Source organism: Hyphomicrobium sp. 2TAF46 (assembly GCF_052114865.1).
In the GTDB taxonomy this organism is placed as follows: Bacteria; Pseudomonadota; Alphaproteobacteria; order Rhizobiales; family Hyphomicrobiaceae; genus Hyphomicrobium_B.
In genome coordinates this window covers 227133-284803 of sequence record NZ_JBFRFO010000008.1, presented here as the reverse complement: position 1 = coordinate 284803, position 57671 = coordinate 227133, and the positions used below count along the sequence as shown (strand labels likewise).

General features: G+C 58.7%; 46 protein-coding genes and 2 tRNA genes (2 of these 48 cut by a window edge). 11 read left to right on the top strand and 37 right to left on the bottom strand.

Annotated features, from left to right (window positions below):
• From AB4Z24_RS17970 to AB4Z24_RS17935, 8 genes are all read right to left on the bottom strand, one after another.
• Nucleotides 1-291, bottom strand: partial view of a glutamine synthetase family protein gene (locus tag AB4Z24_RS17970; RefSeq protein WP_441710418.1) — the 5' end (the start) only. 1083 nt of this gene lie to the left of the window's left edge; 291 of the gene's 1374 nt are visible here — the first part of the coding sequence; it begins with the start codon at nucleotides 289-291; its stop codon lies off the left edge, out of view.
• Between the two features lie 5 nt (nucleotides 292-296).
• A complete protein-coding gene (locus tag AB4Z24_RS17965) occupies nucleotides 297-1565 on the bottom strand; it encodes an SfnB family sulfur acquisition oxidoreductase (protein WP_441710417.1) in 1269 nt (422 codons plus the stop codon).
• Between the two features lie 95 nt (nucleotides 1566-1660).
• Nucleotides 1661-2905 carry an SfnB family sulfur acquisition oxidoreductase gene (locus AB4Z24_RS17960; protein WP_441710416.1) on the bottom strand — a complete coding sequence of 415 codons (1245 nt, stop codon included), beginning with the start codon at nucleotides 2903-2905 and terminating at the stop codon, nucleotides 1661-1663.
• A 381-nt stretch (nucleotides 2906-3286) separates the two neighbouring features.
• Nucleotides 3287-3946: a methionine ABC transporter permease gene (locus AB4Z24_RS17955; RefSeq protein WP_441710415.1), complete on the bottom strand. Its 660-nt coding sequence runs from the start codon at nucleotides 3944-3946 to the stop codon at nucleotides 3287-3289.
• A gap of 9 nt (nucleotides 3947-3955) precedes the next feature.
• Nucleotides 3956-5023, bottom strand: coding sequence for a methionine ABC transporter ATP-binding protein (locus AB4Z24_RS17950; protein ID WP_441710414.1), 1068 nt, complete (start codon nucleotides 5021-5023; stop codon nucleotides 3956-3958).
• A gap of 90 nt (nucleotides 5024-5113) precedes the next feature.
• The gene (locus AB4Z24_RS17945; RefSeq protein WP_441710413.1) at nucleotides 5114-5923 is read right to left on the bottom strand and encodes a MetQ/NlpA family ABC transporter substrate-binding protein; all 810 of its coding nucleotides are present in this window, start codon (nucleotides 5921-5923) and stop codon (nucleotides 5114-5116) included.
• Nucleotides 5924-6357: 434 nt separating this feature from the next.
• The gene (locus AB4Z24_RS17940) at nucleotides 6358-6864 is read right to left on the bottom strand and encodes a GNAT family N-acetyltransferase (RefSeq protein ID WP_441710412.1); all 507 of its coding nucleotides are present in this window, start codon (nucleotides 6862-6864) and stop codon (nucleotides 6358-6360) included.
• A 515-nt stretch (nucleotides 6865-7379) separates the two neighbouring features.
• Nucleotides 7380-7697: a hypothetical protein gene (locus tag AB4Z24_RS17935; RefSeq protein ID WP_441710411.1), complete on the bottom strand. Its 318-nt coding sequence runs from the start codon at nucleotides 7695-7697 to the stop codon at nucleotides 7380-7382.
• Between the two features lie 42 nt (nucleotides 7698-7739).
• On the opposite strand from AB4Z24_RS17935, the gene AB4Z24_RS17930 reads away from it, so the two are divergent.
• A complete protein-coding gene (locus tag AB4Z24_RS17930) occupies nucleotides 7740-9011 on the top strand; it encodes a DUF47 domain-containing protein (RefSeq protein ID WP_441710410.1) in 1272 nt (423 codons plus the stop codon).
• Nucleotides 9008-10618: a PEP/pyruvate-binding domain-containing protein gene (locus AB4Z24_RS17925; RefSeq protein ID WP_441710409.1), complete on the top strand. Its 1611-nt coding sequence runs from the start codon at nucleotides 9008-9010 to the stop codon at nucleotides 10616-10618. The genes AB4Z24_RS17930 and AB4Z24_RS17925 overlap by 4 nt, the downstream gene beginning before the upstream one ends.
• A gap of 21 nt (nucleotides 10619-10639) precedes the next feature.
• Here the strand turns inward: AB4Z24_RS17925 and fabI are convergent, their stop codons facing one another.
• From fabI to AB4Z24_RS17895, 6 genes are all read right to left on the bottom strand, one after another.
• Complete coding sequence (gene fabI / locus AB4Z24_RS17920; RefSeq protein ID WP_441710408.1) at nucleotides 10640-11413, bottom strand: enoyl-ACP reductase FabI; 774 nt, start codon at nucleotides 11411-11413, stop codon at nucleotides 10640-10642.
• Nucleotides 11413-12600, bottom strand: coding sequence for an acetate/propionate family kinase (locus AB4Z24_RS17915; RefSeq protein WP_441710407.1), 1188 nt, complete (start codon nucleotides 12598-12600; stop codon nucleotides 11413-11415). Before AB4Z24_RS17915 ends, fabI begins: the two co-directional genes overlap by 1 nt.
• Complete coding sequence (locus tag AB4Z24_RS17910) at nucleotides 12597-14006, bottom strand: bifunctional enoyl-CoA hydratase/phosphate acetyltransferase (RefSeq protein WP_441710406.1); 1410 nt, start codon at nucleotides 14004-14006, stop codon at nucleotides 12597-12599. The genes AB4Z24_RS17915 and AB4Z24_RS17910 overlap by 4 nt, the downstream gene beginning before the upstream one ends.
• Nucleotides 14003-15763: a PHA/PHB synthase family protein gene (locus AB4Z24_RS17905; protein WP_441710405.1), complete on the bottom strand. Its 1761-nt coding sequence runs from the start codon at nucleotides 15761-15763 to the stop codon at nucleotides 14003-14005. Before AB4Z24_RS17905 ends, AB4Z24_RS17910 begins: the two co-directional genes overlap by 4 nt.
• A 346-nt stretch (nucleotides 15764-16109) precedes the next feature.
• Nucleotides 16110-16433, bottom strand: a complete 324-nt coding sequence (locus tag AB4Z24_RS17900) for a hypothetical protein (RefSeq protein WP_441710404.1) — start codon at nucleotides 16431-16433, stop codon at nucleotides 16110-16112.
• Between the two features lie 34 nt (nucleotides 16434-16467).
• Nucleotides 16468-16782 carry a hypothetical protein gene (locus tag AB4Z24_RS17895; protein WP_441710403.1) on the bottom strand — a complete coding sequence of 105 codons (315 nt, stop codon included), beginning with the start codon at nucleotides 16780-16782 and terminating at the stop codon, nucleotides 16468-16470.
• Nucleotides 16783-17419: 637 nt separating this feature from the next.
• Here AB4Z24_RS17895 and AB4Z24_RS17890 point away from each other — a divergent pair.
• Nucleotides 17420-18754 (top strand): LLM class flavin-dependent oxidoreductase, encoded by a 1335-nt coding sequence (locus tag AB4Z24_RS17890; protein WP_441710402.1) that lies wholly within the window; start codon nucleotides 17420-17422, stop codon nucleotides 18752-18754.
• On the opposite strand, the gene AB4Z24_RS17885 is transcribed toward AB4Z24_RS17890, so the two are convergent.
• The 11 genes from AB4Z24_RS17885 to AB4Z24_RS17835 form a co-directional block, all read right to left on the bottom strand.
• The gene (locus tag AB4Z24_RS17885; RefSeq protein ID WP_441710401.1) at nucleotides 18751-19596 is read right to left on the bottom strand and encodes an ABC transporter permease; all 846 of its coding nucleotides are present in this window, start codon (nucleotides 19594-19596) and stop codon (nucleotides 18751-18753) included. The two genes, AB4Z24_RS17890 and AB4Z24_RS17885, sit on opposite strands and share 4 nt — an antisense overlap.
• Complete coding sequence (locus AB4Z24_RS17880) at nucleotides 19593-20777, bottom strand: ABC transporter substrate-binding protein (protein ID WP_441710400.1); 1185 nt, start codon at nucleotides 20775-20777, stop codon at nucleotides 19593-19595. Before AB4Z24_RS17880 ends, AB4Z24_RS17885 begins: the two co-directional genes overlap by 4 nt.
• 20 nt (nucleotides 20778-20797) lie before the next feature.
• Nucleotides 20798-21577 (bottom strand): ABC transporter ATP-binding protein, encoded by a 780-nt coding sequence (locus tag AB4Z24_RS17875; RefSeq protein ID WP_441710399.1) that lies wholly within the window; start codon nucleotides 21575-21577, stop codon nucleotides 20798-20800.
• Entirely contained in the window at nucleotides 21574-22671 is a 1098-nt protein-coding gene (locus tag AB4Z24_RS17870; protein WP_441710398.1) for an acyl-CoA dehydrogenase, read from the bottom strand. The genes AB4Z24_RS17875 and AB4Z24_RS17870 overlap by 4 nt, the downstream gene beginning before the upstream one ends.
• On the bottom strand, nucleotides 22668-23168 hold the full coding sequence (locus AB4Z24_RS17865; RefSeq protein WP_441710397.1) for a carboxymuconolactone decarboxylase family protein: 501 nt from the start codon (nucleotides 23166-23168) through the stop codon (nucleotides 22668-22670). The genes AB4Z24_RS17870 and AB4Z24_RS17865 overlap by 4 nt, the downstream gene beginning before the upstream one ends.
• Nucleotides 23169-23513: 345 nt before the next feature.
• Nucleotides 23514-24731 (bottom strand): YeeE/YedE family protein, encoded by a 1218-nt coding sequence (locus AB4Z24_RS17860; protein WP_441710396.1) that lies wholly within the window; start codon nucleotides 24729-24731, stop codon nucleotides 23514-23516.
• Between the two features lie 75 nt (nucleotides 24732-24806).
• A complete protein-coding gene (locus AB4Z24_RS17855) occupies nucleotides 24807-25742 on the bottom strand; it encodes a sulfurtransferase (protein ID WP_441710395.1) in 936 nt (311 codons plus the stop codon).
• Nucleotides 25743-26097: 355 nt separating this feature from the next.
• Complete coding sequence (locus tag AB4Z24_RS17850; protein ID WP_441710394.1) at nucleotides 26098-26769, bottom strand: hypothetical protein; 672 nt, start codon at nucleotides 26767-26769, stop codon at nucleotides 26098-26100.
• Entirely contained in the window at nucleotides 26766-28166 is a 1401-nt protein-coding gene (locus AB4Z24_RS17845; RefSeq protein WP_441710393.1) for a selenium-binding protein SBP56-related protein, read from the bottom strand. Before AB4Z24_RS17845 ends, AB4Z24_RS17850 begins: the two co-directional genes overlap by 4 nt.
• A gap of 320 nt (nucleotides 28167-28486) precedes the next feature.
• On the bottom strand, nucleotides 28487-31609 hold the full coding sequence (locus AB4Z24_RS17840) for an efflux RND transporter permease subunit (RefSeq protein WP_441710392.1): 3123 nt from the start codon (nucleotides 31607-31609) through the stop codon (nucleotides 28487-28489).
• A 6-nt stretch (nucleotides 31610-31615) separates the two neighbouring features.
• On the bottom strand, nucleotides 31616-32740 hold the full coding sequence (locus AB4Z24_RS17835; protein ID WP_441710391.1) for an efflux RND transporter periplasmic adaptor subunit: 1125 nt from the start codon (nucleotides 32738-32740) through the stop codon (nucleotides 31616-31618).
• Nucleotides 32741-32900: 160 nt separating this feature from the next.
• Between AB4Z24_RS17835 and map the strand changes: the two genes are divergently transcribed.
• A complete protein-coding gene (gene map / locus AB4Z24_RS17830; RefSeq protein ID WP_441710390.1) occupies nucleotides 32901-33659 on the top strand; it encodes a type I methionyl aminopeptidase in 759 nt (252 codons plus the stop codon).
• 53 nt (nucleotides 33660-33712) lie between these two features.
• Here map and AB4Z24_RS17825 read toward each other — a convergent pair whose 3' ends face one another.
• The 4 genes from AB4Z24_RS17825 to AB4Z24_RS17810 form a co-directional block, all read right to left on the bottom strand.
• The gene (locus AB4Z24_RS17825; RefSeq protein WP_441710389.1) at nucleotides 33713-35320 is read right to left on the bottom strand and encodes a phosphate ABC transporter substrate-binding/OmpA family protein; all 1608 of its coding nucleotides are present in this window, start codon (nucleotides 35318-35320) and stop codon (nucleotides 33713-33715) included.
• Between the two features lie 43 nt (nucleotides 35321-35363).
• Nucleotides 35364-36695: a hypothetical protein gene (locus AB4Z24_RS17820; RefSeq protein ID WP_441710388.1), complete on the bottom strand. Its 1332-nt coding sequence runs from the start codon at nucleotides 36693-36695 to the stop codon at nucleotides 35364-35366.
• A gap of 1107 nt (nucleotides 36696-37802) precedes the next feature.
• The gene (locus AB4Z24_RS17815) at nucleotides 37803-39113 is read right to left on the bottom strand and encodes an ABC transporter ATP-binding protein (RefSeq protein ID WP_441710387.1); all 1311 of its coding nucleotides are present in this window, start codon (nucleotides 39111-39113) and stop codon (nucleotides 37803-37805) included.
• Nucleotides 39114-39122: 9 nt separating this feature from the next.
• On the bottom strand, nucleotides 39123-40859 hold the full coding sequence (locus tag AB4Z24_RS17810) for an ABC transporter permease (protein ID WP_441710386.1): 1737 nt from the start codon (nucleotides 40857-40859) through the stop codon (nucleotides 39123-39125).
• 327 nt (nucleotides 40860-41186) lie between these two features.
• Between AB4Z24_RS17810 and AB4Z24_RS17805 the strand changes: the two genes are divergently transcribed.
• Nucleotides 41187-41432 (top strand): hypothetical protein, encoded by a 246-nt coding sequence (locus tag AB4Z24_RS17805; protein ID WP_441710385.1) that lies wholly within the window; start codon nucleotides 41187-41189, stop codon nucleotides 41430-41432.
• Between the two features lie 210 nt (nucleotides 41433-41642).
• Here the strand turns inward: AB4Z24_RS17805 and AB4Z24_RS17800 are convergent, their stop codons facing one another.
• From AB4Z24_RS17800 to AB4Z24_RS17785, 4 genes are all read right to left on the bottom strand, one after another.
• Entirely contained in the window at nucleotides 41643-42800 is a 1158-nt protein-coding gene (locus tag AB4Z24_RS17800) for a slipin family protein (protein WP_441710384.1), read from the bottom strand.
• A 124-nt stretch (nucleotides 42801-42924) separates the two neighbouring features.
• On the bottom strand, nucleotides 42925-43053 hold the full coding sequence (locus tag AB4Z24_RS17795; RefSeq protein ID WP_441710383.1) for a hypothetical protein: 129 nt from the start codon (nucleotides 43051-43053) through the stop codon (nucleotides 42925-42927).
• A gap of 88 nt (nucleotides 43054-43141) precedes the next feature.
• Nucleotides 43142-43210: transfer RNA gene (locus tag AB4Z24_RS17790), tRNA-Asn, on the bottom strand.
• A gap of 3 nt (nucleotides 43211-43213) precedes the next feature.
• Nucleotides 43214-43282: transfer RNA gene (locus tag AB4Z24_RS17785), tRNA-OTHER, on the bottom strand.
• A gap of 299 nt (nucleotides 43283-43581) precedes the next feature.
• Here AB4Z24_RS17785 and AB4Z24_RS17780 point away from each other — a divergent pair.
• From AB4Z24_RS17780 to AB4Z24_RS17760, 5 genes are all read left to right on the top strand, one after another.
• Complete coding sequence (locus AB4Z24_RS17780) at nucleotides 43582-44838, top strand: patatin-like phospholipase family protein (protein WP_441710382.1); 1257 nt, start codon at nucleotides 43582-43584, stop codon at nucleotides 44836-44838.
• Nucleotides 44839-45005: 167 nt separating this feature from the next.
• Nucleotides 45006-45887, top strand: coding sequence for an MgtC/SapB family protein (locus AB4Z24_RS17775; protein WP_441710381.1), 882 nt, complete (start codon nucleotides 45006-45008; stop codon nucleotides 45885-45887).
• A gap of 110 nt (nucleotides 45888-45997) precedes the next feature.
• Nucleotides 45998-47902, top strand: coding sequence for a potassium transporter Kup (locus tag AB4Z24_RS17770; protein WP_441710380.1), 1905 nt, complete (start codon nucleotides 45998-46000; stop codon nucleotides 47900-47902).
• A gap of 1089 nt (nucleotides 47903-48991) precedes the next feature.
• Nucleotides 48992-50335: an NADP-specific glutamate dehydrogenase gene (gene gdhA / locus AB4Z24_RS17765; RefSeq protein WP_441710379.1), complete on the top strand. Its 1344-nt coding sequence runs from the start codon at nucleotides 48992-48994 to the stop codon at nucleotides 50333-50335.
• 266 nt (nucleotides 50336-50601) lie between these two features.
• Nucleotides 50602-52230 carry a hypothetical protein gene (locus AB4Z24_RS17760; RefSeq protein ID WP_441710378.1) on the top strand — a complete coding sequence of 543 codons (1629 nt, stop codon included), beginning with the start codon at nucleotides 50602-50604 and terminating at the stop codon, nucleotides 52228-52230.
• Between the two features lie 160 nt (nucleotides 52231-52390).
• Here AB4Z24_RS17760 and AB4Z24_RS17755 read toward each other — a convergent pair whose 3' ends face one another.
• The 3 genes from AB4Z24_RS17755 to AB4Z24_RS17745 all read right to left on the bottom strand — a co-directional run bounded on the left by AB4Z24_RS17755 (nucleotide 52391) and on the right by AB4Z24_RS17745 (nucleotide 54432).
• On the bottom strand, nucleotides 52391-53098 hold the full coding sequence (locus AB4Z24_RS17755) for a type 1 glutamine amidotransferase domain-containing protein (RefSeq protein WP_441710377.1): 708 nt from the start codon (nucleotides 53096-53098) through the stop codon (nucleotides 52391-52393).
• Nucleotides 53099-53319: 221 nt separating this feature from the next.
• Nucleotides 53320-53982, bottom strand: coding sequence for a uracil-DNA glycosylase family protein (locus AB4Z24_RS17750; protein WP_441710376.1), 663 nt, complete (start codon nucleotides 53980-53982; stop codon nucleotides 53320-53322).
• Between the two features lie 72 nt (nucleotides 53983-54054).
• A complete protein-coding gene (locus AB4Z24_RS17745; protein WP_441710375.1) occupies nucleotides 54055-54432 on the bottom strand; it encodes a DUF488 domain-containing protein in 378 nt (125 codons plus the stop codon).
• A gap of 672 nt (nucleotides 54433-55104) precedes the next feature.
• Between AB4Z24_RS17745 and AB4Z24_RS17740 the strand changes: the two genes are divergently transcribed.
• Complete coding sequence (locus AB4Z24_RS17740; protein WP_441710374.1) at nucleotides 55105-55842, top strand: GntR family transcriptional regulator; 738 nt, start codon at nucleotides 55105-55107, stop codon at nucleotides 55840-55842.
• Between the two features lie 33 nt (nucleotides 55843-55875).
• Here the strand turns inward: AB4Z24_RS17740 and AB4Z24_RS17735 are convergent, their stop codons facing one another.
• A protein-coding gene (locus AB4Z24_RS17735) for a Tex family protein (RefSeq protein WP_441710373.1) crosses the window boundary here: on the bottom strand, nucleotides 55876-57671 show its 3' portion. It continues 505 nt past the right edge of the window; 1796 of the gene's 2301 nt are visible here — the last part of the coding sequence; the start codon falls outside the window, past its right edge — the gene reads right to left on this strand; the stop codon is at nucleotides 55876-55878.

Here is a 57671-nt window from a genome sequence, read left to right as displayed (position 1 = left end):
AAGGACGGCAAAGGTCTGAAGGTCCGGCACGAGGGTGATATCGGGATACCCCCGCTCCTCAAGATAGCCGGTGCCTTCAACCGCCTCGCATTGAACATCGAGTGCGAGCGGGGGCAGAGGAAAGTTAAGTCCGCGTTCGATCAGACTCCTGAGCCGCTTTGCTGGAACGACTTTCGAGCGTGCGATGCCGTGAAGATCGGGAACTTCGACACGCAAAAACCTGACGTCCCGCGCCCCGATGTCTTTTTCTATCTCATCAAAGGCCGATTTCGTTGCGACCTGGATATTCATGGGGGTCAGATCCAGGAGTGCAAAGGCGGATTGACGCCATTGAGGTAATATTGGCCCACAGCGAACGCCTTCCAGCGCACGGGATCGTGCACGGTGTGGGTCCGAGCGTCGCGCCAGTAACGGTCAAAGCCGTTCGCTTCAAGGGTTGCGCGCGAGCCTCCGAGCTCGATGAGTTTGTTGGCGGCGAGGATGGCGATGTCTGTGGTCAGAACTTTTGCTTCGGCGACGGCAACCTTCGCAAGCGCAATCGTATCTTCGTTCGTGTTTCTAAGCGTAGCGTCGAGCTGATGCGCGGCGCGCTCCAGCAACGCGTCTGCCGCATCGAAGCGAATCTCAAGATCGCCGATATCGCGTAGGGTGAACGGGTCTTGTGTCGCGGATTCCTGGCCGCTGTCGATCCACGGCCTCGCGCGCCTTCTAACGAAGTCGAGCGTCGCTTCGATCGCACCTTTCGCAATGCCGAGGTCGATGGCGGCGTGGATAAGCTGGCTTTGAGGCCCCGCGGCGCTCGGTTGCTCATAAACGATGTGTGCCGGGAGCACGCGGGCAGCCGGAATCGCGACGTTATCGAGCGTCACCGTTCCGCTAGCGGTCGTGCGTTGTCCAATGCCCGACCAATCATCGACGACGGTGAGCCCCTGACTATCGCGGTCGGCAACGGCGACGACGACATGCCCTTCTTCATTTAGCGCAACGATCGGGACGAGATGCGCGAAGAGAGCGCCGGTCGAATAGAATTTCTTGCCATTGATGCGATAATTGGCGCCGTCTCGCGTGAGCCGGGTCGAAAAATCTTCGACGTTCTTGCCGCTCGATTCGGAAAAGGCGTTGCCGAGCCTATAGCCGGAGAGGATGGCGCCAAAAAGCTCGTTTTTCTGCTCAGGGCTTGCGGTCGAGCGTATCACGTCGACAATCTCAAAGTGATTTTGGGCAAGTTGAGAGAGAGATGGATCGGCAGCTGCGAGGGTTGCAAACACCTTGGCAACCGTCGCTTGAGAAACCCCTGCCCCGCCATTTTCCTTAGGGATTGTTATGCCCCAGAGGCCGCTTTGCGAAAAGATATCGATCTCGGCAAGGGGATAGTGTCGGGATCGGTCGCGCGCGATCGCGCCTTCCGCAAAGACCGGCGCGAGGCGGTGAGCGGTCTCGATGGCGTGCGCATCGTCCTTGATCACGGTGGCGCTTTGTGCCGGTCGCAACGGCGCCCAGCCGGGAGGAAGTGAGCGCGCGGACACACGGTCTTTCTCTGCGGCAAGTGGCTTATGTTCGGACATTTGTCGTTTCTTTCGTTTCGCAATTCTCTTTGCCAAAAGCGAACGGGTTGTCGCGGTTCGCACTGTACGGCCCGCCTCGTGCGCTGAGGCTGCCGCTAAATCCAGGAATGACGGGGAGGGAGGACGTGATTGAGGTAGTAATTCCCAATGATCGGATGTTTCCAGCGCACCGGATCGTGGACGGTGTGAACGCGCGCGTTGCGCCAATGGCGGTCGAAATTATTCTTCAACAGCGTGGAGCGAGCGCCGCCGTGCTCGAACAGCTTGTTCGTTGCGAGAAGCGCGAGGTCGGTCGACAATACCTTGGCTTTGGCCACCGCGATCGATGCCGCGGCGACGGTCTCAACCGTTGGATTGGCAACGGCCGCATCGAGAACACGCCCTGCCCGTGCAAGCAACGCCTCGGTCGCGTGGAGCTTGATCTTAAGATCGCCTATATCAGAGATCGTGTAGGGATCCTCGACTGCCTTTGCCTTGCCGCTGTCGATCCATGGCCGAGCCGAGTTGCGCACAAACGCGATCGTGTCCTCGATGGCCCTCCGCGCGATGCCTGTGTCCACCGCGGCGTGGACGATCTGGCAAACTGCGCCGTTGGCGCTTGGACTATCTTGCGATGTGTAAGTCGGTATGACCCGCGACGCCGGCAACACGAGATCTTCGATGATTACAGTGCCGCTCGCGGTCGTTCTCTGACCAAAACTCGACCAGTCGTCGATGATGGTGAGACCCCGAGCATTGCGATCGGCGACAGCGATATAGAGACGGCCTTCGGGGTCGACAGTCGTGATGGGAACAATGTGGGCGAGAAGCGCGCCGCTCGAATAGAACTTGCGGCCATTGACGACGTAGTCATCGCCCCGTCTTGTGATCTTCGTCTCAAAATCGGCGGCGGTACGGCTGCCAAGTTCGGAAAAAGCGTTGCCGCTTCGGGTGCCAGCAAGTATGGCGCGGAAGAATTCGGCCCGTTGTTCGGGCGTCGCCGTCGTGCGTAGCGTATCGATGAAATCGATATGGTTTTGCGGCAATTGCCCGATCGAGGGGTCGGCTGCGGCAACGATGCTAATAACTTCCGCGATGGTGGAATAAGAGAGATCCGGACCTCCATACTCCTTCGGAACGTTTAGCGACCAAAGGCCGCTTTGCGTAAACTCCGCTATCTCGGCGACCGGCAAGTGCCGCTGCCGATCTCTCTCGCTTGCCCCTTCGGCAATTTTTGCAGCAAAGCGTTTTGCAATTTCAATGGCCTCGTCTGCACTGCTCACAACGTGAGCGCCTTTGGGCTCCTCGAGGATTGGGAGCGACGTCTTGGTAAGACTTGCAGCAGATTGATGCTCGGTCATTTCTCTTGCTCTTGTTTTAATTGAAGTATCGGTCCGCGATGTGCTTGCCCATCAACAACCGACGCCGATTGGTCCGTTCTCCGTCGCACGCACCACCCGAGGAGATCGCTCTCCATGGCGGCGATCACTCGTTCGGCAGCGATGCACGAGGAGGCAGTCGGGAGTGCAGCGACTGAGTGAGAGACGACACGTCCACCCATGACGCGGCGGTTGACCTCAGCTTCATTGATCAGCGCGATAATCCTTTCATTGCGCTGAGGCATGAACCAAGAAAATCATGGAAGAATATGCGCTGGATTGATATCTGCTCGCCGACGAACACTAGCGGCCGTTCATTGCTCATTGCGTGTGACCGGCCCGACAATGATGGCGGAAATTCCTCTATTTTCGCGTGAAGTGGATTACGAGGCGATTGCCGAAAGCCTGCAGTATTTGAACCAGCAGAATAAGCAGGACCACAGTCACAAACATCACGTCGGTCTTGAAGCGCTGGTAGCCATAACGAATCGCGAGGTCCCCGAGTCCACCGCCCCCGATCGCTCCCGACATCGCGGTGTAATCGACGAGGACAACTGCCGTCACGGTCACACTGGCGATCAACCCCGGCAATGCTTCGGGCAGAAGGGCGCGAAAAACAATTTGGGAGACGGATCCGCCTAAAGCCTGTGTCGCTTCAACAACGCCGCGGTCAACCTCGCGCAGTGCCGTCTCGACAAGACGGGCAAAAAAAGGCGCTGTACCGATGACGAGCGGAGGGATCACCCCGCGGACGCCGAGTGACGTGCCAGTGAGGAGCACGGTAACCGGCATCAGCAGAATGAGAAGAATGATGAAGGGGATTGATCGTATGGTGTTCAGCACAACGGACAACAGGCCGTAAGCGAATGTTTGATCCAGTAGCTGAGTGCGCCCGGTCAGGAAGAGCAGAATGCCGAGGGGCAACCCGAGAAGAACCGTGAAAAACAGCGAGCCTCCGAGCATGGCGAGCGTCGCCAACGTTGCCTGCAAGATATCGTCCCAGCCGATCGAGTGCAGAATCACGGATAGACCTCAGGTTGCCGTTGCTCTCAACGGTGCTCCGGAAGCGCCGCCATTTAAATGTTCCGCCGACACGCCGCTCGTGATGAGACGCGCGATTGCGCCGCGCACGTTGCCGTCCGTGAAGGATATCGTGAGCTGCGCATACGGCACATCGCGGATCGTGCCGACGCGGCCGCCGGTTATGACATAGTCGATGCCGAACTCGCGCGCGACGCTGCCTAGAATGGGAGTGTGGGCCCTCTTCCCAACGAACGTGAGACGATAAATCTGTCCACGCAGTATGCCACCCCTGGGCAATTCATCGTTCTCAGGCTCCGCTTCGTGCACGAGTTCGCGAGTCTTCGCGTGACCGGGGTGGAGGAATACGTCCTCGACACGCCCGTGTTCGACGATCTGACCATGATCGAGCACGGCCACGCGATGTGAGATCTGACGCACCACGTCCATCTCGTGCGTGATCAGAACGATGGTGATGCCGAGATCCCGGTTGATCTCAGCCAGAAGCTTCAAGACTGACCGCGTCGTCTGCGGGTCAAGTGCGCTGGTCGCCTCGTCGCACAAGAGGACGTCGGGCTGCAGAGCCAAGGCGCGCGCGATCCCGACCCGCTGCTTCTGCCCGCCAGATAGTTGTTTCGGGTATTTCGCCGCGTGTTCTTGGAGACCGACACGCGAGAGGAGTTTGCTTACGCGCTCGGCAATCGCGCTGCGGTCCCGCGCGCCCGAAAGCTTAAGTGGAAAAGCTACGTTCTCGGCGACGGTCTTCGCCGAGAGAAGATTGAAGTGCTGAAAGACCATACCGATGCTGCGGCGGATTGTTCGAAGTTCCGCCCCTTTGACAAGCGTTATGGGCTTGCCGTTGAAGACAATTTCGCCCGCGGTCGGCCGCTCCAATAGATTAATGAGCCGCACGAGCGTCGATTTTCCGGCGCCGGACGAGCCGATGATGCTGAAGATTTCGCCGCGTTGAATATCGAGGTTGATACCGCGAAGCGCAGTCGCCGTCTGTCCTCCGACAAGAAAGTCCTTGGAGACTCCTCTGAGGCTGACGATCGGCTGAGATGGCTGGCTGTTGATCACTCCGGCCCCTATTGATGGACGTCGCGCAGCTAGAATCGCACAAAGAGCAGGCCGGGGATGCCCGTCCTGCTCTTGCTGTGTCGCTTGCGATTAGAATGCCGGATAGATCTGACCCTGATAGTGAGTTTTGATAAACTCGCGGGTAGCATCGCTATTTAGGACTTTGGCGATGATCTTCACGTCGGCGCGGTCCTTCTCCTCCGGACGCACGACGAGATATTCCCCCCAGATGTTTCGGCCGTCCTGGCCGCGGTCGATGTAGAGTGATTTTTCCAGCGGGAGCTTCGACTCGAAAACGTAGTTGCCGTTGAGTGCGGCGAGATCGACTTGCTCCAGGGCCCGAGGCAACAACGCTGATTCAAGTTCAGTGATCTTGAGGTGCTTCGGATTGTCCAAGATGTCCTTGAGTGTCGGCAGCGGATCCTCGGGGCTTTCGAGTTCCGGCTTGCCTTTAAGTTTGATCACACCGATCTTTTGCAACAGTAGAAGACCGCGGCCTCCATTCACTGGATCGTTGGGAATGGCAACGGTCGCGCCATCCTTGAGTTGGTCAACGGAAGTAATCTTCGTTGAGTAGGCAACAAACGGCTCGATATGCACGGGAACGATCGGCACAAGGTTGGTGCCTCGCTCACGATTATAATCGTTGAGGAACGGACGGTACTGATAATAATTTCCGTCGAGCTCTTTCGAGACGAGCTGCGCGTTAGGCTGAATGTAATCCGAGAAAACACGGATATCTAGATCCACGCCTTCCTTGGCTACGATCGGCTTGATGAACTCGAGGATCTCAGCGTGCGGCACGGCTGTCGCGCCGATGACGAATTTTGTTCCAGCATGCGCCGTCGTTACCGCAGCGACAGTTGAAAGCGCCGCCGTCAGAAGCGTCCAAATTTTCATTGGTCCCCACCTGTTATGACAAATGCACGTTGTGCTGATTGCTCTCATTCATTTCTAAAGATGAATGGCGATCACCTGATAATGATCGAGCAAGTCAAGCCGCTATGGTCGGCGTTATGGTTCAGCCGTTAGGGGGCAGCAACAAACTAAAAAATCTAACCAAATTAGTCTGCGTGATAATCGAAACGATGAAATGCTATCACTTCATTCGATGGCCTAGCGCTCGCGACGTTGCTGTCACCAACCGTGTCGATGAGATCGCAGGCCCACCGGATTGGGAAGGATACGTGCAGATAGCGGCCATCCGGCCCTCGCGAGACACCCTCGAAATCAATCGAGGCGACCGGCTCGCTTATTAGCCTAAGCCCTACTTCGGTAAGATCGAAACCTGAAGCGCCTATTGGACCGGCGCAGGCGTACTATTCTGATCTAGATCAGGACAGTTGCTTGGAAACAAGTACAAGCGTGATATCGCCGGGAAAGGGCGCGACGGAAAAGCCCATGTTTCGCTCAAGTTCGATCGCGTCGTAATTCTCTCTGCTTTCGATCGACTCGATCGACTTCAATCCCCGAGCAGCGGCCTGATCGGCGACCAAGGCCAACATCTCCCATCCGATCCCTTGATTGCGATGATCAGCGTGGACCGAAATCGCGACTTCGCCCTTTTCTTGCGCTGCGTCGCTGGCGAGAGCCGCCACGGCAACAACCCCGCCATCTTCTTCGTTGAACGCAACATAAGTCTCGTTGGCTTTATGATCGATATGCGTCATGCGCCGGATTTGTTCCGCTCCCACCTCCTTGGCACTTGAGAGGAAACGGAAACGCAAATCTTCGGCGCGGATATGATGAAAGAAATCCGACAAAACAGCATCATCGTCCTGCGTTGCCGCGCGGACGTTCAATTTTAGACCTGACCGCGTGGCAATGTGCCAATCATTCATACGACATCCCCATGCCGAATAGACTGCCTCTCCCGATACGGTAAAACCGCAATACTACAGAAATCTGACATAGCCGGCGGGCACGGTTCCGCGTGCCCCGGCGCATCATCATCCTAAAGTCATCCAAACCCTGTAGCTTTTTTCGACGTGCTAGCTGCACTCACGCGGCAATGAATCTAAGAGCCAAGGGATAGACGTGCATGGAGAAGACCGAGGTCGTCGCTTCGCTTGGGCAATCGCTGCTTCTTCGACCCGCCTATCTCAAATCCGCGCTTGCCGCCAACGATCGCCTCAAGTTCTATCTGACGGTCCTCCAAACAGCATACAGCCATGCCGCACAGCCTGACGTCGCGTCGCTTGACTTGCATCGCGAATATGCGGTGGCGAAGGTTGATGCGCCCTGGCTTCTGACGCTGCCTGCGTCCAGCCACATTAAGTCGTCCCTGCTGCACGCAGACGACCTGCCCGAGCTATTCGAGAAACTTGCAACCGACCTACGGCTTATGGGTCGTCCGCTAGAGGGCGATGATAACGGCGCCCATCATGAGTTTCTCGGTAGAATCGACCGGTGGTGCGATTGGCTCGGTCAACTTGCCTCTGGCACCCTCAATGCCGATCAGTTGAAGCAATTGACCAGCGGCAAGCGTGGCGAGGGCGACAGCTTTCATATCCTGGTTATGGATCTGCATAAGGCCATCAATCGTCTGGCGGCAGACCTCTCGGACGAAACGATCGATGGCGCCCATATCTGGCAATTGCCGGCAGAGGACCGGCCTCGCATTGCCGCGTTCATGCGGGGCCTCAACCGCACCCGGCCGCTCAAGCTCAGCCATCCCGGGCTCGATACTGCAGCGACGCGCGACGGCGCGAGACTCTTGATCCAGAACGACATCGGAACCAACGATGCACATGTGCTGGTCATCCAGGTCGAGGGATTGCGGTTGTCCTTAACGTATTCGGACCTGCATCGGCAGCGCTTCTCCTTCTTCCAGAATCTCCTTGGCGAGATCGGCGCACAATGGTCCGCGGTGGTCTCGCGCACGACGGAGGGCCTGAATGCAGGCGAAAGCTACTTCGTGGGTACTGCTACCTTCGACAGTGCGAACGAGACCGCGCTAACCGCGACGCTTGAAGCACTCGGATCGCGTATTGTCTTTCTGATCGACTGGAACCGGGCGCGCAAACGTTTGCGGCTTGTCGTGGGCAAATCCAACGCAATTTTGGTCCTGAACGAAAGCGCGCGCCGGGACATCGGACACATGGGCTGGCTGGAAGCCGGTGCGGAGCGGCTGTTGTTCGACGCGATGGAGGCGGTCGGCGGTGAGTTCTTTCGCATCGGTGACCGTCTCGACACGGTGCTCGGCGATGAGCCGGCACGCGCATTCATGCTCGAAGCCATGGCGGCAGCGTCGCAAGCCATGCAGGAGCACCAGCCGATTCCGCGGATCGCCGACTCCATCCGTCTGCTGCTTCTTCGTCATCTCGGACATCAGCGCGACGTGTTCGAGCTTCTCAACGAACACGCGGCCTTCTGCCATGAGCTGGCAGAAGGTCTTCAGGATGCGCTGACACACGGTCTTGAACACGACAGCAAGGCTGTGGCGAAACTGGCCACGCGGGCAAAGGGCTGGGAGCACGAGGCCGATCTTCTTGTAATGCGTTCGCGTAAGCGTGCGGAGCGCAATGCGCGTTGGCTGCCTTTCACGCGGCTCATCGAAAAGGCCGACAATATCGCCGACGCGCTTGAGGAAGCGACGTTCCTGCTGTCGCTGATCGCCGAGGGACATCACAAGGGTTGGCATGGCAAAGTGCGCGAGACGCTTTCGCGGCTGGCGGGGCGCACGCATGAGGCGGTGCGCGATCACGTCAAGGCGTTGACCATAGCTGGTGTCCTGCGCGAGGGCGGGACTGCGGAGGATCACGAGGCGTTTTTGGCCGTTACATGGCGCGCGGTAGACGCGGAACGTCAGTGCGATGAGCTGTTGCGTGATGTCCGGCGTGCGCTGGTACGCCATGTGGACGATCCCGTCACGCTGACGCTGGCGACTGACTTTGCAGAATCCATCGAGCTGGCGACCGATGCCTTAATGGTGGCGAGCTTTGGCATCCGGGAGCTGGTGCTCGATCGCATCGGAGCAGATCGATGAGCACGTTGACCGCGATACGGCGGGAATCGGCGGATACGAAAATCGTCCATTCGATCGGCGGGGCCGTACCGCTCGACGACACAATCACATCCGCCATTCTCGGATTTAAAGCCTACAACCTCGCGCGAATGGCTGCGTTAGGTCTCAACGTCCCGCCCGCCTTCGTTCTGGGCACCGGTTTTTGCGCTCATCCCGAAGATGTGATGCCATCGTGCTGGCGCGACGCACTGATCAAGCTGGAAGAAGCCGCGACCCTGAAGCTCGGCGAATCGAGACGTCCGCTCCTGCTGTCCGTCCGCTCCGGCGCGCCCGTATCGATGCCCGGAATGATGGAAACCCTGCTCAATATCGGTCTGACCGCAGCCACATTGCCCGGCTTCGTTCGCCAGACCGGAAGCCCCAGACTGGCCTGGGATGCTTACAGGCGTCTCATAGCCGGTTTCGGTGAGGTTGTGGCGGGAGTCGATGCACGGCATTTCGAAGCCGATCTCGATTCCGTGCGAGCCGGCGAAGACGAGCGCAGCCTGGATTTTGTCGCCCTGCGCGAGGTGGCGAGGCGCCATCTGCAAACCTTCGAGCGGGAGGCCAAGCGGTCGTTTCCGCAGGATGCTGAACAGCAATTGGTCGAGGCGATCGGCGCGGTCTTTCGGTCGTGGTCCAGCGACAAGGCCGTCACGTATCGCAACCTTCACGGCCTGAGCCACGACATGGGCACCGCCGTCACCGTGCAACGCATGGTGTTCGGCAATGCTGGCGGCCTATCCGGCGCCGGCGTCGGCTTCACGCGCAATCCCAGCACGGGTGTGCGGAGCCCGTGGGTCGATTTTCTGTTCAACGCGCAAGGTGAAGATGTCGTGAGCGGCCGGCGCAGCGCACAAGGGCATGACGAACTCGCCGCCGTTGCACCGGCGCTATGGGCCGAGCTGGTCGAGGCGACGCAAACTCTCGAGAAGCATTTTGGCGATATGCAGGACTTCGAATTCACGATTGAGGACGGCGTCTTGTTCCTGCTTCAAACCCGCAACGGCAAACGCACGCCGCGCGCCGCGGCGCAGATCGCGTTGGACATGCTCGACGAAGGTCTGATCGACATTGAGACGGCCCGCGAGCGCACGCGCGCACTCGGCGCGGAGCAGCTTTCGCTCGACACGATCTCTGCAGAAAATGGAGCCGCGCTGTCGCCGATCGCCACCGCCGCTTCGGCCGCCACCGGCGTTGTGAGCGGAGAAGTCGTTTTCGACGAAGCATCCGCGCGTCAGCGCAAACAGAACGGCGCTCAGGTCCTTCTCGTGCGGCGCGATGCCGAAACCCGCGATATTGCAGCGCTCGATCTCGCCGACGGGCTCCTGACGCAGCACGGGGCAAGGACCTCGCACGCCGCCGTCGTCGCGCGCCAGCTCGGCAAAGTATGTCTCGTCGGTTGCGAGGCCATGGCGGTCGATGAGGTCGCGAGATGCCTGGTGGTGGGCGGCGCAAGCTATCCCGAAGGTTCAATGCTCACGCTCGACGGCAACAACGGCAACATTTATTCCGGCGCGGCCATTGTTACCAAAGACGTTCCAACGGACCTACTGGCAAGGCTCGAACGGCTTCGCAGGCCCGCCTGAAAGCGAGGTGCAGGCCGCGCCTCACGCGACGATGTGAAAGCCGTGATCGGCGTAGGACGTTGAACCCGTCATGGCGCTTCCCGCATCGCTTGCCAGGAAGGCCGAGATGCGCCCAATCTGTTCGATCGTAACAAGCTGATGGTCGGGCGTGCGTTCGCGCGTCTTTTCAAGGAGGTCATCGAAACGGTCGATGCCCGAGGCCGCGCGGGTCGCCACCGGACCTGATGACAGCGCGTGAACATGGATGCGGCGTGGCGCGAGATCGGCGGCCAACGTCCGCACCGTCGCTTCCAGCGCCGCCTTGACCGGACCCATGAGATTGTAGTGCTCGACCACCCGGTTGGCGCCAAAGAAACTAACCGTTTGCAGGCTGCCGCCATCGGTCATCAGCGGAAGCGCCAATTTCGCCATTCGGATGAAGGAGTGGCATGAGACATCCATGGCCATGGCGAAGCCTTCCGCCGAGCAGTGGACGAGGCTGTTGTGCAGATCCTCGCGCGGCGCGAAAGCGATCGAATGCACGATCGCGTCGAGACGCCCCCAGGTGGCGTTAATGTGCTCGAAAACCGCCTCGAGCTCGCCAGGAATGCGCACATCGCACGGCACGATGATCGACGCATCGAGTCCCTCAGCCAAGGGCCGCACATACGGTTCGGCTTTGGCGTTGAGGTAGGTTACAGCCAGCTCGGCTCCCGCGGAACGTAATGCCTCGGCGCAGCCATATGCAATGCTGTTCTTATTGGCGATGCCGACGATAAGCGCGCGCCTTCCGGTAAGATCGATGATCGGACTCATCAGGCCCCCCTGTTGATTCTCAAAAGCGCGCAAGCTTCGGTGGCGATCACCTGCTCTTCATTGGTCGGAACGACGAACACGCCGATCTTGCTGTCTTGCGCATCGATGCGTGTCGCGTTACGGGAATTAGCATCTTCATTCAGCGACACGCCAAGCCAGGAGAGCCGCTCGCATACGGCGGTGCGGATCGTCGGCTGGTGCTCGCCGATTCCGGCAGTGAAAATCACGGCATCGAGACCACCAAGCGTCGTTGCGAGCGCCGCGATCTCACGCGCGATCCGATGAGTGAACAGATCGATTGCTTCGCGCGCAGCCGGCAGATTGCTCGCGATGAGATCGCGGCTGTCCGCACTGATGCCGGAGACACCGAGAAGGCCAGACCGATGATAGAGGATATCCTCGACGCTCTCCAACGAAAGACCCTGCTGCTTCAGGAGGTGAAGGACCACGCCGGGATCGAGAGCGCCGCAGCGCGTCGCCATCGGAATCCCGTCGAGCGTCGAAAAGCCCATACTGGTGTCGCGGCTTTGCCCGTTTTCCAACGCGCAGAGACTTGCCCCGCTGCCGAGGTGAGCGGCGACGACGCGCCCCGCCGCCAGATCCGGCGCGAGTTCAAGCAGTCTTGCGGCGACGAATTTATAGGACAGGCCGTGAAAGCCGTAACGCTTGATGCCAACGTCGAACATCGCCCGCGGTAGCGCGAACCGGCGCACGATATCGGCTTGCGAACGATGGAACGCCGTGTCGAACGAAGCCGTCTGCGGCAAATTTGGGCGCAAATGACGGATCGCCCGGATCAGCCGCAAGCTCTGGGGCTGATGCAGCGGCGCGAGATCGACGAACCGGTCGATTGTCGCGAGCGTCGCATCCGAAATCAGAACCGCGCTGGAGAAAGCGTCGCCGCCATGCACCACGCGATGACCGACCGCAGCGATCCCTTCCAACGCAAAATGATCCGTCAGCCAACCGAGCGTTTCATCGATGAGCTCGTGCAGATCGTCGGTCACCTCGGCCCGCAAAGGGATATCCGCAACGCTCGGCCCTTCGACGACATGCAATCGCAACGGCATGTGCCTGAGATCGACTACGCCCATGCCGAGCCGCACGGGGCTGGCCGCGCCCATCCGGTAAAGGCCCAGCTTGATGGTCGAGGAGCCGGGATTGAAGGTAATCAGAATTTCGCTCATGCCAACGCGCCGGTCCGGCGTTCTGCGACGAGCTTAGCCAACGCGGCGGAAACCAGCCGCACGCGCAGCGTATCGGCCCGGCTGGTCAGGATGATCGGTACGCGCGCGCCAAGCACCAGGCCAGCAGCGTCGGCACCGGCGAGATAGATGAGCTGCTTGGCGAGCATGTTGCCGGCTTCCAGGTTAGGAACAACGAGGATGTCGGCCCTGCCCGCAACGGGCGACACGATTTCCTTGATACGCGCGGAGTCGAGGTTGACGGCATTGTCGAAGGCAAGCGGTCCGTCGAGTTTTGCGCCGGTGATCTGACCACGCGCCGCCATCACTGTCAGGGCGGCTGCTTCGAGTGTCGCGGGCATCGCCGGATTGACCGTTTCGACCGCGGCGAGAATCGCGACCAGCGGCACGGGGATCCCAAGCACATGCATGAGATCGATGGCGTTCTGACAGATATCCCGTTTCTGCTCGAGCGTCGGCATAATGTTGATCGCCGCGTCCGTCACGATCAGGGGCTTGGGATATGCAGGCACATCGAGCACGTAGACATGACTGATGCGCCGATCCGTCCGTAGACCTGATTGCGCGCCGATGACTGCGCCAAGCAATTCGTCGGTATGCAGGCTGCCCTTCATCAAGGCATGAACGGTCCCTGCTGCGGCAAGCTCAACGGCTCTCGCTGCTGCGGCGTGGCTATGTTCAGTCGCCTCGACGCGCAGGCCGTTGATCGAAACGCCAGCCTTCTCGGCCGCGGCCGCAATTTTGCGAGGCGGCCCTACGAGAACGGGCTCGATCAAACCTTCGGCCCTGGCCTCAATCGCTGCAGCGATGGCCTCCGGGCTGCACGGATGGACAACCGCTGTCGGCAATGCCGGAAGCGCTTTCGCCTGTTCAAGGAGCTGATCGAAACGACTGTTCCGGCGCAGCGCAACTTCGGGCACGGGGATACGCGGCAAGCTCAGCTTTTCAGCTGGCGCGATGACGGTTGCCTGGCCCGACAATACCTCCTTGCCGTCCTGGTTGACGCACAGCGTATCGAGAACAACAATCCGTTTTTCCGGCTTCTTCTCGCGTACCGTGACGGTTGCTGTGACGGTATCGCCCGGAGCGACCGGGCGGCGAAAGCGCAAGTCCTGGCCGAGGTAGATCGTCCCCGGCCCCGGCAATTGTGTGCCGAGAAGCGTGGACAACAGAGCCGCAGTCCACATGCCATGGATGACGACGTGGCCGAAAATATCGGTCGCTGCATACGCGGGATCGAGATGCGCGGGATTGACGTCTCCGGACGTGGCCGCGAACAGCTTGATATCGTCCTCGCTGACCAGACGGACGAGCGATGCGCTCTCGCCAACTTCGAGCTCTTCGAAAGTCCGATTGGTCAGACGGATCTGTGGGATTACAGCGGTCATCGTTGCAGCACATAGGTTCCGGGCGCCGCACCCAATGGCGCAAAGCCATTGACCTCGGACCCCATACTCGGCGGCGGAATTCTCTCGGACGACGAATGGGCAGCGAGCCAAGCCGTCCAAACTGGCCACCACGAGCCATCTTGGACGGGAGCTGCGGAAAACCACTCATCGGCGCTTAAGCAAATATCATTCGCTGCTTTGGTCAGCAGACGGAAATGACGATTTGAATGCCCCGGCTCATTGACGATCCCCGCGTTGTGGCCGCCATTCGTCAGTACGAATGTCACGTCGGTATCGGCCAGATAGTGGATCTTGTAGACCGAATGCCAGGGCGCGATATGATCGCGTTCGGTTCCGACTGAAAAAATCGGAGCACGGATATTCTGGATCGCGATGGGATTGCCGTCGACAACGTAGCGGCCGCTGGCAAGATCATTGCGCAAGAAGAGTTTACGCAGATAGTCCGAGTGCATCTGGAAGGGCATACGCGTGGCATCCGCGTTCCAGGCCATCAAATCAATCATCGGCGTGCGCTGACCCATGAGGTAATCATGGATCATGTGCGACCAGATCAGGTCATTGGATTTTAGAAGTTGGAAGGCACCGGCCATTTGCGAAGAATCGAGCGTACCGCTCTGCCACATCAGTGCTTCCAGCAGTGCCACCTGGCTATCGTCAATGAACAACTGAAGTTCGCCGGGCTCCGTAAAATCGGTCTGGGCGGCAAAGAGCGTCATGCTTTTAATTCGATGATCACCCGTTTCGGCCATCGCCGCCGCTGCAATGGAAAGAAGCGTCCCACCGAGGCAATACCCGGCCGCATGCACCTGCCGGTTCGGCACAATGGCTGAAATCGTGTCGAGCGCCGCCATAACGCCAAGCCGGCGGTAGTCCTCCAGCGATAGATTTCGGTCCTCTTCCGTGACGTTGCGCCAGGAAATGCAGAAGACGGTAAAGCCCTGATCGACCAGATATTTGATCAGCGAATTGCGGGGCGAGAGATCAAGAATATAATACTTCATGATCCATGCCGGAACGATCAGCACCGGCTCTGCATGCACGGTCTCTCCCGCAGGGGAGTACTGGATCAGCTCGATCAGATGATTGCGAAAGACGACTTGGCCTGGCGTTGCAGCGACAGTCTCGCCAACCTTGAACGCCTCGACGCCTGCCGGCGGCCTCCGAGCCGCAAGACGCTCGGCGTCTTCAAGCCAGATCTGTGCACCCCTGATGAGGTTCAGACCGCCTTCTCGCATCGTCTGCTGCGCAACGGCCGGGTTTGCCAACGGCGAATTGGATGGCGACCATATGTCGAGCCATTGGCGCACGGCGAAGGAGACAACGGCTTCATGGTGAGGAGACACCCCCGGCACACCGCGCGTCGCACTGGTCCACCAATCCTCGACGGCGCAGAAGGTGTTCGCCCAGAACTGAAACGGAAACTGATTCCAGGCCTCGCCCGAAAAGCGAGGATCGCCTCGCGGCGAATCTTTCGTCTCGGATGACGGCTCCTGCGGGCCGCCCGCAACGCGCTGCATTGCGTCCGCCACAAGCCGACCGTACTCTTCGGCAAGCGCGAGACGTTTTCCTGGAGCGGCCGCAAGATGCAGCCCCCAATCCAGTACCGCTAAGGTGAGGCCGATCGGCGAAAGCCCAGACGTAAGATGCCCAAGGCCAGCGAGCGCGGTCTGATCAATAAGGCGCTCAGAGGACAGCCGATCTTTGTTGTCCGTCGGTAGAATAGAGCCATCTCGCAAGAGCGTCTCTCCACGCGCATCAATATTGATTGGTCACGCCCGGGTTCGTTTGGCGCTCCCTGCACCATATTGTTTTTTCACGAAGTTATAGGCTGCAGTATATGAGACAAATTTGACAGTTATCCGCGGCGGCATTTGCCCACGCGTTATGCAGCCAACGAGCGACGCCGCCGATCAGCACTGCCGCCGGCGCGTCAACAGAGCAACGAGTTGCTGATACGCTTTGTGAGGCAGCAAGTGAGTGCGCGCGATGCGCCAGCCCGATGTCGGTCTATGAGGTCCCGGCGCACTCGCCCCGCTTCTGCACCTACGACCTCCACATGTGTTGGAGGTGGTTCCCATTCCATCAGGGCCAGCTCAGAGTGGCGCTCTCCGCAATCGCCGTGCGGAGGTATTCCATTTGCTTGGCATAGACCGCCTGGAGCTTACGGATATTGGGAATTCCCTTGTGGTCGAAGGCATCGTCAGAGACCAGAAGCGCGGCCACCTCAAGATCAAGACGCTCGACGATTTTGTCGTGCCAGAAGAAGGAATCTTCCAGGCTGATCGCGTCGAAGATCCTATCGTTGAGTTCGACGAGGTCGCACTCAAGCTCGGGACGCACCATGAGCGGCTTATCCCATGGCCAGCCGACACTCATTTGCGCCAAGAGTCTTCTTTCACCTGACATAACTTGCTCCGCGTACACGAAATTTGATGAGGGCTTAAGGAGCCTGCTTGGGCATCATCTGCTCGACGAGAGACCGCCACCACGGCGTCTTCTGTTTCATGACCAAGCGATAAACCAAGCCTGGCGGAAGGATGAATTCTCCAGTGCCCAGGCATTCGACGTTGAATTTTCCGGACCACGTGCGTGGTGCGATGCCGGAGAAGATGTAGCGCCGACCGAAGGCATCGACGATCGCTTCAGAAATGGGAGTTCCGGAAAAGACGCCGATGGCACGGCCGTGGCGCGTCACATCTCTCAGAATAAAATACTCAACGGTCTGCGTTTGCCTTGCTGCAATAAACCCCGGCATTGCATCACCCTACTGGCTGTGCGGCAGAGTCAAATTCGCCGATAGGCTACGTCGGGTTCCGTCTCTGTCGATATGAGACGGCGGCGTTGCGAACTTCTTCCCGATCGAGGGCTGAACTGGCGCCGCGAAGCGGGTGGCATGCGCCACCTCAAGAGGCGCTGCGCTTTCGTCCCGATAGCCACGGCAAGCAACTCGCCATACATCGACCAACGACACGTCAGAGAAGAACGACATCAGTGCAGCTGATCTCAAGGACGACATTGGTGCTTCCTTCCGGATATCGGGGTCGCGATTGGCGCGTGACTAGAATCAAGGCATTAAGCCACAGATCCTGCATAATAAAACGCCACTTTGTTGCATTGCAGCAATGCTTACGTTGCAGCGCGAAGCTGTCGCATGGGGAGGGTCATATGGATTTCACGTCAGCGTCTAAGCCGCACGCTTCCCAAGATGCGCCAAGGCGTTGAGGGTGACGTCTGGACCAAATTTGGCCCGATGCCGTAGACCAGTCCGCGTTTTGCTGAAAATTTGAAAACAGGCTTGGTGCGATGTGCCCTTGCGGTGAGATCGTCAGGATTGGCGTCCTCACGCAACCTGTTTTCTTCTGCTCACGCGGGCGGTCTAGAAAGTATGCCTCATGAGCCAATCACGCCAACTGCATCTCGGCGCCTTCATGCGGCCGGTCAGCATCCACACCGGCGCTTGGCGTTATCCAGGTGCTTATCCGGATGCAAACTTCAACTTCGGCCATCTAAAGGCCTTCGCGCAAAAGCTCGAAGCGGCGAAGTTTGATGCGTTTTTCATGGCCGACCATCTCGCCTTGCTGAACATGCCGATGGGTGCGCTGAAGCGCAGCCACACAGTGACCTCGTTCGAACCCTTTACTCTGCTTTCTGCGCTTGCCGTCACGACCGAGCGCATAGGGCTCATCGCAACCGCATCTACTACGTTCGACGAGCCCTATCATATCGCCCGGCGCTTCGCGTCGCTTGATCATATCAGCAACGGACGCGCCGGCTGGAATATCGTGACCACGGCCAATCCCGATGCTGCATTGAACTTTGGATATGAATCGCACCTCGATCACGACGCGCGATACGTTCGCGCACGCGAGTTCTTCGACGTCGTGACCGGCCTTTGGGACAGTTTCGCTGATGACGCCTTCGTCCGCGATGTCGAAGCCGGCATCTTTTTCGATCCTGCTCGGCTGCATGTGCTGGCGCACAAGGGCCCAGAGCTTTCGGTGCGCGGCCCACTCAACATAGCCCGGCCGGTGCAGGGTTGGCCGGTCATCGTGCAAGCTGGCGCGTCAGAGGCGGGACGCCAGCTCGCCGCCGAAACGGCAGAGGTCGTGTTCGGCGCCGAGTCGAACTTGGCAGCAGGCAAAGCATTTTATTCCGACGTAAAGGGACGAATGCAGGCGATCGGGCGAGATCCCGATTGTCTCAAGATCCTGCCTGCTGCGTTTGTCGTCGTCGGCGATACCATTGAGGAGGCACGGGCGAAGCGCGCGCACCTCGACAGCCTTGTCCACTACGACAGTGGCATCGGCTCTTTGAACAGTCTTCTCGGATATGACGTGTCGGCCTTCGATCCTGATGGACCGCTCCCAGAGATTCCCGAAACCAACGCCAGCAAAAGTGCGCGCCAGCGCCTTGTGGCTGCCGCGAAGTCGAAGAACCTGACGATCCGCCAGCTCGCTCAGAAGGCTGGAAGCTATGCAGGTCTCGCCTTTGTCGGAACGCCGACTTCCATCGCCGACGAGATGGAGGAATGGCTCAAGAGCCGAGCCTCGGACGGGTTTAACGTCCTGTTTCCTTGGCTGCCGGGCGGCCTTGACGATTTCGTCGATCGGGTCATCCCCGAGCTACAACAGCGCGGGATATTCCGCCGGGACTACGAAGGTACAACATTGAGAGAGCACCTCGGATTGCGGCGCCCCGAGAACCGCTTTTTCGTAAAGTCTATTTAGGATCGAGAGACGCGTCTGGGCCCCCCGGTCCAAGTTCGATGCAAAGCGCCGGCAACCCAGTCGAGGAGAAAGCCCAGGAAGCCGATGACGAGAACCGTAGCCGTCAGCTCGGAATAGGCGAGCCGGTCCCTGGTATCGAGAATGAAGTAGCCGAGGCCCGCAGAAACTCCGAGCATCTCGCATGGCACGAGCACGATCCAGAGGATGCCGATGGCGAGACGCGTGCCGGTCAACACATGCCCCAGAACGCCCGGAATGACGACATGAACCAGTGTCTCGAAACGCGTGGCCGCCAGGCTGCGTGACAGCTGGATCCAAGCGGGATCGAGACTGCGCACCCCAGCCGCCGTGCTCAAGAGGATTGGCCAAACCGCTGCGAACGTCAGGAGAAAGTAGATTGGATAGTCGCCGACCCCAAGCACCATGACCGCGATCGGCATCCACGAAAGCGGCGAGATCATTCGCAAGAACTGAAAAGCGACCGATGTCGTGGCATCGGCCGTCTTGCTGAGCCCGACGACGAGCCCGGCGGGGACGCCGATAACGAGAGCGAAGACAAGCCCTACCAGTATGCGTTTGAGGCTTACCAGGATGTTGATCGGAAGATCAGATGAGGTTGCAAGCGTCAGCAGAGCTGTAAAGGCCGACGAAGGCGAAAACCGCTCCGCCAGTCCGCCGGGGGCCGCGAAGACGTGTATCGACGCCCACCAAAGCGTGATGACGACCGCAAATCCCAGAATGCCGAGCAGCGGTCGCGCATTGAAGCGACCCTCCAGGCGTGCGGGTGATGCTTCGTCGCTCTTCGCTCGCGCTTGCAAACGCCTTCCGGCGATATCGCTCACGTAGCGATCACTTCCTTGCGCTCGAACTGCTCAGGCAGGCCAAAGGCTGCAAGCCCGCCATTTGCAGCAATGGCTTTCTTGACGAAGCTGTCGTTGACCAGATCCTTCGCCGCGAAGGCAGGATCGAGGGCTTCAAGAAAACCCTTGTCTCCTTCGACGAGCGTCTTCTTGAGAAGACCGACAAGCTCTTCGGTGTAGCTCGGGTAGGGATAGGGCTGAAAATCAATCCGCTGCGCGTGCCAGTCTTCATGCAAGATTGCGCCCGATGCGACGTAGCCCGCAACGTCGGTTTTCTCGGGCGAGAGAACCTTGGTCAGAACTTCCACCGCGTGCGGGGTGTATTTGTTGGCACCGTCCTTCGAGAGTAGCTTGGCGGTCTCGGCCCTATTGGCACGTGTCCAGATCTGCGCCTTGACGAGAGCATTGACGACCTTTTGAGACCAATCCGCCCGCTCGTCCAAATTTCGCTCGTGAACCAGCACGACGCAGCAAGCATGGTCCTTCCAAACGTCGCCCGTGAAGCGCAGAATTTTGCCGACGCCCAGGGCCTCGCCCGCCGCGTTGAACGGCTCGGCAACGATGTAGCCCGCGATCTGCTTCGACGCGAGTGCCGGCACCATGTCCGGGGGCGGCAGGATGACGAGATTGACCTCGTTGGCGGCAACAGCGGCTTTCTTGGTAACGGGCGTCAGCCCGTTGGCGCGCAAAAGCTCCTGCAGGACGATGTTGTGGATCGAATACCAGAACGGGATGGCGATCGTCTTGCCTCCCAAGTCCTTCACCGATGCGATGTCCTTGGAAACGGTTAGCGCCGACCCGGCTGTGTGATTCCAGGCAACGACCTTCGCCGGCACCTTGCTGCCGTATCGCGCCCAGACCGCAATCGGCGACAGAACGTGGACGACGTTGACCTGTCCAGAAACGAAAGCTTCCACGAGCTGCGACCAGCTTCTGAAGAGCACGGGCTTTTCCGCCGTTATTCCTTCCGCCTCGAACAGCCCGTTGGCGTGCGCAACGAGCAACGGCGTGGCATCCGTTATCGGAAGGTAGCCGATCTTGACCGGCTCATCGGCCGCAAAGGCGCGGGAATTGAAGGCGTCGATGAGAGGCAGGGTCCCCGCCGCCGTCAGCAGCGCCGAAAGCTTGACGATATCCCGGCGGGAAAAATACTCTTCGTTCATAGACCATCTCCAAATGCGGCTCAGTGGGGCCGAAGCGATACTTTCTGCAGAGCTTTGACGATCTCGATGCGGATCTGGCCGAGCTCGGCCAGGTGGTTCGCGCGAGGTTGGGAAATATCGATGTCCCAGTGCGCGACTGCGCACGCGGGTGAACCGCCGATGAGAATGATGCGATCCGAGACGAGAAGCGCCTCATCGATATCGTGCGTGATGAGGACGACCGCCGTTCCAAAGTCAGCGACGACCTTCAGAAGCAGTTGCTGCATATCGGCGCGCGTAACCTCGTCCAGCGCACCGAATGGCTCATCGAGAAGCAGGACGTCCGGTTGACGCGCCAAGCAGCGCGCGAGCGAAGCGCGTTGCGCCATGCCTCCGGACAACGCGAGGGGGTAAAGGCGTCGGGCATGCGTTAAGCCAACCTCCGAGATGGCGCGGTCGACGCGGGCCTTGCGTTCCGCTTTCGCCAGCAGCGGCTGGCGCTTGAAATCGAGGCCAAAGGCGACGTTGCGTTCCAGCGATAGCCACGGCAGCAATCCGGGATTCTGGAATGCGACGGCAACGCGTGGGTGGACATCGCGCAGTGGCACGCCCTTCATTCTGACTTCTCCGGCGGACGGCGCCTGAAGGCCGCCTAGAACGCGCAGCAAGCTCGACTTGCCGACGCCGCTCGGGCCAAGCAGAGTCAGAATTTCGCCTGCTGCCAGAGAGAGGTCAAAATCCGCGAGCACCGGAAGCCCAGCGGAGCCGTAGCGCAGCGCGAGATTTGTCGCTGTCAGAACCGCCTGCCGTGTATTGGTCATGCGGAAACGGCCGGATGGCGTGCCAAGGCCGTCTTCAATTGGACGATGCTGGGCGTGATGATCGGAATGAAGGCGGCCTCGCGCCATCGACGGCCGAACGAGCTGCCAGCGTTGTTGAGATAGGCTCGACCACCGGTTGCCTGCAGTTCCAGGGCGACGGCACTGGCGACGATCTCGGCAAGTGCGATCCTGATGCGGAACAACGCCGGGGCTCCGTGTTGGAAAGTATTGTGCTGCAATCCTTCAAGGAGTGCGTGCTCTTGATGATCGAGCGCGGCCGCCGCGTCGGCGATGGTTTGGCTAAGAACGTTGCTGCCGGATCCTGCGCCGACCCGCGCTTCCTGCAGGGACCGCCGCGCCAAGCCAAGGGACAGGCCGCACTGTAAACCGAGAAATGCCGGCCGGATCTGCGGGAGCCACGTCGTTGCATCGTCGTGAATGATACGGTCGTCGCCGATATCGATCCCGGAGGCCGAGATCGAAGCGGTATTGGTCGAGCGCAGGCCGAGGAGGTCGAGGTCCTCGGATCTCGAAAGCCCTGGATCATCGGATGCAAGCGAAACGATGAATGGAGGCCGATCATCCCGCGAGATTGCCACCGCGACGTGAAACTCCGGCGCTCGGAGATTTGTCACGAACGGCAGCTTGCCGGTCACCACCCACCGGCCGCCGTTCTCACGCCCGAGAAATTGCAGGTCTTCGATCCCTGCGAGGAATTTCATGGCATTGGAGAGTCCCGTGGCGCCGGCAAGCGAGCCCTCGAGCAGGCGGGGCAATAATCTGTTCCGCAGCCCTGCGTTCGGACTTTGAAGGAGGTATTCAATATATGCGCGGTGTCCCCAGAGGACGAATGCGGCGGCTAGAGACCGTTCTGCAACGTCGGCGATGGCGCGAACCGCCTCTGGGAGCGTGCCCCCATCGCCGCCGATGTCTTTCGGAACTCCGATCCGAGTTACCCGCGCGTTTGTCAGTGCGGCCAGGACCCTCGATGCCGCAAACTGCTCCCTGTCGAGCGCATCGGCGTTGCCATCCAGCCAGTCAGCCAGAGTTCCGTCGAGCGGATGGCGTTCCCGAGCAGAGTTGAGCGACGTCATTCCGCCGCCTCGTGCTTGGTCGTGTTCTGGCTATGGCCTTCCCATCGATAGGGCTCGAGTTCGGGATTTAGCGGAGGCTGACCAAGGTTATTGGCGAAGTTGCACAGCGTCGCGAGGCTCACACCCAGCACGACCTCAAGGGCCGCGGCATCGTCAAAGCCGGCGGCGCGAAAAGCTGCGAGTTCGTCGTCGGTCACGGCTCCTCGCCGGGCGATCACCGCACGCGTGAAGGTGGCGATCGCGTTGAGCTTGCCGTCTTCGACGGTTGCCAGATCGCGCAGCGCCGCGACGGTAACTCCGTCGAGTTTCGCCTTTTTGGTCGCGACCGCCGTATGCCCGGCGACGCAAAATCCGCAGCCGTGCGTGGCAGCTGCCGTGATCTGGACAGCCTCCCGCTCAGCAAGATTGAGCGAGCTACGGGCGTTGATGCCTCCAACCGTCAAATACGTCTCGAGCGCCGTGGGCGCATTCGCCAACAGCCGAAGAAGATTTGGCAAGAAACCATTGCTCTTTTGAGCCGCCTCCAAAGCGACTCTCGATGCTTCAGGCGCATCATCTGGCGTTCGGAGACGAAAGCGGGCCATGCATTTCCCCAAGGCAGAAACGACCGAACGCGCGCGAGAGCGCTTTCCGGTTAACTCCTGGCGCCGCAACCGCGCGGCGGCAAATACGAAATTTTGATTTCGATAGCAGGAAGTTTCTATTGCGTCTGACCGGTGAGTGGTGGCGATACGATCGTCGCTGCCGCGCGATGTCGGAGACCCGCGCCTCAGACGCGGCGTGATCATTCCCGCAAAAATGGCCGGGCGCGTTGCTCCCAAACCATCACTTTAGTTTTCTGGCTAGGGATTGGTCATACGTTCGGGCGGGGAGGCGGCTCGCCTTGCGGCTACCGCCCGAGCGGCTTCGGATAGCCGCAAAGACGCGTACACTCCCGCGAAGCTCGCCGCGAAGAAAATCCAGCCCGATGCCGCACCGGCCATAGTCCCCGACAAAAGGGTGCCGATAGTGCAACCGATCGCGGTCATGGCTCCCCAGCCCAGCAGAACGCCGCCGCTCAAACCGCGGAAAATCTGGACGAGCGTTGGCCTTGCGGAGCGGAATTGGCCAGCAACAACTGCCGAGCCGAAACTCGCAAGCACCAATCCGACGATGAACGCCGCGTTGGGCGTCAATAAGCGCGCGGCCGTGGTGCGGCAGCCTGCAAACCCGTCGAGGCCATGCAGCGTGTCGGGCAGCAGATCAACTGTTCCCGCTAAGGAGCGAGCAACGCTGCCCAGGGCGCTGGTGACACCGAGCGGTTGCACTTGAAAATACGCGATCGTTGCAATTACCCCCACCGCGGCCCCACCCAACGTCGCTGGCCATCGATCGACAAAGATACGCCTCAGGGCGTACCGAAGTGGGCCGTCGTAACCATCCGCGGTCGCGGACTTTGGTAGTCTTCCGAGCGCCGCAACGATCGCCGCGAGCGCTGCGATCACGCCGAGCTGCAAAATGACCCAGCCTGTGTAGCCGAGATGCGCGGGCAGCCAGAGCGTTGGCGCGGTCGCGATGGAGAAGACGTAAAGATCATTCCACGTGTTGAAGCCGAGCACAAATCCGCCAACGACACCTGCAAGTGCGAAGGGTGCGGTCGGCGAACCTTCGCCTAGGCGATAAAGGTGGCCGGAGACGCACGATCCCGAAACTGCCATCCCGATACCAAAAACGAATGCCGCCGCGGCGAGCACCGGCCCTGTTGGACCTATATGGGCATTGGGTGGAAGGCGACCCGTCGACGGGTCGGGGAGCCAGGCGCCGAAGAGCACAAGATAACCGACTGTTCCGGTGGCAAGTGCCGCGAGTATGGCCGCGAAGCCGCGGGGGTCTCGCTCGGCGATGAAATCCCGCCAGTGGCAATGGAAGCAAAAGCGGGAGCGTTGCAAGACCGAACCGAGCAGCGCGCCAAGCACAATCGACTGGAGAAGATTCGATCCCTCGGTGTCGCGGCCAAAATAAACGGCGAGTGCCACTATGGCCGCAAAAGCCAATGCGCCGAAGCTCAGACGATAGATCACGCGTTGTTCCTAAGCGTGCATGCACCGGCGGGGGTCGGGCCCCGCCGGTGCCGGAATTACGGGGGTTGGACAGGCTTACTTTCCAAGCCAGACGGTGCCAGCCAAATTCGCGACCGGAACGCCGACGGAGTTTCCGTACTCTGTCCAGGAGCCGTCATAATTCTTGACGTCGTAGCCAAGGATCTGCGTCAGGAGAAACCAGGTATGGCTCGACCGCTCGCCGATGCGGCAGTACGTGATGATCGGCTTCGACCCGTCGATGCCGGCATCCGCATAGAGCTTCTTCAGCTCGCCTGCAGATTTGAAGGTGCCGTCCTCGGCGTTCACGGCTTTGCTCCACGTCACGTTGATCGCGCCGGGTACGTGACCCGCACGCACCGACAGTTCCTTGGAGCCCTCGGGAGCGAATATCTTCCCCGCGTACTCGTCTGCCGAGCGGATGTCGATGACGTGCACGTCTACCTTTTTTTCAGCGGCGGCGAGCACGTCGCTCAGGCGGGCGCGAATGTTGGGATTGCCCTCAGGTAGCGAGTACGACGATGCGGTGATGGTCGGCGTTTTCGTATCGAGCGGAAGTTGCTTCAACTCCCAAATCTTACGACCGCCGTCCAGCAGGCGGACTTGGTTTCCAAGACCATGGACGTGAAACACCCAGGCGCCCCAGGCGGCAAACCAGTTGTTGTTGTCGCCATAGAGAACGACGGTCGTATCCTTGTCGATGCCGGCGCCCTGAATGAGCTTCTGGAAATCCGCGCGCGAGACAATGTCACGAGAGACTTTGTCGACGAGGTCGGTATGCCAACGAAAGTTCACGGCGCCGGGTACGTGGCCGCGCTCATAGACGCCAGGGTCGACGCTGACTTCCACAATCCGAACCTTGGGATTGTCGAGATTTTTCTGCACCCACTCGTAGGTGACGAGTGCTTCCTTTGCGTCGGCAGCATATGCAGGGGCCGCCAACACCAGTGCCGCTGCCACGACTGCGCAGCGCAGGAATATCGGTTTCAACATCGGACACATACCTCCAGATTGAAGCTGCGGGGCGCGGCCAGCGGTCTCGCCAGACTTGAGCCCGGCATCGCACTGCTCCGAAACGACTGAACCCGATTGCCCCCGGCCCATCGCTGCTCGTTGGGTGCATCATGCGATCACCGGCAACGAGCCTTCTAAAGCTATGTGTCTTGAGGTTATGCTTGAACAAAGAAAAAGTGCGTTCGATTTCACAGACGGGCACACAAGCCGCGTTGACAGCGAACTCTAGCGAGATTTCGAAAACATGCTCGACAAGTAATTGCCTCGAAAACTCGATTGGGATCGAGGGCAAGAGTGAGTGAACGCGATGGCCGGTGACGAGCGTCACGCGGTTTTATCCAATAAACGCGACAATCGACGAAAGACCGACCGCGATGAGGCTTAGAGCCCAGAAGGCATCGAGGTTGATCCAGAGTTTCGAGAGAATTTGCAGCCCGAGATACCGGTATACGCTCCAAGCAATGATGCCGCCGGCGGCAATCATTGCGGCGGTGTGTATGGCAGCGACGCCGAGTGCTAGGGTCAAATTATGTGACGCGAGAGCAATCGCGGCTTCGTGTCCCGGGTCCAATGGTTGTGATGCCGAACAAAGCCCAAGGTAAATCGGGAGGAGCATCAATCCGGCTCCATGGGCCATGGCGATGGCGAACGACCAGAGCGCGAGTTTCGCTGGCGGGATCCGGGCGAGGGCCCGCGGGTGCCGCCGGTTGAAGAATAGGAATACTCCGAAGCCGATGACGAGGAGGGACGCTGAGATCTGGATCTGGCGGCTCCAGCTCACAAGCGTCGTGAGGAGACTGAACGGGAGGAGAATTATTGCCATTGCAGCGAAATGGCCGCCGGCAAGAATGCCAAGCGCCCTGAAGAGTGCCGCCTGACGCCGCTCCATCAATCCGGCGGAGACAGCGAGTGGCCAGCCCATCCCCGGGTTGATCCCGTGATAGATCCCGCTGACGATGACGGCCAGCCACAGCCCGGCGTTCCAGCCTTCCGCAGAGTGCGTCACGCGGATGAATAACAGAATGAATCAGTTGAGCAGTCGCCGCCTTCGAGCCTGATCTGATGCGTGCGGTAGCCTTCCGGGATCTCAACTCCGAACTTTTGGTCTAGTTCAATGCCGCCTGATGGGTTGACGTTCACCAACGCGACTGTCCCCGGGACGCCGGAGGGATAGAATTGATCGTCCCACGTCGAATAGAGCGAGTTGGTGACGTAGACACGTTTGCCGTCGCGGCTGATTTCCAGCATCTGAGGTCCGCCAGCGAATGGGGCGCCGTTCGGGTGCGGGCTTTTCCGGGCGATGCCGCCGGCGCGGACCGATCCTGTCAGCTTCGGTTTGTGCGGGTCTGTGACGTCATACTGGCGTAGCTCGCCGGTGCCCCAGCAAGCGACGTAAAGAAACCTATCGTCGAGCGAGAGATCTATGTCCGTGACTAGCGGCGGCACAGCGCCGAAGCCTTTGAGCAGAGGTGGAAGCAGGTCCGGATCGGCTTTTTCCGGCGGGATGGTCGCGGTTTTCTCGATGCGAAATTTTTCGCCTTCGCGCCACCACGTCCAGATCGAACCTTCGAGATTGGTCGTATCAACGACGACGCCGAGAAAGCCATATTCGCGAGCTGGATCGTGCGCAGGGCGCACTTCGAGCGCCATCTGGTGATTGGCTCCGAGATCAATCGTCTGCACGTTGCGGCGCGCGGCGAGATCCCAAAAATGAACGCGGTGGCCATACTTGTTGGCGAGCAAGTCTTCCGCAACGATTCCGTTCTCGAACTGTGGTGGCAGTCCCCATTCGCTGCTCACCATGTAATTGCGCGGAAGATTCCACCAGAAATCGTAGTGCAGTGTTTGTGGTCCGCGATCGATTTCCCATCGGCCGAGCACGTCGAACGTCTCGCAGTCGAGGATGAAGATGCCGGGAGGCCCGTCGGTGCCATTGGGACCCGCGCCGCCCAGCGTGCTGACGTAGATACCATCCGGTCCGCAATGTACTGTATGAGGGCGCGAATAGCCGGTCTTGTGAAAGATCTCTTCCGACTCGATGATCTTGTGAATTTTAGCTTGGGTCGGATGCGGCTTGGTATCGATGACGTAAAGCCGCGACGACCGGAGCCCAGGGATGATGAGGTATCGTCTTTCGACAAATGCGTGGCCCGTGAGTGGCGACAATGCGGAGGAACATGCGTTCCAACCGAAATGATGGAACTCATCACCTTTGTTCGGCATCGTCACTGTGTGAACGATTTTCCCATATTGGGCGGATGACGGATCGACGTCGACGACGGCGAGCGCATCGGGCTTCGAGAAATCCGGGCTGAGGAGCAGCGTGTAGGCAAACGTCTCGGGCGGGGCTTCGCTGGCGAGCTTCGGAGATGCGTAAAAGGTTGAATCTGGTCTTTGGACCATTGCCTATCTCCGCTCATTTGAAATGCGCCACACCCATGTAAGCACGGATGTTTGGGCTGTGCAGCGTCAATTGCGCGAGTATGTACCGATCAGGTGTCCCCAACAACGGCAAGTCATTTCCTAATAGTGCGAAAATGGCGATGATCCATTGGAAACTCGACAAGAGTGCCGGCTCACCCCATCCAGCGACGATTGTGCCCGGCGGGAATTCGCAATGGATGGCAGTCCCGCGGCTCGCGAAGCCGTCGTTGCGAGACGATGCTCAAATTTAATCTCGATGATGCGTTCCTAGCGGGCCTCAGGTTGCAGCCAATGCTTGGTCAATCCCCGGGCTTTTCCTTCCGGCTTGCACTTTCCCGCAGCCGCTGTGCACCTGCGTAAAGAAGAGGAATAACGAAAATCCCAAGCAGCGAGGCGGCAAGCATGCCGCCAAATACCGGTGTCGCTACCGCCTGTCTCGTCAATGCGCCTGGACCGACGGCAAAGACGAGCGGGACCAATCCTAAGATGAAGGCAAAGCTCGTCATCATGACCGGTCGAAAACGAAGGCGTGCGGCTTCAATCGCGCTTTCCGCGATGCCTTTACCGGCCTGCCGTAGCTCGACGGCAAATGCGACGATCAAAATTCCGTTTTTAGCAGCGAGAGCGATCAGGACCACGAGACCGATCTGACCATAGACATTAAAAGCAAGACCTGCTTTCAGCACAGCAACAATCGCACCGAGAACGGCGACGCTCACGGAAAGAAGCACAGGAATCGGTATGTTCCAACTTTCGTAGAGTGCGACGAGAAAGAGATAAGCAAACAAGACTGCGAGCGTCAGGACAATGCCAGTTCGGCCGCTTGCGGCTACTTCCTGCAATGCCGTTCCCGTCCACTCAAAGCTGAACCCCGCAGGCAAGGTCGACGCTGAAATCCTTTCCATGGCGGTCAACGCTTGACCCGAGCTGTAGCCAGGTTTTTGAGCACCATTGATGATTGCGGCGCGATAACCGTTATAGCGAACGACTGTTTGCGGTCCTTGCACCAGCTTTGCGTCGGCAAGTGCGCGCATCGGCACCATGCTGCCGTGGCTGTTCCGCACGTAAATTCGATAGATATCGTCAATGCGTTTTCGGAAAGGAATCTCCGCCTGGAGATTGACTTGCCAGGTGCGGCCAAAAATATTGAAATCGTTGACGTAGTAACTGCCAAGTGTCGATTCGAGCGCATTAAAGATATCTGAGATACTGACACCCAGCACCTGTGCCTTGTCGCGATCGATATCGAGATAAATCTGGGGCGTGTCTGCGGCGTAGGTACTAAATACACCGGCCAACTCGGGTTGCGAATTAGCGGCAACCACCAGCGCGCGAAGTGTCGCCGCAAGATCGGTCGCCGACTGACCTTGCAACGCCTCCAACACGAACTGGAATCCGCCCGTGCTGCCGAGACCAAGAATCGGAGGCAGATTGAATGGAAATGCGATGGCATCCTTGATTGCCGCCATTCGGGGCCGCAGCTGCGCGATGATGGCGTCTGCACTCTCGGATGGCCGCGTACGCTCTTCGTAAGGCTTCAATCGGATGACGAAAAAAGCCTGATTGGACGACGCGACATAATCGATAAAGTTCAGGCCGACGACCGATAGGACACCCTCAACACCCGGTATAGGCCGAACGATATCCTCGATCTGCTTTACCACCTCCTCCGTTCTAGGAATGGATGCGCCTTCAGGAAGTCTGAGGGCAGCGAAGATCGCGCCTTGATCTTCATCAGGAAGGAAGCTCTTCGGCGTCTTGTTGAACAGCCAAGCGGAAGCCGCGAGCGTGCCAAGCACGCAAAGTATCGCAATTCCCCATCGCCGTACGATCCTGCGAACAATAAAGACGTACCCATCTCGGGTGTGATCGATGCCGGCGAGTACATAACGCATCGGTCCTGAGGCTGATTGACCGCGCTTCAACAGGACAGAACAAAGTGCTGGACTTAAGGTTAGAGCGTTGAGTGCCGAGATCAACATCGCGACAGACACGGCGACCGCAAACTGACGAAAGAGCTGTCCGCTGATACCCGGAATGAAAGCTACAGGAACGAAAACGGACAACAGCACGAGTGTGATCGCGATGATCGGTGCCGTGATCTCCGACATCGCTTTTTTGCAGGCGTCCCGAATGCTGAGCTCGGGTTCCTCTTCGATAACGCGTTCCACATTTTCAACGACGACGATGGCATCATCGACGACGATACCAATTGCGAGCACGAGCGCGAGCAACGACACAGTATTCGCCGTGTAGCCGATGGCGAGAAGCACCGCAAAAGTGCCGATGATCGAAACGGGAACTGCGACCAGCGGAATAAGTGTCGTTCGGGCTCGTCCAAGGAAAATAAAAACAACGACGCCAACCAGAGCGATTGCAATGACGAGCGTGTGGATCACCTCGGTGATCGTCGCAGTCACGAAGACAGTTGAATCGAAAAAGATTGAGTAGGCGAGGTCATCGGGAAAACGTTCCGCCAGCTTATCCATCGCGTTACGCACCGCCTGGGTGACCTCAACCGCATTGGATCCCGGTGTCTGATATATGCCCAAAGCGGCTGCCGGGGCTCCGTTGAATCGGCTGTGCCGATCTTGAGAGCGCGCACCCATCTCGACGCGAGCCACATCCTTTATGCGTACGATGGATCCGTCGGGATTTGTACGCAGAATGATGGCCGCGAAATCTTCGGGATGCGTCAGCCGCCCCTTTGTTTTAATCGAGATCTGATATTGCTGTGTGCTCGACGTCGGGGCGGCGCCGATCCTTCCAAGCGCAGCTTGAACGTTTTGACTTTGGACGGCTGCAATCACATCTCCAGGCGTCAGCTGAAGCTCAGTCAGCCGGTCGGGGTCAAGCCAGATCCGCAATGAGTAGTCCAATGGTCCGAACAACGCGACCTGTCCGACGCCATTAATTCTCGCGAGCACATCGATGATGTTGATCGTCGCGTAGTTGCTGAGGTAGACGGCGTCGTGGGTATTTTTCGGAGAATAAATGCTGATCACCTGCAAGAGGGCGGCGGACTTCTTACGCACAGATAGGCCCGCGCGCGTCACTTCTTGCGGCAATTGCGGGGCTGCGAGACTCGCTCTGTTCTGAACATTGACCGTGTTGATATCGGGATCGGTGCCAAGGGCAAAAGTCACGTTGAGTGTGTAGCTGCCGTCTGAACCGCTGGCCGACTGATAATAAAGTGCATTGTCGACACCATTGACCTGTTGCTCGATGGGCTGCGCGACCGTTGTTTCGACGACCTCGGGATCCGCGCCTGGATATGTAGCCGTCAACGTGACTTGCGGCGGCACGATGTCGGGAAATTGCGCGATTGGAATAACGCGAATGGCAATGATGCCTGCGAGCGTAATGACAATGGCGATTACGAAGGCGAGGCGAGGTCTGTCGATGAAGATCCCCGACAGCATCTCTCGCTAATTCCCACTTACAGGCGCAGCGTCGACGATTTGACCGGGATGAACTTTTTGGATCCCCTCGACGATAACTTGCTCGCCCTCGTGCAATCCTTCCGTAATGACAACGTCTCTCTCAATCTCCGCGCCGGTCGTCACCCGCCGGATCTCGACCTTTCGTTCTTTGCCGACGACCAAAACATATCGCCCGCCCTGATCGAGCTGGACCGCCGCCTGTGGCACGACGAGTGCGTTTTTTGGTTTGCCGCGGTCGACCGTGACGCCAACGACGCCGCCCGGGACGAGGATGCCATCGGGATTGGGGACTGTCGCGCGCACCGCGATCGTGTCCGTATTCGGATCGGCCTGAACATCGAGCAGGTTGGTTATGCCCGGATGCTCATAAAGAACTCCGTTTGGCAGACGAATGTGAACCGTGGCGTGCGGGCTCTTGTCCTCGGATTCTGCGACCCGGCGCTTGTAAGCCAGCACATCGCGCTGGCTTGCCTGGAAGATAACGTAGATCGGATCCTGGCTGACGAGCGTCGCAAGCCGCCCCGAAGAAGGATTGACCAAGTTGCCAACTGTAAAGTAGGCGATGCCAATTCGGCCGTTGACGGGCGCGCGGATTTCCGTATAGCCGAGGTTTATTTGCGCCTGATCGAGCTGCGCCTGTGCTTGCAATACTTGCGCTTTTGCCGACGCGGCATTCGCCGTGCGCTGATCGAGATCTGACTGCGAGATCGCCAGGCGATCGTTGATGAGTTCCTTCCCCCGCTTCAGCTGGAGATCTGCGTTCACGGAGTTTGCTTTGGCTTGCTCTAGGTTGGCGCGTTGTTGTTCAACTGCGGCCTTGTAAAGATCCTGCTCGATGCGAAAGAGAAGATCGCCTTTCTTGACGAACTGTCCTTCGACGAAGGTTCGTTCTTCAATAAAGCCTTCAATTCGCGCGACAATGTCAACTTTATCGACAGCGGTCACCCGGCCCACGAAGTCGCCTGTTTCGGTGACCTGTCGCTGCGCAACGGCGACGACCGACACGGATGGCGGTGGTGGCGCCTCGGCCGCCGGCACTGAAGCGGTACGCGCGAGAGCGGCTGCAAATGCGACGAGGGCGAATTCCAACAGTAACTTGATGCCTCGCATGGAACACTCCAGCGTTCCCCGGTTGGCAGTAATAGCAAATGTCATTGGTAGTGCTCACTGCCGACCTGTCAATATAGCGAGCATGCGCCGCAGTACCGCTAGGCGTTTGCCAAAAGCAAATCCCGTGAATATGAATTCATACAAATTGACGGGATAGCGAATGACGATTTCAAGCGATGACGACCTCGACAGGCTCAAGGAGATCGGCCGCATTGTCGCCAACACACTGGAAGCAATGGGAACGGCCATCGAGCCAGGAATGACGACGGGCGAACTGGATGAGTTTGGTCGAGGTCTTCTGGAAAGAGCAGGGGCCACGCCTGCTCCCGAGCTTTGCTACGGCTTCCCGGGTGCGACCTACATCAGTGTCAACGAAGAGATCGCTCACGGCGTTCCTGGGGACCGTCGGATCGCTGCGGGCGACCTCGTCAATATCGACGTTTCTGCGCAAAAGAATGGTATTTTTGCCGACACGGGCGCATCTTTCTCTGTGCCGCCGGTCTCCAAAGCGATCGAGCGCCTTTGCCGTGATGGGCGACGAGCCATGTGGACCGGCATCAGGCAGATCGGCGCGAACAAGCCGCTCAGCGGCATCGGAAAAGCGATCGGCGCGTTCGCTCGCCGAAACCGCTATACGCTCGTTCAAAATCTTGCCAGCCACGGGGTCGGTCGTGCGTTGCATGAGGAGCCGACGGAGATCGCAACCTGGCCGGTTCAATCCGACCGGCGGATCATGAATGAAGGCCTTGTCTTCACCGTGGAGCCGTTTCTTTCTCTGGGCGCCGAATGGGCGGAAGATGGTGGCGAAGCCGGAGATGCGTGGACGCTCTTCAGCAGCCCCAGAGCACCGACCGTGCAATATGAGCACACCGTCATCGCGACGCGCAGGGGACCTCTTGTCGTGACCTTACCCGGGTAGCCCTCGCGCCACGGCTGCTTTTGGCCCTTATCGCTCGCTGCAGGAACAGAAAATCAATTGATCCAAACCTCGACGCGGCGATTGAGTTGCATGCCTTCCTCGGTGTCATTGCACGAGACAGGAGCAAGTTCGCTGTATCCCTTGACGGCAATCTTGGCCTGTCGATGCGAAAGCCCGTTGGCCTTCATAACCGCGAGCACAGCCTGCGCCCGGTGAAGCGACAAGCTCCGATTGATTGAAAACGTACCCTTCGTATCGGCAAAGCCGGCAAGTAGGACCGTTTTATCCTTGTAGGTATCGGATTGTAGGAGTTCCACGAGCCGCTTGGCATCGGCCAAAGCTTTATTATCGAGCTCATAGGAGCCCGATTGGAATCGAAACGTCACTGAAAGACGCTGAGCCGATCTGACATCGCTCGTGAAAGCATTCATCAGGTTTTCGTCAAAATTCAGCGGCGCAGCGTTAAGTCCAAAAGCGATGCGACTGGTTTGAGATTCATAGCTCGCGGTCTCCGGTACCTGATCAATGAAATCGGATTGCTTGACGATCCGCTGAGCATCATGCGAAAGCGCGAACTCCAGAAGACCCCGTGCGACCGGGTCGCGCGGCTCGCCGCCTGTATAGAGAAAAAGGCGCCGCGAAATCGGATATTCCTCGGTCTTGATGCTGAATGTCGAAGGCGGCGCTATGAGTCCGCAGGTCGAGACGATGTTCAGGGCTTTTGCGTTTCGCTGATAGGCGATGCCCGCGAAGCCGATCCCGTTGCGATCATGCGCGACCCAATCCGATTGTTCCGCATGGTTGGCTGTGCGCTTGGCGTTCGGCGTCAGCTCGAACTTGTGAGGCTTCAGGACCAGACTTTCGAACGTATCGAACGTGCCGGATTCCTTTGTCGGCGCGTAGACATCAATCTTGCCAGCCGGCTGGCCGATTTGCGACCAGTCGGTGATCTCACCCGAGAAGATCTTGGCAATGGTTTCCATCGGCAAGGAAACGACCGGATTTTGCGGCGATACGAGCACGAGCAGACCGTCGAGACCGAGAACATGCTCGCTTCCGGGACGTCGAACATCACCGAGACCTATGGCCGCGAGCTTTTGGACTTCGTCATCCTTCACGCGCCGCGAGGCCATTCCGATCTGCGAGACTTTCTTCTCCATATCGGCAAAGGCCGTGGCTGAGCCGTGCCGATGCAGCGCAATCGCGCCTTCGTCTTTGCCATCTTTGCCTGACATTTTAAACTCGACGTCGAGCCCATCGGGGCTCACGACTTTCGTCAGCGTCTTACTCGTTGATTGGGCATAGGCATCGATGAGGCTAGGCATCAGCTGGTTGCCGATCGTATTCGATCCGCTGATCGAAATTGATGTGGGACCCGCCGGGACGTCGGAGGGCGCGGCCTCAGTGCGCATCGCGACAGCATCGCTGGGGCAGTTGCTACCTATGCAGTCGAACCTCGAGGCGTCGAGTGACATGGAGCCGAGGCTCGTGGACAGTATGGTGTACTTATTTTGATCGTAGGCAGCGAGTTCGCCTTTGATTTCAAAATCACCATTCTTGGCGCGTAACGTCACTTCGCCGGAAAGTGCATTGGCTGCGCACGCACATATCCCGACAATTGTGCACGCGAGAATTCGTGCTGCGTTGTTTCTGTCCGGCATTTTTACCCCCTTACAGAATATTGTGAATGGTATCGGCCCGCAGTCAGTGTGTGTTGTGAATGCGGATGTCCGGCACGATTCCGGTTTGATAGCGCGCTTCGGAACTCAGTGTTTGGCCGCATGGCACCGAGGCGATGAGGCCGTTCTGACGGGTTACAGCGCCGCTCGTCTCGCGAACGATCACTTCAATCGGAACCTGCGCATAGCGTCCGCTCCCGCAGGTATCTCCATTTGGATTCGTGCCTCGTGTTTCGTAGTCGAGCGCCATCGCGACGACCCCCCGGCTTTGCTGCTTGCCGTGCCAGAAAGTAAAGACCTCCGCTTTCGGACCGGGCGCCTTGCCGTCGCTGATGCTCGACATAAAGCCATGACCGCGACCATCTTTTGTGATGAGCTCAGAAGCAGCGGCAGCATTGCGTGGTGCACCGCTCCAAACGTCCCCGGGTTCTCCCTGCATGGCCGCGTATTCAAAGGCGTGGAGGCTGAGATCGACGGGAGCATTCCAGATGACCGCAACCTTCGTGACCTCATCGAGGTCGCCAGTCGCGAGTTGGATGCGCTGCTGCTGCCCATCTGCGAGTGAGACACCGGTTTTGGCTTCAGGCCCGAGGAACATATCGGCGATGAATTCAGCGTCGCCTTTGTCGTTGAACGTGCGTCCGATCGCGATCGGGCCATATTGCATGTTGACGTCCTGGCCATGCCGGCATGGCGAATGGACCGCGATCTTTGATCGCCCGCCAGGCAATGGTTCTACCGCCACAGTGGCGTCAGGACAGGTCAGCGCAATGGCCGGCACACTCAAGGTCGCACGAGGCTCCAATTGTGCCGGAGCATCGGCACTTTTCTCGGCATTGTTGCCTATGGCGGGCGAAACTGCCGGAGAGGATATGTCGGAGCTGGCCTTCTGTGCCGACTGATTTTTCAAATCCTCCTGAAGTTTTCTGCGCGTTTCATCGGCCAGTCGTTTTGCCTCCTCGACCTGTTTTTGCGCCTCCGCTTCACGAGCGCGCAATTGCTCTTCGTCCCCTTTGCGCTTCACTTCCTCTTCGGCCGACAGGCGTTTCAGTTCCTCGAATTTCTTGCGTGCGACGGCCTCTCTGGCAGCAAGCTCCTCCTCTTGCGCTTTCAATTTGGCTGCTAAATCGTCGAGCTTTCTTTGCTCTTCCGCCTTGCGCTGTTCATCTCCATTGCCGGGCGGCGGCGGGGGCTGATTGGTCTTTCCCGCATCTTCGGGCAGCCTTCGCTGGTCTATGAACAATTGCCGTGATGGGGTTGTGTCGGCACCATCACCGGCGAACGATGGTCTCGCGTCGATAAATGCCGTGAAAACGACGGCAATAATCAGAAAAACTCCTTCCAGTGCACGGGGCATGGTTCACCGGTTCAGAGGTTCAATCGCTTGTTCGGCCCCGCCACACGCGCCCTTGGCCTTGGCCTGCTCAAAAAATTTCAATGCAGTCTCCTTATTTGCGTGTGTGCTGGGCAAATCCGCTTCAAGGCGCGCGAGGAAGCAGAGCGCGACTGGGTCTTTTTGAGCGGCAGCAAGTTCCCATACCGAACGGGCAACCTCATATTCAGACTGAGATGCCGTCGGTCGGGCATAGAGTGTTCCGAGCTGGGTCAGGGCCCATCGGAGACGATCTCCTGAGAGTGCCCCGGCAATTCCGATTCTAAGCCAATATCGGGCTTCCTCATGATCAGGCGGCGCCCCAAGACCATGCAGCTTGGCATCGGCCATTTGGAAAGCTTGATCGGGGGTTACTCCAGATGAGTTCTGTCCGCGCGGCGATATAGGTCCGGGAGCAAGGAGGTCCGGCCAGACGAGGTCTCTTTGTTGCGCAATAAGCGTCGTCTTCGTCATCCCGGGGATCAGGCCAGTCCAATACAGAGCGAAGGTGAAAAGAACTCCAGCGAGAAAAGTCGCTGCCAATAATGCAATCAAATTCGCCCGCCAACGCGCCGAAGACGCTGGAGAACGCGTGTTGGGTTCACGTGGTCTCTGCGCCTCGAGACGTGCCCTTTCGATGATCGTTGGCAGTGTGATCGAAGCGGCGTCCGTTGGCAGGTTTGGGGGCGCTATCGCGTTCTGGGATCTATCCGGTTGCGAAGCTCGCGGTGCCATTCGGACGACCAAGGCGTCCTTCAAACTAGGAAAGTTCTGCTGATTGCCGGTCACCGTTTTTCTCGGCCTCATAGCGGGAAGACGACTGAGCCTGCGTGTTGGAAAGGAGACAAGCCGCACCTCTCCCCAAGGGCTCGACGTTGCATCTCAATGCCCGGAGCCATCCCCCGTCATGAAAGAAGTTTGACTTTTGAGAACCGGCCCCTATTCCCCGTTGCCGTACTATGGGGACAAGGCAATGACGATTTTATGATCCTCATCGCGAGCACATTATGCTGCTCAGCACATCTGCAATCTTAGGATGGCTACTGGCCCGCGATTTCGACCTCAGGCGGATTTTGCGACGAAGACCCGCAACTACTGCGGGTTCTCAAGACTGAAGACTCGGGCGGTCTCATCGTAGGCAAATAGTTCGCCGTAACGGCTCCAGGTGGTAACAGACCTCAGCGTGCTCTCAGCGGCTTTGTCACTCATATAGTCCTCGAGTTCCTGCGCGAAGCGATCGGCTGGTGCTTGATGGGTGCTTCTCTCGTCAAGAACGCGGCGAATTCTGGCCGCCAATGGTACGTAGGCCAGCAGGTGGTCACCGAAGAGCTTCTTGCGAACATCGACGTCTGCGTCCGCGAACTTCCTGCCGGCGGGAGTCAGATGAAGATCGCCTGCTTCTACCTCGGCAAAGCGTAGCAGTTGCAATGTTTCCGCAGCCGGAAAAAGCTCGTCAACCTCCATCTGGAGCTCGCGTGCGATTTCGGGCATGTCCGCTTTCCCATTATAGGGAGGCGCTCCAACCGCCTCGATCAGACCGGCAAGCGTGTTGGTCGAAACCTGAGGCAGGATCATGCCGAAACCCATGCCAGGAAAATGGCCCTCGCGGCCCGGCTGGGTAACCGGGCGTTGCGTCATGCGCGCGTAAATCGTGTCGACGAGCTGGCGGAATTCGGGATCAAGCCGATGGCGAGGGTGCTTGAGTGTCACCGTCATCTCCGATGCGACCCGGCCCGGATTTGATGAGAGGATGAGGATGCGGTCGCACATCAACACGGCTTCTTCGATGTTGTGTGTCACCATCAGGATGGACTTGATCGGCATCCGGCCTTCGCACCAGAGGTCCAAGAGGTCGGTGCGAAGTGTTTCTGCGGTCAGAACGTCGAGGGCGGAGAACGGTTCGTCCATCAGCAAGATGCTTGGATTGACCACGAGGGCGCGCGCAAAACCAACGCGCTGACGCATGCCGCCCGAAAGTTCTTTCGGATAGGCCGATTCAAATCCATCGAGCCCGATGAGATCAATGGCAGACAATGCCCGGCGGTGTGCTTCTTCTTCCGGAACGGCCATAGCACGAAGACCGAATTCGACGTTTTCGAGCACCGAGAGCCAGGGAAAGAGAGCGAAGCTCTGAAAGACCATGGCAACGCCATTTGCGGGTCCCGTTACCTGTTCGCCCCGGTAGATCACCTCGCCGGCGCTTGGACGCGCCAGTCCGGAAACGATCCGCAACAGGGATGACTTGCCACAGCCAGATCGGCCGAGCAGCCCGACGATCTCACCTTCATATAAAGACAAGTTCGCGTCATCGAGGATGACGATACCCTCGTCGCCTGCAGTACTGCGATAACGCTGCTCTACATGGCGGATTTCAAGAAGTGGCGTTGCAGATAACGTTGACATCACGATTCCTCAGCTCAGGCGCAGACGGCGTTCGGCGTAGCCGAATAGCGGCCGCCAGAGAAGACGATTGAATGCAATGACGAATATCGACATCACCGCAATTCCGAGCACAATTTTTGGATAGTCGCCGGCTTCCGTCGCTTGCGCGATGTAAGATCCGATGCCGTGTGCGACGACCTTATCGTCGCCCCAACGAACATATTCCGCAACGATGCTGGCGTTCCAGGAACCCCCGGACGCGGTCAGCGCGCCCGTCACATAATATGGAAAGACGCCCGGAAGGATCACGTCCCGCCACCATTGCCAGCCTTTGGCGCCAAAGCTCGCGGCGGCTTCTTTTAGATCGTTCGGAAAGGCCGATGCGCCCGCAATCACGTTGAAAACAATATACCACTGCGTACCGAGAATGATGAGCGGGCTCAGCCAGATATCCGGATTGAGATGAAAATAAAGAATGCCGACAACGACAATCGGAAAAATGACGTTGACGGGGAACGCGGCCAGGAACTGCGCGAGGGGCTGCAGTCGCTCAGCAACGCGCGGACGAAGTCCGATCCAAACGCTCACGGGAACCCAGAATAGGGTAGCGAGAGCGAGCAGAATGACGACGCGCGCCATCGTCACAAACGTGACAGAGATAGCCTCAATGGTATCGCCCCACGAGAGCTCCGTCGCGATAAAGGAATATGTCTTCCAAATCGAGTAGAGAGCGACAACCCCGATGACGGCGTACCAGGCGACATCCAAAAGTCGCGACAGGCGCTTGTCGCCGTTTTTGGAAAGAGGCCTCGAAAATGGAGCGGGAAGCCGCCAATACGCGACCCACATGAACTTTTGTCCGATCCAATCGGAAATGCTGCGAAGCCAGCGCGTTCGCTGGAATATTCTGAGCGCCCACGATTCTTCTGCCGATTGGCCGGCCGATAGTTCGACGCGAAATCTTCCCGCCCAAGCGATGATTGGGCGAAAAAGCAGCTGATCGTACGCGAGAATGACGACAAACATCGCGAACACGGCTGCGACGACAGCATAAATGTTGCGCTGTTCGATCGCGAGCGCCAAGTATGATCCGATCCCGGGCAGTTTGATTGTGGTGTTGCCGACCGATATTGCTTCGGATGCGACGACAAAGAACCAGCCGCCGGACATCGACATCATGGTGTTCCAAAGCAATCCTGGTACCGCAAACGGAACTTCGAGAAACCAGAAACGCTGCCATCCCGTGAGGTGAAAACCCCGCGTAACTTCCTCGAGGTCGCCCGGGACCGTCCGCAGTGACTGATAAAACGAGAATGCCATATTCCAGGCTTGGCTCGTGAAGATCGCGAAAATCGCCGCGGCTTCGGCACCCATCATGCTTCCCGGAAAGAGCCCCATGAAGAACGTCACTGTGAATGACAGAAATCCAAGAACCGGCACGGATTGCAGCACGTCGAGAAATGGGATCAAGACCATCTCTGCGCGGCGGCTCTTCGCCGCCAAGGTGGCATAGGTGAATGTAAAAACGAAAGAGGCCGCGAGCGCCGCAAACATGCGTAGCGTCGTTCGCAGCGCGTAGTAGGGAAGATTCCAATAGTCGAGCGAAATTGGAATGGGCTCGACTGGAGACAGCGGCGCAACCATGCCTCGCGCACCTTGCGCGATCGCGATGAAGATCGCGATAATGACGGTGAAGGCCAAGAGGTCCCAGTAGTTGGGAACCCCGCGCCGCGTGATGGATGGGAAGTCAGGCCACTTCAACGTCATATCGGTTCCGGCGTGGTGGGTTGCGGCGCGTCTGGACTGTCAGATTTGCGGGCCGCCCGCACCTTACTTTTTGTAAAACACGCAGCAGTTTTTTTGCAGTCTGCAATTAGCCTTCAGGATGAGAGTGCGCGACACCGGGGGCCACCCACAACTTGCACTGACTTTTTAGCTCAGCGTTCTCGCACGCTTCCGGGTCATGGATTGCGCGGTTGGTTCCGGCCTATGTCATTCGGCTTATCGGCGCGTAAACGCAAATACGGGTCGCGTTTCCGCCGGATTTGACATCAATGACGTCGCCGCCCCTTAGGCAATTCAATGGAGGTATCGATGTCCGTTCGGTCGAAGGCAAAAGCCGTCGCCGCACTCTCCGTGCTCGGCGCTGCGCTGCTAAGTGCAGCCGCACGCGCCGACGATTGGCACGCCCGGGAAGTACAGCTCTTAGGGCTGCACGAACTCTGCAATAAGGGCGACCGCAAAGCGTGCGTTCAATTCGGGATGAGGCTCGGAGAAGCCAAGGAACGTCATGCAGATTGGCGCAGAGCGCATCCGGACTGGTGGTGGTGGGAGCACTAGGGATACGACTCGTGAGGACGTGGCCTTCTTAGGCCACGTCCTTTTCTTAAATTGTCACACGACTGTCATTTCCGCATTTATCCCCGAGCGAACATCCGGACCTCGTACTATTTCGCTTCGCCGCTACTGGCGCATTCCGTCGCGGCATTGCATCTGACTGCGGCTCCTAACGTACACGCGCTATCTGGACGAGCGCACGTCCTCGGTGCATCACTCGCTCTCCATAGAGCCCTTGATCCGAACCAGGTTCGTCAGAAGAGCATCGAAGCCCTGAGCACCGGTGCCCGTATGAAGGTCGATGCGCCCGACCTTCTCGACGAGCTTTTCGAGTGCTTCAAGTTCCTTGAGGCGGAGAAGCAGCGGATTGTTCTCCATCAATTTCGACGTGTTGAGCAATGAACGGGTCGACGCCGTTTCCTCCTGGCGACGGATCAAGTTGGCCTTCGCCACACGTTCGGCCTCCACGACCTTGTTCAAGAGCTCACGGACGTCGCCCGGCAGGATCACATCCTTGACGCCGATTTCGCCGACCTCAGCACCGAGTTGTCTCGCCCGCTCGGACACGAACGTTCGCACCTCGTTATCGATCGTGTCGCGCGCCGCCAGAATTTCGTCGAGCGTACGCGCCGCAACGGCTTCGCGTATGGCGAACTGGATCATCCGGTAGAGCGTACCGTTCACATCGCTCGTCGACAGCACCGACTTCTCCGCGTCGACAACCTTGACGAACGCCGTCAACGTCACGCGAATGCCGATCCGATCCTTGGTCAGGATTTCCTGCGCCGTTACTTCTAGCGGCTGCGGACGCAGATCGGCCTTGACGATTTTGACCGTGCGCCCAACCGTCCAGAACGCATGACGCCCAGGCGCCAGCCGCTCCTCAAGCTTGCCGTCGACCATGAGCAGGCCGGCCTCGTACGCCTCGACGACCGCCGACGTGATGACCGACATGCGGGCAAGATCGAGCTTGTCCTGATGGCGCTTCGACACCCTGATGTCACTGCTCGTGTTGATCGTTTCAACATCGACTCGCGTGACCGTCTTCCAGAATGCCCGCGTGGTGTTGGAAAGTACGAGGTGTTTCGGCTCGCCGTCGAACAAGACGATGGCGACCTCCGACGACGCGGGCTGGACGATGGCGAAATGCTCTTCCGCAAGCTCCGGATGGGTCTTCCTGAGCAACAGCGCCTTTTCGGCCGCGATTTCCGCGCGCACGACCTTCACCACTTCAGCGGAGAGCCGGCGGTTCCAATCGAAAGCCTTGTGCCGGCCCGGCTCGAGTAGCCGCTCGAAGCGGCCGTCGCGGGACAAAAAGGCCCGCTCATCGTCCTTGACCGTAAACAGGGAAAATAGTCCTGCGCGCTGCACTGAGAATACTCCTGGGCCCTTCTTGACCTTCTATTCTTTTGCCTTTGTTCAGCGATCGTTTCGTTCGCAATGATCGAAAAAGGTTACCGGCCGTGTCTTCACAGCAAGAGCGCGGGCTCCGGCTTCAGTCGTCTCGCTTCACCCTTTCGTTCGGGTTGCGGCCACGAGCATCCTTACGGATGACCTCGCGCCGGTGCCCGGCGGCAGAGCGGTGCGTGGCGACGGTATCTGCCGGAAGCGCAGAACGTCCCACCGCTTGCCCTCCAAATCCGGTTGCCCGGATGTGAAGAGCGGAAGTCATGGCCGGTTCCCATCAAGCAGTTTCCGATTGGCAGTCGGATTGCGAAGCGGGAATCGAACCCGCGACAGCAGGATTAACAGTCCTGTGCTCTACCCACTGAGCTAGTCGCTGTGTGAGTATGAAGGAATCGAACCCCCGTCCTCCCGCCTAAGCGGGCGCTCTACCGCTGAGCTAATACCCGGTCTCATCGAACGCGGAACACACACTCCGCAATGCGGCGCGCGCCAGCCAGGCTTGGAAAACCGGGACATCTGCATTCGGCAAGGAGTGTGCATAAGCCGCGAAATTCGGGCGGAATTGAAGCCGCCGGCGCCCCGGTGATAAAAATGTTTCGAACCCGCCAGGGATCGTATTCGTTCGTCCGTAGACTGCTCGACGGTGTTGCAGCCTGCCGGATTGATCCGATAGAACGCGGTCTACAACCGAGGGCATAAAATTGCTTATAATGTGCCCGGCGGGAGAAGCGTTACAGGGTAGACCATGGCGGACAGGGGGACCGGGGTCGGACGCACGGCTCTTGGGATTATCGCTATATTCCTCATTCTGCTCATTGCCGGCGGGAGCGGCGGTTTTGCTTTTTGGCTGCACGCGACAGGGGAACCTCCTCCCCTCGCAATCAACCCGATCGAAGGAGACATCGCAACCATAGGGGCGTCGAGCGTCACATACGTTCCCGGTATCGGTCCGCGAACTTACGGTGATTGCACGCGCATACTCTCTCTTGACGGCGGTGGCGTCAGAGGGCTCGTGCCTGCACTCATTCTAGCCGAGATCGAGCGGCGGACGGGGCAGCCAATTTCCACATCTTTCGACCTGATCGTCGGCACCTCGACGGGTTCGATCCTCGCGCTTGGTCTGACGCGCCCGAGCAATGCGGACGCACATAAGCCCGCGCTCAGTGCCGACGATCTCGTCAAGCTCTACCGAGATAAGGCGGGGCGAATATTCCCGTCTTCTCTTGGCCCGTTCCGGTCGCTGAGGCGCATCTTCCGGCCGAAATTCGACCCGAGCGACGTCGAAGTCCTCTTCCGCTCCTACTTCGAAGACGTGCGCCTGCAGGAGGCACTGACCAACGTCGCGGTGCCTGCCTACGACATCGAGGCCAACAACCGGGTGTGGTTCGTGAGCTGGGGCGGCCAGGGCCGCTTCTATATGCGCGACATCGTGCGTGGCGCAACCGCGGCGCCGACGTTCTTCCCTCCGGCCCGTATCGCCTATCGCACCCCCAACAAGACGGTAGAATATCTCTCGCTGGTCGACGGTGCGCTCTTTGCGAACAACCCAGCGCTGGATGCCCTGGCCTATGGCCAAGTCATACGGTCTGAAAAGCCTGTGCTGCTCGTATCGATCGGGACCGGACGTTCGACGCGGAAATACACATTCAATGAGGCATGGGGCTGGGGTGTGCTCGGCTGGATGGACCCTCTCCTCGAGATCGCATTCTCTGATCCCGCCATCGACGGCATCGTCGAGAAAAAGCTTGAAGGGCATGGCGACTATTATCGTGTGCAGGTCGATCTCGGTGAGCCGCCAATCGAACTCGACGATTCGTCGCCTGATGCCCTTGCACGTCTCGAGGCGCGAACACGCGACTTCATTGCAGAGCATCGCGATGCGATCAATGGGATCGTCACTCAACTGACATTGCCGCGTGCGACCGAATGCGGGCCGACCATCGGTGCCGACTATGAGCGGCCCGACGGACCACGCGAGCGCGATCTCAAGTCCGCGCGGTGATGGCGATAGATATCTCCGGACGGCAGGCTGAACTTCACCGAACCGACGCTGTGACGGATTTTAGGGTTCCAGACTGGGAATGAAGCGGTGCCGATCGGCCATCTAAACCCAAAACAGTGATGGACACCCGACAGGCAACCTAGAACGCTATCGTTCTATCTTATCGATTGACCAAAGCCGCTTCAGGTGGTGTTGCTGACTTTCCAACGGTTCATGTTAAGACGCTGGAGCAGGAGCACGCCGATGTCTGTAATCTCTGCATCGTCACGCGCGCCCTGTCCGCAAGCTTCTTGTTGCGGGAAACAATTGACGATCTCAGATCAGGGCTGAAATCTATGGACCTCAACTCGGTCGGCGCTCTCGAGCCGTTTCTTCGGCTCGGTCTTGCTCTCCTCCTCGGCTCGGCCATTGGCTTTGAGCGCCAATGGCACCAGAAGATGGCTGGGCTCAGGACGAACGCACTTGTGGCACTGGGTTCTGCCGGCTTTGTCGTCTTCTCCGCGATGGTGGGGCAGGGAGATCCGACGCGGGTCGCCGCTCAGGTGGTTTCCGGCATCGGCTTCCTCGGTGCCGGTGTCATCCTGCGTGAGGGCATCAACGTCCATGGACTGAATACTGCGGCGACCCTCTGGTGCTCAGCCATGGTCGGCACATTTGCCGGGGGTGGTTTCTGGATCCCAAGCTTGGCCGCGGCTTTTCTCGTCGTGACCACAAACCTCATACTGCGACCGCTGGTTCAACGTCTCAATACGCGAGCTTTGATGTCAACCGACGTCGAAGCACATTACACGGTCGAGGTCACGTGCAAGGGCGCGGAGGAGGCGCACATGCGATCACTCCTTCTGCACGCGCTTTCCCAAGCCGGGCTCGGCCTACGGCGCATCGACAGTGAGGACATTCCCGAGACTTTGAAGGTGACCGTCACAGCGCAGGCCGTTGCAGAGAGACGCAACGACGCATCTCTTGAACAGGTCGTCGGACGGCTAAGCCTCGAACCACACGTGACGGCGGCGAGTTGGCAAGTCAACCGCACTATTTCGGAAGAATAGAGTGTGGACACGGACCTCCGATCCATATGCCGACATCGAACGTTAGAACTACTCCTGCTTTGTCGCTTTTTGCACTATTCGATAGATGCGCAATGTGGGCTTGAGATCGAATGACGACGACGAGTGGAAAAAGCAGCCTGGAGGCGATCAATCGGGCGCCGGTAAGACAATCCGGTATGGCCGCTCTTGGTCTAGCTTCCCTTGGCGTTGTTTTCGGGGATATCGGAACGAGCCCTTTATACACCTTGAAAACCGTTGTCGCTCTCGCCGGCGGCAAACCCGATCCGGACGTCGTTCTCGGCTCACTGTCGCTCATCATCTGGACGCTCACAATCATTACGACCATCAAGTACGTGATGGTTGCGATGCAAATCGACAACGAAGGCGAAGGGGGGATCTTGGCGCTGATGTCGCTGATCGGCATCAAACGTCATAGACGGCCAATGATCATCGCTGCAGGCCTTTTCGGTGCGGCACTCATCTATGGCGACGGCGCCATCACTCCCGCAATCTCTGTCTTGTCGGCTGTTGAAGGTCTGGAGCGCGCGGCGCCGGCTGTCGCGCCTTATATCCTGCCGCTCACGATCGGCATCCTTGTCGCATTGTTTCTTATCCAGCCACTGGGGACTGCGCGAATTGGCCGTGCCTTTGGTCCAATCATGCTTCTTTGGTTCATTGTGATCGCGGTGCTCGGTATTATAGCGATGTTCCGCCATCCTTCCGTTATCGCCGCCATCAACCCAGTGTATGCGATCCATTTCCTGGCGATGAGCGGCGCCACCGGATTTTTGGTGCTTGGCGGAGTATTCCTATGCGTGACCGGCGCCGAGGCACTTTACGCTGACATGGGCCATTTCGGTGCCTCCCCCATTCGCCTCGCGTGGCTTGGGATCGTTTTTCCGAGCCTCTTCTTTTCCTATGCCGGACAGAGCGCCTATATTCTTGAGAACGGCGCGAGCGACGACAATATCTTTTTCCGGCTCTGCCCGGATTCGCTGCTTCTTCCGCTCGTCATTTTGGCGACGTTGGCAACAATCATCGCCAGCCAATCGATCATTTCCGGCGCGTTTTCGATGACGCGGCAAGCAATACGGCTCGGCTGGATGCCGCGCATGTTCGTTACACAAACGTCTGAAGAAGGGTACGGCCAGATCTATGTCGGTGTCGTCAACTGGCTTCTCATGTTCGTGACGATCGGTCTCGTGCTCGCATTTCGAAAATCGGACAATCTGGCGTCGGCGTACGGCATCGCTGTCTCTGCGACCATGCTTATGACCAGCGTCCTCCTGTTCATCGCCATGCGCGAAGTTCTGCAGTGGAGTCTGATCAAAGCAGCAATTGTGGCGGGCATCTTTTTGACCGTCGACTCCCTGTTTTTCGCCGCCAATCTCGTCAAGATCGCCGATGGCGGATACGTTCCGCTCATTCTTGCAGCGTCCGTTTATGCCATTATGTACATCTGGCACCTCGGGCAGACGGCCATACGCGATCGTCTGCGGGGGCGAGAAATTCCTCTGGCAACATTTCTTGCGGGCCTGCCCGCAGCGGGCGTGTCCCGCGTTCGAGGGTCTGCCGTATTCCTAACTCGCGTGAAAACGGAAACTCCGCCGGTCATCTCTTGGTATGTCGACCATTCCCATTCGTTGCAGGAACGGGTGGTGGCCCTTACGATCGAAACTCAACTCACGCCCTGGGTCGATGATGAGAACCGCGCCACACTCACCCTCGAAGGCCCGAATTTCTGGCGCGTGAACGCGAGCTATGGATTTCTCGAGCGGCCGAACGTGGTGAAACTGCTCGACGCTCTCACGAAGCGCGGATGCGGCGTGGACCTTACCGATGTGACATACTATGTCGCAGTCGAAACCGTTGTTTCGCGAGAGGATGGAGACGGCCTGCCGAAATGGCTCGTCGCCGTCTTCTCTCTCTTTCATCGTAACGCCATGCATCTCTCAGATGCGTTCAATTTCCCGCGTGACCGACTCGTCGAGATCGGTAGGCAGGTCGCCATCTAGGACGATCCAGCGTTCGCCGGATCTTGCGGTAGTGGCCGCTTCCGCAGAGAAAGCGATATCCACCTTTCGAATATATATCTCGTCCTTCGGCAGATACCGCAACATCTCGGCCACAATCCATCGATAACGCAGCTGCTGCAAACTCGAACCAAGGATAGCAAATGCGAATTATGACTTTGGTAGTCTGTGCGGCTACGATTGCTGGGATCGCTGGGGGTGCCGAAGCTCAGACGATGCGTTTCGATGACCGTGGCTTCAGCTTTAAATTTGGCGGGGATGATCGGCGCGGAGACGTCGAAGGCAAACGAGCAAGCTGCGAGCTCTATGCCCGAATCGCGTCGGTCCAGTCGGATGCAAACATCCGATACCGGTGCGGCTTCCGTGGGCCTCAGTGGACCACGGATATGGCACCCCACTTTCGCTGGTGCCGCTGGGCGCCGCGTTCCGATCTAGCTCGCGACCAGCTGTTCCGCTCTCAGCAGCTTCAGGATTGCTTTAATCGGCTCGGCGACTTCGACGACCGTCGTTAATAGCCGGCCCAAGAATTCGATACGGGACGACGTTTTACTCCTCGCTCGGCGCGATGTTCCTTCGCGCCGAGTTCTCCAAGAGGTCGCGCGGAAGTCACCCCGCGCGTACAGCCCATTTCACTTTTTGTAAACCCAGCCAAACCCTGTCTCTTTCTGATCGAACCGAAAGCGGTTTGAGGGCTAGGCAAAGGCTTCTAGAATTCCTCCCAACAGGGCTCTTTCCGAGCCGACGTGTTGCGCCTTACAAGCGCGAGTTTTTCGCCAGACCTCTTCACACAAAGAGAAAATCGACTTCATCGTCGCTGGCACAGCGTCTCAGGTCGGTGAGACGCAACAAAGCGCTGCTAGTCAGACGCAGCTTTCACTTCGCCAATCGATCTCGGGTGGATTGAGGTCAGATCGAAGGGCTTGTGTTGCTGAGCCTGCTGTGGCACTCGAACCGAGCCTGCCCAAAGATGCGGCATCGAACAACCATACCGCGTCTCCCCAATCAGAGAACAATCAAAAAGCGCGTCGCGCTCCCGCGATCGGCAGGCCGCGCCATTGCAAGGGAATCCTCATGCTCGATGAAAAGCTCGAACCAATCTATGCAGACGTTCTGCGGCGCAATCCGGAGGAGAGCGAATTTCATCAGGCAGTGCGTGAAGTGCTCGACAGCCTCGGTGCTGTCGTGGCCAAGCATCCCGAATATGCCGAGGGCGCGCTGATCGAGCGCCTCTGCGAGCCGGAGCGCCAGATCATTTTCCGCGTCCCCTGGGTCGATGACAAAAATCGTGTCCAAATCAACCGCGGATTCCGCGTTCAATTCAATTCAGCGCTTGGCCCTTATAAAGGTGGTCTGCGCTTCCATCCGAGCGTCATGCTCGGCACGATAAAGTTTCTCGGCTTCGAGCAAACATTCAAGAACGCGTTGACTGGTATGCCCATCGGCGGCGGCAAAGGCGGGTCTGATTTCGACCCCAAAGGCCGCTCCGACAACGAGATCATGCGTTTCTGCCAATCCTTCATGACGGAGCTTGCGCGCCACATCGGCGAGTATACGGACGTTCCGGCCGGAGATATTGGCGTTGGCCAGCGCGAGCTTGGTTACATGTTTGGCCAGTACAAGCGCATGACCAACCGCTACGAGTCAGGCGTCCTCACCGGCAAGGGTCTCGTCTGGGGCGGCTCGCGTGTCCGCACGGAAGCAACGGGTTATGGCGCCGTCTATTTCGTCGATTGCATGCTGCGCACACGCAATCAAAGTTTCGACGGCAAGCGGGTCATCGTATCGGGTTCCGGCAACGTCGCGGTCTACACGATGCAGAAGGCCGCCGCGCTTGGCGGCCGCGTGATCGCTTGCTCCGACTCGAACGGCTATGTCGTCGAAGAGAAGGGCATCGATCTCGACACATTGAAGGAGGTCAAGGAACGGCGGCGCGGCCGTGTGTCGGACTATGCGAAGCTCCGCGGCCCTGGAGCGGTCTACATTCCCAATGGCCGTATCTGGGATGTGCCGGCCGACATTGCCATGCCCTCCGCCACGCAGAACGAACTCACCGGTCAGGACGCCAGGACGCTGGTGAAGAATGGCATCATCGCAGTCGGCGAAGGCGCCAATATGCCCTGCACCCCCGAGGCGGTACGGGCATTCCTTGACGCCAATGTCCTGTTTGGGCCGGGAAAGGCCGCGAATGCGGGTGGCGTTGCTACCAGCGCGCTCGAAATGCAGCAGAACGCTTCGCGCGATTCATGGAGCTTCGAGACGACGGAAGCGCGCCTGAGAGAGATCATGTACGGCATCCACGACAGGTGCGAAAAAACCGCCGAAGAGTATGGTGCTCCAGGAAACTACGTCCTCGGTGCAAATATCGCCGGCTTCACGCGCGTCGCCGAAGCCGTGCGCGCGCTCGGTGTGATCTGACACAAGAGTGGCGACCGCATACGTCGGCCGCGAGCGTGTCAATTTCTGCACGAGTGGCGAGGAAACTCGCCACTCGGCCCCGCCTGTCCGGCGTCGCAATAGACATTGACGCGGGCATCGTGAACCCATTAGCCTTGAGGACGCGGTGCAAGCCGCATCCGGACCCGCGGGAAGGGCAGAGCCCACTTGCAGCGATAAGCTGTCATTATTCCAACCTTTGTGCAGCCGTATTGCGGGTCACCGGCGCTTCACGCACGGGGGTTAATATGAAGCCGCTGCCAAGCCGGCCCGATCTCGATCAATTGAAAAAGCAAGCGAAGGAACTGCTGGCCGATTATCGGCGCAGCACTCCCGAAGCCATCGATCGTTTCCGCGCATTCTTGCCCGCTGCCGCCGGTCTCGATCACGCAGCGATCATCCAACTGCGCTTGCGTTTACGTGACGCTCAGTCGTCCATGGCCCGCGAGTACGGATTTGACTCCTGGGCCGATCTTAAGGCCTTCGTGGAAGCGGTGCGGCTCAAGGCCGCAGATCCGCTCACTCTGGCGCAAGCATTCTGCAATCTGGCCTATGCAGGCGACGTCACGGGCAGCATGACCCGCGCACGCCCAAATGCAGCAGCGCGATTGCTGTCGGACCATCCGCACCTCGCCGGACAAAATCCCTGGATTGCATGCGCTTCCGGAGATGTCGCCGTGATCCGTCGTCAGATCGAAGCAGCACGGTCGTGGGTCAACCAATCCGGCGGCCTGCTCGATCTTCCACCTCTTGTCGCGGCGACCCATTCGAGCCTACTGCGCATTGCGGCCTACAAGGAGCGGCTTCACGAAACGGTCGATCTTCTGCTCCGTGCGGGCGCTGACCCCAATCAATCGGTAGGCAGCCGTTGGTCACCAGCGTCCCTCAACGCTCCGTCTCAGGAGTATAAGCTGTCGGCGCTCTACGGCGCAGCAGGACAGAATCACGATCCGGAATTGACCCGTCGTTTGCTCGCGGCAGGCGCCGATCCCAACGACAACGAATCTCTTTATCATTCGTTGGAAGCTCCAGCTTGCACACGACTTCTGCTCGAGGCGGGTGCCGTCGTCACCGGCACAAACGCGCTCTATCGTTGTCTTGATCTCGATGACGTCGATACCTTGCGGCTGCTGCTATCGTATGCCGCCGGCGACAAGGAACTGAGCGAAGGGCAACTGCTATTTTGGGCTATCAAGCGGCGAAGATCGCCTGAACACATCGAGGCCTTGCTGGCAGCCGGTGTCGACCCAATGGTGAAGACCCGTGACGGTGTCAGCGCCTACACGCAAGCTCTTCGATACGGCCTGCCGGATGTTGCAGACGTCTTGCGCAACGCGGGTGTGACAGAAGATGTCCACGATGAGGACCTGTTCGTCGCGGCGTGCGCGCGAGGTGACCGACTTGCCGCGCAACAGATCAAAGCGCGCCGGCCGGACTTGCCACTGGGCCTGAGCGAAATGCAATTGAGGCTCCTGCCGGAGCTCGCTGCCGCCGGTTGCGCTGAGGCGGTTCGCGCGATGGTCGAACTCGGCTGGCCGATTGGCATTCTCGGTGGCGACTGGAACGCCAGTGCCTTGAACCATGCAGTATTTCGCGGCGACAGTGCACTCGCCCGCTTCCTGCTTGAGCATGGTGCGTCATGGGGCGAGGAGCATGGCTTCGGGGATAATGTGTGCGGTACGTTGAGCTGGGCTTCTCTCAATCAGCCGGTTGATAGAGGTGACTGGGTTGCCTGCGCCGAAGCTCTCATCGCCCACGGGATGCCGGCGGCTTTACGGGATCCAGCTGATCCTCAGAGCGTCCTCGTCGCTGGCAAGCGCAGGCAGTTCTCCGACGAAGTCACCGAGTTTCTGCTCGGCCGGAGCGGAGATACATGAACTTGTCAAGCAACAACGCTCGAAGGAAGCGCCGCGCTCGGTGTGATCTGAACTAAGTGGTGAAAGCCACTCGCGGCGGCCGCGAGTTTTTCAATTGCTCAAGGAGTGGCGACGAGACTCGCCACTCCGCGCCGCGTTCCTTCATTCGATGACCAGATCATCATTTCGCATGTGCGGGTGCCTTGCGGCGCTCCGCTAGTTTGCTGAGGAGAACCTTGGCGGCAGGGCCCGAGGAATGCGGATTCTGTCCCGTTGTTAGCAAGCCGTCGGTCACGACGTGAGGCTCCCAGTTTGCCTTCTTCGAAAACACGGCACCCAACCTCAACATTTCATCTTCGACCAAGAAGGGCACGATTTTCGTGAGGCCGACGTTTTCCTCTTCGCCGTCGGTGAAACCGGTAACTTCCTTTCCCTCTACGAGAACTTTTCCGTCTGGCGTTTTGACGTGACGCAGAGCTCCAGTGGAATGACAGACGACGGCGAATGGCTTGCCCGCGGCAAGGAAGGATTCGATCAGGTCGATGGAGTGCTTGTCTTCGGCAAGATCCCACATTGGGCCATGACCGCCCGGATAGAAAACGGTGTCAAAGTCTTCTTGCCTGACGCTGTCGAGACGAAGGGTCTTGTCGAGCTGCGCCTCAGCCGCCGTATCCTTCTCGAACCGGAGCGTCAAATCAGTTCGGAATTCCGGTTCGTTGCTCTTGGGATCAAGTGGCGGCCTGCCGCCCTTCGGCGACGCGAGGGTAATCTCAGCTCCGGAGTCCTTGAACACGTAATAGGGAGCAGCAAGCTCTTCGAGCCAAAAGCCGGTCTTGCGACCGGTATTACCGAGAGTGTCATGCGAGGTTATCACCATCAGAACTTTCATCTGTCGCCTCCTTCTTGCTCGGTTAGCGCAATGAATAGATTCGCAACGGCTTCTGCCGCGTCGCTGCACATCCCAATCAATTCCAACTTGGAATTGACGGGAGCGCTTCAGTGGCAACGGCAATAGCGGCGATGCATAAGGATACGGTTACGGCTTTGACACGCATTTAATGCGATCGCCGCACAAACGCTCGAGCGTATCGCCATCACGTCTCGGCTTCATCAAAGCAGGCGGCGCACATTTGCGCGGAGGACCGGAAGCAGATCCGTATCGAACCAGGTATTGCGTTCAAGCCATTTGTTGTTGTGCCACGATGGATGCGGCAGTGGAATTCTGCGCGATGATGGTTCTGCGTCGTAAACATCGCGCCACTGCTGCACCGTCTGATTGACGCCCTCGCGCGCTGCCTTTGGGCCGAGATGCCATCGTTGGGCATAGCCGCCAATAAACAAGTACAGCTTCACATTCGGCAAGTGAGCGAACAATTTCGCTCGCCAGATCTCCGCGCACTCCCGGCGGGGCGGCAAGTCGCTGCCGTCGGGCTTCAGCCCCGGAAAGCAAAATCCCATACCGATGATCGCGATCTTGGAGGAATCGTAGAATGCAGTCTCATCAATCCCCAGCCACTGCCTTAACCTGACCCCTGATGGATCATCAAACGGACGGCCGGATTTATAGACGCGTGTTCCAGGAGCTTGGCCAACGACACAGATACGCGCCGTGTTCGAAACTTGGACGATGGGTCGCGGCTCATGGGGCAACGGCTTCCCATAGCGGGGATTGTCATGGCAGACCCGGCACGCGCGGATAGACTTCACCAAACCGTCGAGTGCATCGGCATTAGACGACGGCGTCTCGATTGAGGTGATCGTTGTCGTTGGCACGTGTTTGGATTCCTCGCGAACCCGCGTGTCAAGCTAGGCTCTGTTAATCTCCGAGACGACGAGCACGCGAACTTAGGCATGCCGTCCTCCGAGCAGGACGTCCTTCAGGACAACGGCATCATTGTGTTCCTCGTCGTGCGCACTGTAAACGAGGGTGACGGTATGCGTCTTGGCCAGCGCACGAATGTGCTTCAGGATATCGTCGTGTTGTTGAAGCTCGGCTCGGTAGCGGCGCTGAAATTCCGCCCAGCGTGCCGGATCGTGGCCAAACCATTTCCGCAGTTCGGTGCTCGGCGCAATATCTTTTTCCCACTCGTCAAGCGACGCCTCTTCTTTACTGACCCCGCGGGGCCAAAGCCGATCAACGAGTATCCGAACGCCGTCAGAAGGCGCCGGCGGTTCGTAGGCGCGTTTCAATCGCAGATGGGAGGCAGGGAAAGGTGCCGTCATGAGACGCTCCCTTGAAACTGATTGCGCGGCAACAACGCAGCGCCGCACTTTGGGGATTATAAAAAATCAGCAAACAAGAAAATCGGAGCGTGGCTGCCCTTCGCATCCCGTCCGTATGCACCATAAGTTATTAAGTGCCCGCTTAGAGTCAATGATCGCAGGCGACATTTCGGCCAGAACCGGCGCGTAGGCCACTGCCTTAAGCCCGATAACTCTCTTCGGTAACTGCGACGACCCTCGTCTGCTTAACTGCGTATCCCAAAGTTACGGTTACCAACGATATCGCAGGCTCCGAGAACGGTGCGGCCCTGATCGAGATAGCAAGAGTTGGATGGGCAGACGTCGTCCTGCGTATTGAAAACGCTGCTTAGGAATTGTTTGTTCGATTTTGCGCTCTCGATAGGCCGCGGCGCCGTCTCTTCGTTCAGAGCCGATAAGCACGAGGTGGAGGCCCGACGCTCCAAGGACTAAGCAGTTGGAAACGGGCATTCGGGAGTAGGTCCTGGCCGGCCGTCGCGCAATTCTTGCGATGCAGCAACCTCTTGGAACCACCGTTATGCGTCTGCGCTACTCGGCCGCTCAAAGATCACAGCGAAGTAATTGGGGAATGACACGATCTTAGCCTAAAGTATGGCACAAGAAAATTCGCGTCCGTTCCGGGAGACTACAATCGTGGCTGAGAAAGCCCAGGCTCGCGCAAGCCGGCCTATATCCCAAACCGCAACGCCAGATCTTGTCCTCAAGCCTTTCGCGCAAGAAGAAACCTTCAAGGCGAAAGCCTATAAGGCGCTCAAGAGCGCAATCATCGAGATGGACATTTACAGCTCGCCAGAGCAAGCCTGGATCGACGAGCGTCACTTGTCCGAAAAACTCGGCGTGAGCCGAACGCCGGTGCGCGAAGCCATACTTATGCTCGAGCAGCAAGGCTTCGTTAAATCGGTACCGCGTCGCGGGATTATGGTCGTCAAGAAGACCAAGCACGAAGTCGTCGAGATGATTCAAGTCTGGGCCGCACTCGAGGGCATGGCCGCGCGCCTCATCACGCAGCGCGCAAGCGACCAGGAAATCGGACGGCTTCGGCTACTTTTCAAAGAGTTCGACGCAAGCCACAAGCCAGAGGATTTTCTGTGTGAATATTCGACAGCGAATATCCGCTTTCACCAAACGATGATTGAACTGACGGGCTCTCCCCTCCTCGCTGAGATGACGGAGAACCTGGTGCTGCACGTGCGGGGGATAAGGCAGATTACGATTGGCCGGGACCATCGCGCCGCGCGGTCGATTGAAGATCACCTCGGCATCATCGAAGCTTTGGAAAGACGTGAGACGGAACTCGCCGAAAAATTGGCGCGCGACCACACGCTGGGCCTTGCAGCTTACGTCGCAGAGCACAGCGAAGGCATTTTTTGATTTGGCGTGAGCAGAGCGGTGTCTCTGCGGCCTTCAACTCTTCCCGGCTTCTCGTGCGCGGCGGAGCGCGGCCGCAAGAGCCGACTCTCCCTCCTGGCTCTTAGAACTCGACGCCTGGACGTTTGAACGCCGAATATCGGCACCCCTTTCGCGCACAGGCGGATGGCTTTCAACCGCTCCGGATTTCATTGTGAGCGCGATGCGCTTGCGATCGACGTCGACGTCCTTCACGCGGACCTTCACCACGTCTCCCGCCTTCACGATGTCGCGTGGATCCTTCACGAATTTATCTGCAAGCTCGGATACGTGCACCAATCCATCTTGATGCACACCAACATCGACGAAGGCGCCGAATGCCGTCACGTTCGTCACGACACCTTCGAGCATCATGCCGGGGCGCAAATCCGCGATTTTCTCGACGCCCTCCTTAAATTCGGCCGTCTTGAACTCGGGACGCGGATCGCGACCGGGCTTTTCAAGCTCGGCCAGAATGTCGATCACGGTTGGTGTGCCGAAGCGTTCATCAGCGAATTGCTTTGGGTTGAGGGATTTCAGGAATGCGCTGTCGCCGATCATCGCCTTGACGGGCCGCTTCATCTCTGTGGCGATGCGTTCGACGACATCGTAAGCTTCGGGATGTACAGCCGATGCATCGAGCGGGTTCGGCCCATTCGCGATCCGCAGGAAGCCCGCTGCCTGCTCGTAGGCCTTCGGACCCAGGCGAGCGACCTTTTTGATTTCCGTGCGCTTCTTGAAGGCGCCGTTCTCATCCCGGTGCAGAACGATATTGGCCGCTATCGTGGCGTTCAATCCGGCAACGCGGGCAAGGAGTGGCGCAGAGGCCATGTTGACATCAACGCCGACCGAGTTGACGCAGTCCTCTACGACGGCATCGAGCGAGCGCGCAAGCTCAGTCTGGTTGACGTCGTGCTGGTATTGGCCGACGCCGATGGCTTTCGGTTCGATCTTCACGAGCTCTGCGAGCGGATCCTGCAGACGACGCGCAATAGATACCGCGCCACGCAAGGAGACGTCCAGATTCGGAAATTCCCGCGCGCCGATCTCGGATGCGGAATAGACCGATGCGCCCGCCTCGGAGACGATCACCTTCGTCAGCTTCAGATCCGGCATTTTCTTCATCAGATCGGCGGCTAGCTTATCGGTTTCACGACTGGCTGTTCCGTTGCCGATGGCGATAATGTCGACCTTATGCTTCATGCACAGCGCGGCCAATGCGGCGAGCGCGCCATTCCAATCGTTACGCGGTTCGTGCGGATAGACGGTGGCCGTATCGAGAACCTTGCCGGTCTGATCGACAACGGCGACCTTCACGCCGGTACGTATGCCGGGATCGAGGCCCATCGTTACGCGCGAACCCGCAGGCGCTGCGAGAAGCAGATCCTTGAGGTTGGACTTGAAGACGCCGATGGCTGCGGTGTCAGACTCCTCCTTCACCCGCGTCAGCAGATCGGCGGCAAGAGATGTGTGGAGCTTCGTCTTCCAGGCAAGTTTGACGGTATCGATCAGCCACTTATCCGCGGCGCGGCCACGCTCGGCGATGTTGAAAGCGGCCATGATCTTCGACTCGGCAGGGTGCGGCCGGTTCGGCTCCAATTCGACATCAAGATCAAGGTCGAGAAAGCCCTCGTTCCGCCCTCGCAAGAGCGCCAACGCACGGTGCGACGGTATTTGGCGGATTGCCTGGCGAAAATCGAAATAGTCGGAAAACTTTGCGCCTTCGGCATCTTTGCCCTTTAGCACTTTCGAAATGAGGAGGCCTGTCGCCCACAGCCACTGGCGCAAATCACCGACGAGCTTCGCATCTTCGC

What these genes read in the sequence shown, in the direction of transcription:
- AB4Z24_RS17965 (WP_441710417.1), bottom strand. Translation starts at nt 1,565, where the DNA reads ATGTCCGAACATAAGCCACTTGCCGCAGAGAAAGACCGTGTGTCCGCG.
- AB4Z24_RS17960 (WP_441710416.1), bottom strand. Translation starts at nt 2,905, where the DNA reads ATGACCGAGCATCAATCTGCTGCAAGTCTTACCAAGACGTCGCTCCCA.
- AB4Z24_RS17945 (WP_441710413.1), bottom strand. Translation starts at nt 5,923, where the DNA reads ATGAAAATTTGGACGCTTCTGACGGCGGCGCTTTCAACTGTCGCTGCG.
- AB4Z24_RS17940 (WP_441710412.1), bottom strand. Translation starts at nt 6,864, where the DNA reads ATGAATGATTGGCACATTGCCACGCGGTCAGGTCTAAAATTGAACGTC.
- AB4Z24_RS17935 (WP_441710411.1), bottom strand. Translation starts at nt 7,697, where the DNA reads ATGGCTGAGCTTGAGCGGCCGGGTGCGGTTGAGGCCCCGCATGAACGC.
- AB4Z24_RS17925 (WP_441710409.1), top strand. Translation starts at nt 9,008, where the DNA reads ATGAGCACGTTGACCGCGATACGGCGGGAATCGGCGGATACGAAAATC.
- fabI (WP_441710408.1), bottom strand. Translation starts at nt 11,413, where the DNA reads ATGAGTCCGATCATCGATCTTACCGGAAGGCGCGCGCTTATCGTCGGC.
- AB4Z24_RS17915 (WP_441710407.1), bottom strand. Translation starts at nt 12,600, where the DNA reads ATGAGCGAAATTCTGATTACCTTCAATCCCGGCTCCTCGACCATCAAG.
- AB4Z24_RS17910 (WP_441710406.1), bottom strand. Translation starts at nt 14,006, where the DNA reads ATGACCGCTGTAATCCCACAGATCCGTCTGACCAATCGGACTTTCGAA.
- AB4Z24_RS17900 (WP_441710404.1), bottom strand. Translation starts at nt 16,433, where the DNA reads ATGTCAGGTGAAAGAAGACTCTTGGCGCAAATGAGTGTCGGCTGGCCA.
- AB4Z24_RS17895 (WP_441710403.1), bottom strand. Translation starts at nt 16,782, where the DNA reads ATGCCGGGGTTTATTGCAGCAAGGCAAACGCAGACCGTTGAGTATTTT.
- AB4Z24_RS17890 (WP_441710402.1), top strand. Translation starts at nt 17,420, where the DNA reads ATGAGCCAATCACGCCAACTGCATCTCGGCGCCTTCATGCGGCCGGTC.
- AB4Z24_RS17880 (WP_441710400.1), bottom strand. Translation starts at nt 20,777, where the DNA reads ATGAACGAAGAGTATTTTTCCCGCCGGGATATCGTCAAGCTTTCGGCG.
- AB4Z24_RS17875 (WP_441710399.1), bottom strand. Translation starts at nt 21,577, where the DNA reads ATGACCAATACACGGCAGGCGGTTCTGACAGCGACAAATCTCGCGCTG.
- AB4Z24_RS17870 (WP_441710398.1), bottom strand. Translation starts at nt 22,671, where the DNA reads ATGACGTCGCTCAACTCTGCTCGGGAACGCCATCCGCTCGACGGAACT.
- AB4Z24_RS17855 (WP_441710395.1), bottom strand. Translation starts at nt 25,742, where the DNA reads ATGTTGAAACCGATATTCCTGCGCTGCGCAGTCGTGGCAGCGGCACTG.
- AB4Z24_RS17845 (WP_441710393.1), bottom strand. Translation starts at nt 28,166, where the DNA reads ATGGTCCAAAGACCAGATTCAACCTTTTACGCATCTCCGAAGCTCGCC.
- AB4Z24_RS17840 (WP_441710392.1), bottom strand. Translation starts at nt 31,609, where the DNA reads ATGCTGTCGGGGATCTTCATCGACAGACCTCGCCTCGCCTTCGTAATC.
- AB4Z24_RS17835 (WP_441710391.1), bottom strand. Translation starts at nt 32,740, where the DNA reads ATGCGAGGCATCAAGTTACTGTTGGAATTCGCCCTCGTCGCATTTGCA.
- map (WP_441710390.1), top strand. Translation starts at nt 32,901, where the DNA reads ATGACGATTTCAAGCGATGACGACCTCGACAGGCTCAAGGAGATCGGC.
- AB4Z24_RS17825 (WP_441710389.1), bottom strand. Translation starts at nt 35,320, where the DNA reads ATGCCGGACAGAAACAACGCAGCACGAATTCTCGCGTGCACAATTGTC.
- AB4Z24_RS17820 (WP_441710388.1), bottom strand. Translation starts at nt 36,695, where the DNA reads ATGCCCCGTGCACTGGAAGGAGTTTTTCTGATTATTGCCGTCGTTTTC.
- AB4Z24_RS17815 (WP_441710387.1), bottom strand. Translation starts at nt 39,113, where the DNA reads ATGTCAACGTTATCTGCAACGCCACTTCTTGAAATCCGCCATGTAGAG.
- AB4Z24_RS17810 (WP_441710386.1), bottom strand. Translation starts at nt 40,859, where the DNA reads ATGACGTTGAAGTGGCCTGACTTCCCATCCATCACGCGGCGCGGGGTT.
- AB4Z24_RS17805 (WP_441710385.1), top strand. Translation starts at nt 41,187, where the DNA reads ATGTCCGTTCGGTCGAAGGCAAAAGCCGTCGCCGCACTCTCCGTGCTC.
- AB4Z24_RS17780 (WP_441710382.1), top strand. Translation starts at nt 43,582, where the DNA reads ATGGCGGACAGGGGGACCGGGGTCGGACGCACGGCTCTTGGGATTATC.
- AB4Z24_RS17770 (WP_441710380.1), top strand. Translation starts at nt 45,998, where the DNA reads ATGACGACGACGAGTGGAAAAAGCAGCCTGGAGGCGATCAATCGGGCG.
- gdhA (WP_441710379.1), top strand. Translation starts at nt 48,992, where the DNA reads ATGCTCGATGAAAAGCTCGAACCAATCTATGCAGACGTTCTGCGGCGC.
- AB4Z24_RS17760 (WP_441710378.1), top strand. Translation starts at nt 50,602, where the DNA reads ATGAAGCCGCTGCCAAGCCGGCCCGATCTCGATCAATTGAAAAAGCAA.
- AB4Z24_RS17755 (WP_441710377.1), bottom strand. Translation starts at nt 53,098, where the DNA reads ATGAAAGTTCTGATGGTGATAACCTCGCATGACACTCTCGGTAATACC.
- AB4Z24_RS17745 (WP_441710375.1), bottom strand. Translation starts at nt 54,432, where the DNA reads ATGACGGCACCTTTCCCTGCCTCCCATCTGCGATTGAAACGCGCCTAC.